The organism is Yersinia sp. 2553 StPb PI (genome assembly GCF_052217105.1).
GTDB classification, from domain to species: Bacteria; Pseudomonadota; Gammaproteobacteria; order Enterobacterales; family Enterobacteriaceae; genus Yersinia; species Yersinia enterocolitica_E.
The window spans coordinates 3,338,500-3,396,170 of the sequence record NZ_JAZGPX010000002.1 but is presented as its reverse complement, the minus strand read 5'-3'; the positions used below and the strand labels follow the sequence as shown (position 1 = coordinate 3,396,170).

Here is a 57,671-nt window from a genome sequence, read left to right as displayed (position 1 = left end):
TTGCCGATACTCTCCTGCCATTGCTGCTTCTGCGGGTTATAACCCCGGTTAATGACTTTTACACCACCATCATCTCGTGGCGTGTAATTAGCGCTGACCCTCTCCAATCCACGTTCAAAAGAGTGGTCCAACCGGGCTATTTCATACCAGGTGCCGAGGTAGCGAGGGAGTTGGAAGTTATCAACCACTTTCACGTCTTTAGGCGGGGTCACGCTACAGGCGACCGAGAGCAGAGTTGCAGTTAATACGGATAGTTTTGACCACAGGCGCATTGGCGTTCCTTAGTTTTCTGATAATTACTCTATGGTTGAGAATAGCTATCAGTTATCAGGGGCGCAAATAGATGAATCTGAGTTATTAGCTGAGTGCGGAAAAAAAACGGCCCGCTAAAGAGCAGGCCGCAGATTAGGCATGAATAATTACAGCGTCAGGACACCGATGATAGTGACCACACTCAGAATGGCTGCCAGACCATAGAATACCCATTTCCCGGCAGGGACATGGATTTTCAAATCATGCATGGCGTGATGGATACGGTGTAAACCGCACCACAGTGGCAGAATAATCATCAGCAGCAGGAAGACCCGGCCAATGAAACTCTGACAGAATGCCAGAATACGCTCATAACTCAACGCATCACCAGGGAAGGCACCCAGCGGCAGCAAAATGGCAACCAGCAGAATTACCGCCGGCGCAATAATTGCACTCCACATACCACCCGCGCCAAACAGACCCCAGAAGATAGGTTCATCGGAGCGTTTAGGGACTTGATTCATCTTGTTCTCCTCCGAGTTAGAGTAAGGCAACGGCCAGAATAATCGCGGTAGCCACGACAGTCACAACCCACAGTGCCTTGATAATTGGCTCTGGACCCATTTTTTCGCTATTAACGATAATATTGGCGGCTTTCGGTGCCAGTTCAAACCAGGTTTTGGTATGCAGCACAGCGGCCAATAACGTAATGATATTGATCAGTAACACCAGTGGGTTTTGCAGGAAACCAACGAAGCCTTCCCACCCAGCCGGGCCACTTTTCAACGCGAACACGCCGTAAATCAACAGAACACTGAACCATACTGTCGGAATCGATGTACCTTCGCGCACCATATAAAAGCGGTAGAAACCGAGCTTCTGCCACCAGTTTGGGGCCATGGTACGGACATAAGCTTTACGTTTAGTAGTCATTACTGTCTCCCCTCCCTTATTGTGGTTTAAGCATGGCGATCATGAAGTCTTTAGCACTCTCGACCTTGCCTTGTTGGATAGCAGCAGCCGGATCAACGTGTTTCGGACAAACTTCAGAACAGTAGCCAACGAAGGTACAGCTCCAAACACCATTTTTACCGTTAAGCTGTGGCATACGCTCTTTTTTACCGTGGTCACGGTTATCTAAATTGTAACGGTGCGCCAGGGTAATAGCTGCCGGGCCGATAAACTCAGGATTCAAGCCAAACTGCGGGCAAGCGGCATAGCACAAGCCACAGTTAATACAGCCGGAGAACTGATGGTATTTCGCCATCTGAGCCGGAGTCTGCTTATTCGGGCCGTCTTGCGGTTTCCGCTCGTTACCAATAATGTAAGGCTTGATAGCTTCCAGGCTCTCAATAAAGTGAGTCATATCAACGACTAAATCACGTTCAATCGGGAAGTTACCCAGTGCTTCGACTTTCATTCCGCCAGTGTATTCGCGTAGGAAAGTCTTACAGGCAAGTTTTGGAACCTTATTGACCATCATGCCGCATGAGCCGCAAATCGCCATTCGGCAAGACCAGCGATAAGAGAGGTCCGGTGCCAGGTTATCTTTGATGTAGCCTAATGCATCAAGCAGAGAGGTCTGCTCATCGTAAGGTACTTCAAAGGTTTCGAAGTGAGGTTCGCTATCACTTTCTGGGTTATAGCGCATGACCTCCATTTTCAGGAGTTTCATATCAGTCATTCGCCTGCTCCTTATCCTTCAAATCTTTTGCATCTTGTGCGGTGGCTTCGCCACCATAAACACGTTTTGCCGGTGCCAGCTTGGTAATCTTAACGTCGCTGTATTCAAGGCGTGGGGCGCCACCCGGAGTATGGAAGGCCAGCGTGTGTTTGAGGAAATTAACATCATCACGCTCGGTGCAGCCTTCATCCAGACGCTGATGCGCGCCACGGGATTCTTTACGGTTAAGTGCAGAGTGGGCCATACATTCAGCCACATCCAAGCCGTAACCCAGCTCAATGGTGTACAGCAAGTCAGTATTGAAAACACTGGAGGTATCGGTGATTTTCACGCGTTTGAAGCGCTCTTTCAACTCGGCCAGTTTATCCACCGTTTTCTGCATCAGTTCTGGTGTGCGGTAAATACCACAACCTTCTTCCATTGACAGACCCATCTCATCGCGGATTTTAGACCAATTCTCGGTCCCTTCCTGTTTCATGAGATTACTTAGGCGGGTTTCCACATCACGGGTTTGTGCATCTAGCGCACTGCCATTTGCCGGGCCGGTTTCCATGGCACGCGCTGCTGCTTGTTCACCGGCAACACGACCAAATACCACTAACTCAGCCAGTGAGTTAGAACCTAAGCGGTTAGCGCCATGTAAGCCAACAGAAGAACATTCACCTACCGCGAACAGCCCTTTGATACGGGTTTCGCACTGTTGGTTGGTTTCGATACCACCCATGGTGTAATGCGCAGTTGGACGCACTGGGATGGGTTCTTTGACTGGGTCGACACCGACATAAGCTTTTGCCAGTTCACAGATGAACGGCAAGCGCTCAAGCAGTTTTTTCTCGCCCAAATGGCGCAGATCCAGATAGACCACATCACCACGTGGCGTGGCGATGGTGCGGCCAGCACGCCATTCATGCCAGAAGGCTTGCGAAACTTTATCGCGTGGGCCTAATTCCATGTATTTGTTTTTGGGTTCACCGAGTGGGGTTTCTGGTCCCATCCCATAATCCTGCAAATAACGGTAGCCGTCTTTATTGACCAGAATACCGCCTTCACCACGACAACCTTCGGTCATCAGGATGCCAGAACCTGGCAGGCCAGTTGGGTGATATTGCACAAATTCCATATCTCGCAGCGGAACGCCGTGGTGGAATGCCATCCCCATACCATCACCGGTAACAATACCGCCGTTGGTGTTATAACGATAAACTCGGCCTGCGCCACCGGTCGCCATGATCACCGCGTTCGCACGAATTTGTACACGGGTGCCTTCCATCATATTCATGGCAACTACGCCACGTGCCTGACCGTCATCGACCAGAATATCTAACACGAAATGCTCATCAAATCGTTGAATTTGTGGATATTTCAAAGATGTCTGGAACAGTGTGTGCAGCATATGGAAGCCGGTTTTATCGGCAGCAAACCAGGTGCGCTCAATTTTCATCCCACCAAAGCGGCGAACGTTAACCGAGCCATCAGGTTTGCGGCTCCATGGGCAGCCCCAAATTTCCAGCTGTGCCATTTCTTGCGGGCAACTGTGGACAAAATGGTCAACAACATCTTGTTCGCATAGCCAGTCACCACCGGCTACCGTGTCGTTGAAATGATAGTCAAAGCTATCGTGGTCTTGTGTGACGGCGGCTGATCCCCCTTCGGCGGCCACAGTATGGCTACGCATCGGGTATACTTTCGAGATCAGAGCAATCTTCAGTTGGGGGTTGGCTTCCGCTGCGGCTATTGCTGCACGTAAACCAGCGCCTCCGGCCCCGATAATAGCAAGATCGGCGTTAAAGGTTTGCACTGCGCTTCTCCATTGTTCAAGTGAAATACCCTTCATACTTCAAGCTACATGTGCGTTGGCTGCTTTCATTCACCCGAATTATTGACTGGCGTCAACTCATCGGGACTCACTCAATTGCCGCCTTCCTGCAACTCGAATTATTTTGGATATCTAATTAAAATATATAATTTTAAATTATTATTAGGCTAACTTATTCGCCGTTAACCAGAATGATGGTATTAAGAATAGCTATTTCTTACTTTTTGTATGGGAATAATTATACCTAATGCTAAGTGCTATAAATTTGATGTGATCGATTGTTTTGTTTTATTTGAACCTACTCAGGCGCATTACTAGCAAAAACGTGATCCCAAACAGGATCTACTGGGCTAAAGTCTTTTTTGCAGCGTGAAATGCTGAATTCAAGCCAAAAATCGGGCTGATGAGTGACAGATTTGTCTGAGTGAGTAGATGCGAGTAGACTGCATCCCCTGTTTGATTTCGGAGTTAACCACCATGAGCGAAACGGCAAGCTGGCAGCCGAGTGCACCTATCGCCAATTTGTTGAAACGCGCAGCAATAATGGCAGAGATCCGGCGCTTTTTTGCCGATCGTGGCGTATTAGAAGTTGAAACGCCAACCATGAGCCAAGCGACAGTGACGGACGTTCATTTAGTCCCATTCCAAACCCGGTTTGTTGGCCCGGGCGCTGCCGATGGTATGACGCTGTACATGATGACCAGCCCGGAATACCACATGAAGCGCTTGTTGGCGGCAGGCAGTGGATCTATCTATCAATTGGGGCGCAGTTTCCGCAATGAAGAAGCTGGCCGTCATCACAATCCTGAATTCACCATGCTGGAATGGTATCGCCCACATTATGATATGTATCGCTTAATGAATGAGGTTGATGACCTGTTGCAGCAAATACTGGATTGTAATAGCGCTGAAACCTTGTCTTATCAGCAAGCATTCCTGCGCCACTTAGACATTGATCCATTGTCGGCAGATAAAGCACAATTGCGTGAAGCCGCGGCAAAACTGGATTTAAGTAATATTGCCGATACAGAAGAAGATCGCGATACGCTATTGCAGCTGCTGTTTACCGTCGGAGTCGAGCCACACATTGGCCGCGATAAACCCGCCTTTGTTTATCATTTCCCCGCGTCTCAAGCTTCACTGGCGGTGATCAGCACTGAAGATCACCGAGTAGCAGAACGTTTTGAGGTTTACTTCAAAGGTATTGAGTTAGCGAATGGTTTCCATGAGCTGACTGATGGTGATGAACAACTGCAACGTTTTGAGCAAGATAATCGCATTCGAGCCAAACGGGGTTTACCGCAGAACCCAATTGATATGAACCTAATTGCCGCCTTGAAACAGGGCTTGCCGGATTGCTCAGGAGTGGCGTTAGGTGTTGATCGTCTGGTGATGCTGGCGCTGGGGGCGGAAAGATTAGATGAGGTTATCGCATTCCCAGTAGGGCGTGCTTAATAACCCCTCGCCCTTGGCGCCGCAGCGGTGTTCGCTACGTTCACGAACCCGAATCACTTACTGATGTAAGCTCATCGGGATTAATGAACTTGCTGCCTTGCTGCAACACCAATGACTTTGGGTAATATTCCTGATTATTGGGCCTGACTCTTCACAGAGTCAGGCCATTTTTCTATCGATACGTCAACTTAACTTACAAGCTACCCGGTGTGCGGCCGCGCCCTGAAGTAATAGTGCGGCCAGCGCCACGCCCCAGTGTTTCCAGCCGAGCCTGGAAGGGTGGGAATGGCAGAGTAATGCCGTGCTCACGGTAACCGGCCAGAATCAACTGGTGGATTTCATGGCGCAGTGGCATACGATGTCCCATTTCGGCGGCGTAAATACGCAGTTCGAAAATCTGAATCCCTTGTTGAAGATCAACCAGATAGACCTCGGGTGCCGGGTTATCCAATACCAAGGTACAGCGGCGTGCAGCAGTAAGTAACACCTCAGTCACTTCCTCACTGCTGGTTTCAGCCGGAGCCGGCACTGTGAGTACCACACGGGTAATTGAATCTGACAGTGACCAGTTAATAAATTGCTCAGTAATAAATGCCTTATTCGGCACGATAATTTCTTTGCGATCCCAGTCAGAAATAGTTGTGGCACGGGTATTGATTTTGGTCACGCTACCGGTGAGATCACGTATGGTCACGGTATCGCCGATACGGATCGGTTTCTCGAACAAGATGATCAGACCAGAAACAAAGTTGGCAAAAATTTCCTGCAAACCGAACCCCAAACCTAAACCAAGTGCGGCAACCAACCATTGGAATTTCGCCCACTCGATCCCTAACATAGAGAAACCGAGCAAGCTGCCGAACAGGATCAACAGATATTTGGTGATGGTGGAGATGGCATAGCCCGTCCCCGGCGTCAGATCCAGATGCTGCAATAGCGCCAGTTCCAGTAGGGCAGGCAGGTTGCGCACTAGCTGGGTAGTCACAACCATCACTAAAATAGCGATCAGCAGTGATCCCATGGTGATCGCCTGCACCGACTCAATACCGTTAATGGTGGATGACACATCCCACAGGCGAATATTTTCCAGAAAACCAAAAGCTGAATGAATCTCAGACCACAATGCTATCACTGAAACCAAGGCGATCATCGTCAGGATCGATCGCACCAGACGTAGAGATTGGGCGCTGATCACATCCAGATCAATGACCGGTTCCTCAACATCAATGGACCCTTCGGTACTGTTATTGTGCGGCGTATCTTCTTCACCGCGGGCGCGCTGCGCCAGAATATCGGCTCGCCGCTGCTTAGCTCGGTCAAAAGCAATACGGCGGCGCTGAATCAGCATCCAACGGCGGATAATATGGTAAACCACCAACAAGAAGAACCAGATGGCAACCGAGGTTTCCAAACGCGCCAGTAGCGCCTGTGAGGTGGTGAGATAACCGAGCGCCGAGGCCAATGCCGCAATCAGTGGGGCAGATAGCAGTAGCCCCCATAACGCCACGTTAATGATGTTCTCGCCCGAGCCTTTTTTATCCAGATAGAGTGGAATACCGGCTCGTTTCAGGCTATTGGTCACCAGACTTAAGGCAACACACAGCAAAATAAAGCACAGGCGGCCCAGGGTACCAGCGAATTCACGGTCGTTATAATTCTCGAATGTAATCAGTGCCATCATCAATGGGATAATCAACCACACAGACATGCGATAAAAACGCATTGCCCGCCCGACCTGCGCCGGTGACCAGCGGAAGTGGGTGATAAACAGGCCATGAGGATGTGCAAACGAGGCACTTATCATAAACAGCCACAGTACTGGCACGGTGGCAGTGACGGCATTACCAATGGCGATCGCCATTGGATATGACCAAGCGTTTTGCAGGCCATAGCCGAGCGCGGCCCACAATACCGGTAGCGGCAGCGCCATCAGAATTGACCAGAAAACGGTACGTAATGTCAGGGAGAAATGGTCTTGCGTAACCTTACCCACCCGGCTGCTAGCACGCTCCAGGAAGGCATGATAGTGGCGACGCAAGCTGATACTGAAACCGACAAACAGCAAGGCTGCGCTGATCGGTAGCAGTGTCTCTTGGCTGGTCATCATCATGACGAACGCGCCACTTAACTGCGAAAGTGTATCCAGCGACAGTAAGCGGGTCAGGTCATGGGCAACGTTAATCGGGTAAGACAGTGATATTGGGCTGACATCTGCGACCCAAAACAGATAACGGTGAGTGGCCTCGCGAACTTCACTTAGCGCATCCACCAACTGACTGTTGGCCACTTTCAACTTGGTTAATTCTAGAATCTGGGTGTCATAGCCAGACAGCAGAGAATTCAGCAATTCGCGCTGTGTGCGCCATTGAGCATCAAGGATCCGCTGCTGTTCGGTGGTGAGCGGTGTACCATCATTTTGCTTTAATTTGACATTTTGCTGCTGTAACTTCTCCAACATGTCTTCATATTGCAGACGTTGAACCCGCAACTGCGCCATATCACGATCCAGTTGCTGAGATTTCGGTACGTCAGGCAATCTTGCAACTTGTGCCCGCAGTGTTTCCCCCAGTGCGGTTGAAACGCCCAGCCACTGGGCCTGTTCACGAATAGTACTGAGAGCCTGCCGGACTTGTTGGGTTTGGGCTACCGCTTGCCGTTGTTGCGAAGAGATCAGATCAATGCGTTGCGCCTGTTGATTTAGCGCTTGGGATAGCTCGCGGTTGATTTGCAGTTGCTGGATGATTGACTCAGGTAAATCGCCCCCTTGTTCCGCCAGTAACTCGGTGCGCTCAAGTGCCTGTTCAGCCGCCTGCTGACGCTGGTTATTGAGATTATTACGTAAGGTTTGGAGCTGAGCATCAACCCGTTCTTGACGCTTTTTGTATAACTCGGCGCGCAGCCGTGACAGCTCTTGCCGGTTGTTGGCTGAGAGCTGAGAAAGCTCCAGTTCATTGGCTTTAGCCTTACGGGCCACGGCTTCTGCTTGTAGTAATGCAAACTGTGCCTGTGCGACCGGATTGGCGGGGTTACTTTGTGCCTGAAGGCGGGTGCTGATTTCAGTCAGAATTCGCCGAGCTTCTGATTGCTGCTGAGGCAACTGGCTGAGGGATTCACTGATTTCCCGCGCCCGATCCTGTTCTTGTTGCGACAGACGGCTTAATTCCAACAACTGGCTGCTGATTTGCAGCACTTGTTGTTCCAGTTCGGAGGTAGACATGTTACTGGGTACGGGCAGGGGTTTATCCCCTTCTTGCGCCAGTTCCTGGCGTAACTCGCGGGTCAGTTTGGGGAAGTCATCAATGGCTTTTTGATACTGCTGGGCGCGGATATCAGACTCTTTTGCATCCGCCAGCCAACTAAGAGCCGATTGCAGCGCCTGAACAATTTCGGTCTGATTTGGCATCCCTTTATTGGTTTCAGCCTGTTTCAGCTCTTGTCTGAGCTGATCTTCATTAGGCTGAGTTGCCGCATGCAACGGCAAAGACAGCAGCATGACAAATGACAGTAACAGGCCAAAAGAGAGTGATTTACCAAAAAATCGAGAAATTATTAGGCGCACGTAAGGGTTCCTTAACATCGATTACGTTTATACCCGTCATACTTCAAGCTGCATATGCATTGGCTGCTCTCGCTCACCCGAATCATTGACTAGCGTCAACTCATCGGGTTTATTCGCTTGCCGCCTTACTGCAACTCGAATTATTTAGGGTATAGCAGTAGGGACGGCTTCGGCTAATACTTCACCCATGCGGGTAACAGAACCACTGTTTAACTGTGGTGCTAAATAGACTTTACCTTCAGCAAACAGGTTAATCACTGTCGAGCCTAACTTAAAGCGGCCCATTTCTTGCCCTTTTTCCAGCACTACCGCGCCTTCAGTTCCTGCTTGCGGATAGGTCCATCGGCGAATCACACCCTCTCGTGGCGGGGTAATGGTGCCAGCCCAGACGGTTTCTATGCTGCCAACAATAGTGGCACCTACCAGAATTTGTGCCATCGGGCCAAAAGCGGTATCAAAGATGCAAATAACACGTTCATTACGTGCGAAGAGATTAGGCACATTAGCCGCAGTCAATGGATTGACCGAGAACAAATCACCTGGCACATAAATCATTTCGCGCAAGATACCGTCACACGGCATATGGACGCGATGGTAGTCACGTGGAGCCAGATAGGTGGTGACAAAATGGCCATTTTGGAACTCAGCAGCCAACATATAGTTACCGGCGAGTAGGGCTTCCAGCGTGTAGTTGTGGCCCTTTGCCTGCAAAATTTGCCCGTCATGAATTGCGCCTAACTGGCTAATAGCGCCGTCGGCAGGTTGGGCCAAGAGGTTTTCTTCCGCTACAACAGGGCGCACACCCGCGCGCAGTGGGCGCACAAAGAACTCATTAAACGAACGATAAGCAGAGAACTCAGGGTCCTGGGCTTCCTTCATATCAACATGGTAGTAGCGGGCAAATGCCTTGATCACCAGTTGGGTCAGCCAGCCACCTTGCTTATCTGCCCCCCAGCCTGCCAAACGAGTCAGGCCAAGTTTTGGGAGTAAATATTGTAATCTGATTTTGATACTGTCCAGCACGTAGACCTCTGGGTAAACATTAAAATTAATGAGGGGGCGCATAATACCCGTCGCCCTTCAAGATACAGGGGTGTTGGCTGCCTCACACCAGTCACTTACTTGAGTAAGCTCCTGAGGCTTCGCTCAATTGCCGCCTACCTGCATCTTGAAGTCACTGGGTATATATCTTTCTGCGCCCACAGTTTTTAGCTAAAGCATGTTCAACAGGACTATCGAGACATCATTTCTCGTCGCTATCAGATGTCTTACGCGGCTTCGCCTGTTCCATACTTTCCAGGATTCGATGGTAATTATCGAAACGCTCTTCAGCGATTTTGCCTTGTTCTACCGCTTCGCGCAGTGCACAACCGGGATCGGTGGTATGGCTGCAATCACGGAATTTGCAATGGCCGAGATAATCACGGAATTCGACAAATCCTTGAGTGATTTGTTCCGGTGCCAGATGCCAGAGGCCAAATTCACGCACCCCCGGTGAGTCAATCACATCGCCGCCTTGCTGGAAGTGATATAAGCGGGCTGCGGTGGTGGTGTGCTGACCCAGACCTGAATTACCCGATACCGTATTGACCAGAATTTCGTTATCCGTTGGTGGTAACAGGGCATTCAGCAGGCTGGATTTACCCACGCCGGACTGACCGGCAAAGATACTGATGCGCCCAGCCAGTGCCTTTTCAAAGGCTTCCATCCCTTCACGGGTTTGACTTGAGACTTCCAGCACGTTGTAGCCAATGCGACGGTAAATCTCCATCATGCCATCAACGAATTTACGGCCATCGGCATCCAGTAAATCGATTTTGTTCAACACAATTAACGGTTCGACTTCCAGTGTTTCACAGGCCACCAGATAGCGATCGATAATATTAAGAGAAAGTTCAGGTAAGATCGCCGAAACGATCACTATCTGATCGATATTTGCGGCGATCGGTTTCACGCCGTCGTACAGATCAGGGCGTGTCAGTACGGATGTACGTTCATGTACGGCTTCGACAATGCCTTTAACCCGCACACCTTCCTGAGCTTGCAAGCCTGGGCGCCAGACCACACGGTCACCGGTAACCAGTGATTTAATGGTACGGCGAATGTTACAACGGTGTTGAACACCATCGGTGGCTTCGACATCGGCGTGCTGGCCGAAACGACTGATTACGATACCTTCTTGCGCATCGCCAAGCTGAGAGTCATCTAACTCAGGTTTTCTATCAGTGCGTAGCCGACGCTGATGGTTTGCCTGCACACGGCGTTGTTGACCTTTCGACAGTTTATTCTTACTCACTGCGCCTCACTTGAATCTGCATTAATACCCTTCATACTTGAAGCCGCTGGGGCTACTCGCTTCACTCCCCCGCATCGGTGTAATCTTATCGGGATTCGTTTGCTTGCTACCTACCTGCAACGCCAATTTCTTTGGGTATATCGCTGGTTGCGACCAAAAGGGCTATGATACACATTATTTTATCAATTAACCGTTTGTTCGGTAGTCTCACCCGCTAACAGGCAGGAAATATTATGGCAGAGAATCAAAATAATCTGATCTGGATCGATCTGGAAATGACCGGTCTTGATCCTGAGCGCGATCGGATCATTGAGATAGCCACTCTGGTCACCGATGCTAATCTCAATATTCTAGCCGAAGGCCCAGTATTGGCGGTTCATCAGTCGGATGAACAGCTTGGGCTTATGGATGAATGGAATGTGCGTACCCATACCGGCAGTGGTTTGGTGGAACGGGTTAAAGCCAGCCCATTTAGTGATAGTGATGCTGAATTACAAACCATTGAATTCTTGAAACAGTGGGTTCCAGCGGGCGCTTCACCTATCTGTGGTAACAGTGTGGGCCAAGACCGCCGCTTCCTGTTCCGTTATATGCCAGAGCTTGAAGCTTATTTCCACTACCGCTATCTGGATGTCAGCACGCTAAAAGAGCTGGCACGCCGCTGGAAACCAGAGATTCTGCCGGGTTTCAAAAAACAAAATACCCATCAAGCACTAGACGATATCCGTGAATCTGTGGCTGAGCTTGCCTATTACCGCGAGCATTTTATTCAATCTTGATCCCCTGCGGCCTTGAAGCAGCAGGGATAGTCGCGCTTACACTCCTGCTGTTTCAATAACTTTGGGTATATACTTTGCCCGGCGCTGGTAAAAACGCCACATTGCTGTTTTAATCGTCACTTGAACCAAAAAATGATTTTTTTGCTTTTAGGGGCTTGCGGCAAAACGGATTTCTCGTATAATGCGCACCCCGTACCGATGAAGAATTCGCAAACATGCGCAGACCGATTTAGTACGAGTTAAGTGTAGAAAACGTTGTAAAAAGTAAGACGGCACCAAGCGGGAATAGCTCAGTTGGTAGAGCACGACCTTGCCAAGGTCGGGGTCGCGAGTTCGAGTCTCGTTTCCCGCTCCAATCTTTAACCATAAAGATAGTGACCGGCAGTACAGCAGCTTTAGTTCAGAAGTCAGAAATATAAGTGATACGTTGTTATGACGTATGGCAGCGACGCGGGAATAGCTCAGTTGGTAGAGCACGACCTTGCCAAGGTCGGGGTCGCGAGTTCGAGTCTCGTTTCCCGCTCCAAAATTTATTTCTGAATAAGCAGTAAATATCAAATGCTGTCACATACAGCAGGGTGCAAAAGCATCTCAATGCGGGAATAGCTCAGTTGGTAGAGCACGACCTTGCCAAGGTCGGGGTCGCGAGTTCGAGTCTCGTTTCCCGCTCCAAAATTTTTATTCAATTCTATTATTTTTATCCACAGCTACATAACGCGCCATGCCGCGTTGTACATACAATGTATTAACTTCGTCAACAGACTTATCCACAGATTCTGCTTTTTTTATATCCAGCTCATATTTTATCCACTGCGCAACCCTCTTTCATATCTCTTTGATTTAGCGATATATATTTTTCTGTGAAAACGTTATACCGATCACTTGCGCTTTTTTTCGCACTTGATTGCCAAAGTGTTTTTATTTTTATGCACAGGAAAACTCCGAGTTCATTCATTATAAAAATACATAAAAAAAAGCCATACCAAACAGCATATAGTTTCAGGTAAAGGGGGATATCAGGCATCCCGTGGTAGGCCTTTCTCAATAGCCCGCACCAGCCTTTTTTTCTGTGGCGATTGAACATCCACAATCAGTGTAGACCGTCTTTTCAATTGTTGTGAGATTGACCACTCAATATGTTCATCTAACATTGGATCAATCCCGCGGCGCGCTTCCAGTGCCAATACGATACTGTCGAGATAGGGGGCATTGCCCAGTGCGACCGAGATATTACGTAGCCAGCGTAGGTGACCAATGCGGCGGATGGCGGAACCTTCCGTAACCCGCAAAAATTTCTCTTCATTCCAGGCAAATAAATCCAATAACTGTGGCGTGTGTAGCACGGCGCGTGGGCTGAAATCTTCCTCATCAGTTAATTGTGAGAAGCGGTTCCAGGGGCAGATAAGCTGACAATCATCACAGCCATAAATACGATTTCCCATTAGTGGACGAAATTCTTCTGGTATCGCCCCTTCAAGTTCAATGGTCAGGTAGGAGATACAGCGGCGAGCATCAACGGTATAGGGTGCAACGATAGCGCCGGTCGGGCAGGTGGTGATACAGGCAACGCAACGGCCACATTGCTCCTCTTGCGGCTTATCGATCGGCAGCGGCAGATCAATTAGTAATTCGCCAAGAAAGAACCAGGAGCCCGCATCACGATTTAAAATCAGTGAGTGCTTACCAACCCAGCCAATCCCTGCTTTTGCAGCTAATGACCGCTCCATAATGGGGGCAGAATCGACAAATGGGCGGAAATTGATGTCACCGTGAGCCTGCTCCAGACAGTAACTCTGAATCATATCGCCCAATCTTTTCAGCCGCTGGCGCAGCAATTTATGATAATCACGGCCCAGCGCATAGCGACTGACATAACCTAACTTAGCATTGTTCAATGTGCTGGCAAATGCAGCCTTGGCAGGGAGATAATTCATCCGCACGCTAATCACCCGTAAGGTTCCGGGTAATAATTCATGGGGCCGCGCGCGCAGCATACCGTGGCGAGCCATCCAGGCCATCTCGCCATGATATTGTTTATCAAGCCAAGTTTGTAACCGCGGTTCTTCCGCAGACAAATCCGTATCGCAGATACCGACTTGCTGGAAACCTAGCGATTGCCCCCATTGCTTGATATGTTGGGCTAATTGATTCAGATCGAGGGGGTGTGCCATGACGGACCATAGTAAGAAACAAATCGGTGTCAGCTTACCACACTCTGTTTTTTCTGCGGACTGGGTACGCCAGAACGAGGTCGTGGCCGCGGCACACTTTTCTCTAACGTTGTTTGATCTGATGGTCAGAGCGGGCGATGCGGCCTTTGAACTGGCGCGTAAACAGTACCCAGCGGCGCGTCACTGGTTGATATTGTGTGGCCACGGTAATAATGGTGGCGATGGTTATATCGTTGCGAATCGGGCATTAGCCGCGGGGCTGAATGTTACGCTTATTGCCTGCCCCGGCAATCGGCCATTACCCGCACAAGCGCATCAGGCGCAATCCCAATGGTTGGCGGCAGGTGGCATAATTCACCAGCCTGAGACACCGTGGCCACAACATGTTGATTTGATTATTGATGCATTGTTGGGTATTGGCCTGCGAGCGGCACCGCAAGGCGTTTATGCTACGCTGATTGACACCGCGAATCGCCATCGGGCCGCAAAGATTGCCTTGGATATTCCTTCTGGACTCAGTGCCAACAGTGGTGCTGCTCCCGGATCTGTTATTCGCGCAGACCACACCCTGACTTTTGTCGCGCTGAAACCGGGTTTGCTCACCGGTCAGGCCCGTGATTGGGTGGGGCATTTACACTGCAATGACTTGGGGCTGACAGCATGGCTGCTCACTCAACCGCTACAAATTGAGCGAATGACTGCAGATCACCTACCGCAATGGCTACAGCCACGCCGCCCTTGTGCTCATAAAGGGGAACATGGCCGATTGTTGCTAGTGGGCGGAGATAAAGGGCTGGGAGGTGCGATTCGCATGGCCGGTGAAGCCGCTCTGCGCAGTGGGGCTGGCTTGGTGCGAGTGCTCACTCACATTGAGCATGTGGCACCGATTCTGGCGGCAAGGCCAGAGTTGATGGTACAAGAGTTAACGCCGGAAACTCTTGAACAAGGTATTGGCTGGGCTGATGTCCTGGTTGTCGGTCCAGGGTTAGGGCAGTCCGATTGGGGCCGGAATGCTCTGAATTTATTGCAACAAAGTGATAAACCAGCATTATGGGACGCAGATGCGCTCAACTTGCTGGCATTAAATCCACATAGGCGTCAGAATCGGGTATTGACCCCACATCCAGGGGAAGCTGCTCGTCTGCTTGGTTGTCGCGTCGCTGATATTGAGAGTGACCGCTTACTTTCGGCCCGAAACATCGTTAAACAATATGGTGGTGTGGTGGTATTGAAAGGTGCTGGTACCCTGATTGCCAGTGAGCAGGGCGAGATGGCGATTGCTTATGTTGGTAATGCAGGGATGGCCTCCGGCGGCATGGGGGATATTCTGTCCGGTATTATTGGTAGTTTGATAGCACAAAAGCTGGTGCTGTATGATGCTGCCTGTGCAGGTTGTGTCGTGCATGGCGTTGCCGCAGACAAACTGGCTGAAGTTCAAGGCACCCGGGGTTTACTGGCAACAGATTTACTGCCAGTTATTCCGAAGTACGTTAATCCTGAGTTAGCAAGATAGATATCACAGAATGAAAGAACTCGTTTTACCTCTGCCTGATGAGGCAGCGACCGTTGCATTAGGGGCTCGTTTGGCCCATGCCTTCAATGGTGCTAGCGTTATTTATCTGTTCGGTGACTTAGGTGCCGGAAAAACAACTTTCAGCCGCGGCTTCCTTCAGGCCCTTGGCCACATTGGTCATGTTAAAAGCCCTACTTATACCTTGGTTGAACCTTATGCGTTAACTCCAAGACCGGTTTACCATTTTGACCTATATCGTCTGGCGGATCCTGAGGAGCTGGAGTTTATGGGTATTCGTGATTATTTCGATGAGCGGGCAATTTGCCTGGTGGAATGGCCACAGCAAGGTGAGGGGTTCTTACCTCGGGCCGATATAGAGTTACATTTGGCGTATCAGGCTGAAGGGCGTGAAGCCCGTCTGGTTGCCCTTTCTGATGCGGGTGCGGATGTATTGCGCCGTTTAGCTGCTGTGCAAGGATAATTTGATAATGATGCATAGCTTGATGCTAATAAATCGCTACCAACGATCGTTTACCGCAGTCATGTTGGTTATGGTGAGTTTATTAAGCCTACCTTCCGCCTTGGCTATGAAACTCACCGATATTAAGGTGAACAATGGCCCGACGGAAAGCCGGGTGACGCTCAGTTTTGATGGTAAACCGATTTATGCCTTTTTCTCGTTGAGTTCGCCTGAGCGAGTGGTGTTGGATGTCCGCCAAAGCGGTAATCTCTCTGGTTTACCCTTGGAGTTCAGTGGGCAGAATCTGCTGAAAAGAATTCGTTCCAGTACCCCGAAAGATGAGCAAAGCACCCGTCTGGTGCTGGAATTGACGCAAAAAGTTAAAACCCGCGCGGTGACACAGCAGTCGGGCAGTAACTACACGGTGGTCATTACCATGACCGCAGCCGCCCCTGCTCGTCAGGTACAAACCACGTTAAGCCCGAACAATACGTTAAGCTCAAACAGTACGTTAAGCTCAAACAACACGTTAAGCCCAAACAGTAGGCCACTCAGCCAAACCAATACCCCTAGCCCGAATGCTGGGCGTTTGACGCCGCCGGTCAATAACGTGAATACGACACCGCGCGTGACCAGTTCAAACACCACATCGGAGGCTAAAAACCCGTTTAACAATAAGCCGACCGTGGTTGTCAGCAGTGATACCGTCACCACCAATACCGCCCGCCCGATTAAAGCCAGCCGTGTTGCTAATAGTGATCGTGTAGTGGTGGCAATCGATGCCGGTCACGGTGGGCAAGACCCAGGTGCAATCGGGCAAAATGGCCTGAAAGAGAAGAATGTCACGATTGCCATCGCCCGCCGACTTGAAGCATTGCTTAATAGCGACCCGATGTTTAAACCGGTTTTAACCCGCAATGGCGATTACTTCATTTCGGTGATGGGCCGTTCGGACGTGGCCCGTAAGCAGGGGGCTAACGTGCTGGTTTCTATTCATGCGGATGCGGCACCTAACCGCAGTGCTACTGGGGCTTCGGTCTGGGTTCTGTCAAATCGCCGTGCTAACAGTGAAATGGGCAACTGGCTGGAACAGCATGAGAAACAATCTGAATTGCTCGGTGGTGCCGGTGACGTGTTGGCGAATACCGCGTCAGACCCCTATTTGAGTCAGGCAGTATTGGATCTGCAATTCGGCCACTCCCAGCGGGTGGGCTATGACGTAGCGACCAAGGTGCTGCGTGAGCTACAAACAGTAGGTGACATTCATAAACGTCGGCCTGAACACGCCAGTCTTGGGGTGTTACGTTCACCGGATATTCCATCGTTATTAGTGGAAACCGGCTTTATCAGTAATAGTACGGAGGAGCGGCTGCTTGGCAGTAGCGCGTATCAGGAGAAGATTGCTCAGGCCATTTATAAAGGCTTACGCAGTTATTTCCTCGCGCATCCGCTACAAGCCGACCCAAAGGTCGAAAACCGTCCGCTAATAGAAACAGCGGCGGTTGATTCTTCAGTGCAGCGTTCAAATGTTAATCAGCCAGAACCGATTGTCAGCAATGCGCAAAGCGGCAGAGTTTCTGCCGTCAAGCCTGTGGCGACAGGGAAAAGCCAAATCCATAAAGTACAACGTGGTGAAACCTTATCCGGCATTGCGAGCCAATACGGCGTCAGCATGGCGCTATTGCGGCAAAACAATACGCTGAAAAATGATGTGGTGTGGGTGGGGCAGCGTTTGAAAGTGCCGGCATTGGGCAGCACGGTAACGGCAGCGGCACCAAAAAACCAAACAATTGCTAAAAACAAAACAGTAAAACATCTGGTAAAACGCGGTGATACGCTATCAGCCATTGCGGCCAGATATGGCGTGTCGATGAGTGAGATTGAGCGGGCGAACAAGATAAAGTCAGGTAATGTCCAGCTAGGGCAAACCCTCACGATCCCACAATCGTAAGCGAAAGGAACTGCTATGCCGATTCATATTCTGCCACCACAGCTTGCTAACCAAATTGCCGCCGGTGAAGTGGTAGAGCGGCCTGCGTCGGTGGTTAAAGAGTTGGTAGAAAACAGTCTGGATGCAGGAGCTACCCGGATTGATATCGATATTGAACGGGGTGGCGCCAAACTGATTCGTATCCGCGATAATGGCTGCGGCATCGGCAAAGAAGATTTATCACTGGCGCTGGCGCGCCATGCCACCAGTAAGATAAGTTCGCTAGAAGATCTGGAAGCTATCCTCAGCATGGGCTTTCGTGGCGAAGCACTGGCCAGTATCAGTTCAGTCTCACGTCTGATTCTGACTTCCCGCACTGCCGAACAAAATGAAGCCTGGCAGGCTTATGCGGAAGGGCGTGATATGGCCGTCACTATCAAGCCAGCGGCGCATCCGGTGGGGAGTACTCTTGAAGTGTTGGATCTGTTTTATAACACGCCAGCGCGCCGCAAATTTATGCGCACTGAAAAAACCGAGTTCGGTCATATTGATGAAGTGGTGCGGCGCATTGCGCTGGCGCGCTTTGATGTGGCAATAAACCTGAGTCATAACGGTAAGTTAATGCGTCAGTACCGCGCAGCCCCTGACCCTTCACAGCACGAGCGTCGGCTGGCGAGCATCTGTGGCCCGGCTTTTTTGCAGCATGCACTGGCCATTTCCTGGCAACATGGTGATTTGACTATTCGTGGTTGGGTGGCTGATCCTGCCGCCAGTCGTACACTCAGTGAAATGCAGTATTGTTACGTCAATAATCGCATGATGCGTGATCGGTTGATTAATCACGCTATCCGTCAGGCCTATCAAGATTTACTCAAAGATGATCAACAACCCGCTTATGTTTTGTATCTGGATATTGATCCGCATCAGGTGGATGTAAATGTGCATCCGGCGAAACATGAGGTGCGTTTCCATCAGGCGCGGTTGGTACATGACTTTATTTATCAGGCTGTTACCACTGTTTTACAGCAGACTGCCTCGCCAGTGCTAAATATCAATGAAGATGGTGAAGAGATAGAAGCACCCCGCTGGCAGCCGGAAAACCGTGTGGCGGCGGGGGGGAATAAATATGCGCAACCAGAGCCTGCAAAAGCGCCAGCGGCAGAACGGACACGGGTTTCAGATAAAGTATCGTCTTCAGAACCCACGCTAGCGGCAGCGCGGTCTCCTGCCCGTGAACAGGCAGCACCTGGCTATAGCGCTGGGCAACCCTACCAAAAGCAGCAAGGCGAATTGTATCGTCAATTGGTGCAACCCGCCGCTGTGAGCCAAGCCGTAGAACAGCCTGCATCGGTGCCAGCCCCGCGCTTTGCATCAGCAGATGAACCACTTCATGGTGATTATTACAGCTTTGGCCGAGTATTAACGGTATTCCCACCTTGCTATGCTTTGATTGAATATAAGCAAGGTGTGGCATTATTGGCACTGACTGTTGCCGAGCGCTGGCTGAAACAAGCTCAACTGAATCCGCCAGCCGAGGGTTTACGCCCTCAGCCATTACTTATTCCATTAAAACTGACATTAGATAAGAATGAGGCCGCAGCCTGTCTGCGCCATCAGAACTTATTGGTTACTATGGGGATAGAATTGACCGTTGAGCAGACAAGAGCCACTTTACGTGCGGTATCTTTACCATTACGCCAACAAAATTTACAAAAACTGATACCGGAACTGTTAGGCTATCTGTCGCAGCATGAAGAGATATCGCCAGATGTTCTGGCCACATGGATTGCCCGCCACCTTGGCAGCGAACATGAGGTTTGGAATATGTCTCAAGCGATACAGTTATTGACGGATGTGGAACGTCTTTGTCCGCAGTTGGTGCAATCACCGCCTGCTGGATTATTACAACCTATTGATATAAAGGCTGCATTGGCAACCCTAACACATGAATGATATTGAAAATCTAGACCGGCCACCGGCAATTTTTATTATGGGGCCTACCGCTTGTGGTAAAACAGCGCTCTCCATTGCGCTTCGCCAGCGGTTACCTGTGGAGTTAATCAGCGTCGATTCTGCCTTGATCTATCGTGGCATGGATATCGGCACGGCGAAACCCAGTGCTGAAGAACTGGCGTTAGCACCACACCGGCTGATTGATATCCGTGACCCGGCTGAATCCTACTCAGCCGCTGATTTCCGTAAAGATGCATTGAAAGTGATGGCCGATATTACCGCTGCCGGGCGAATTCCGCTGCTGGTGGGGGGGACCATGCTGTATTTTAAAGCGCTGTTGGAAGGATTATCTCCGTTGCCACCCGCAGACCCACAAGTGCGCGAGCATATTGAACAGCAGGCCGCTGAGCTGGGTTGGGAGGCATTGCATCAGCAATTGGCCAAGATAGACCCAGTTGCTGCGGCGCGAATTCATCCTAATGATCCCCAACGGCTCTCTAGAGCACTGGAAGTTTTTTTTATTTCAGGTAAAACTTTAACGGAACTGACTAAAATTTCGGGTGAAACCTTACCCTATCGGGTTCACCAATTTGCGATTGCGCCTGTTAGCCGGGAACTGTTGCACCAGCGGATTGAATTACGTTTTCATCAGATGCTGGATGCAGGGTTTGAAACAGAGGCTAGGGCGCTTTTTGACCGCGGTGATTTGCATACGGATTTGCCTGCCATTCGTTGTGTGGGATACCGGCAGATGTGGTCTTATCTGTCCGGTGAGATTGATTACGACGAAATGGTTTACCGTGGAGTTTGTGCGACACGTCAACTGGCAAAGCGCCAAATGACTTGGTTACGGGGCTGGAGTTCAGTTCAGTGGCTCGACAGTGATAAGCCGGGAGAGGCTTTAGACTCTGTAATACAGGTTGTTAGTGCATAGGTTGAATGATTGTGTACAATTGATTAGTACTCAACGCGCGGATTTTTTTTACGCAGTTTATTTTCGAGCCGATAGGTTCTTAGTTAAAAACAACAAGCAAATAAGGAAAATATAGAATGGCTAAGGGGCAATCTTTGCAAGATCCGTTCCTGAACGCATTGCGTCGTGAACGGGTTCCGGTTTCTATTTATTTAGTGAATGGCATTAAACTGCAGGGCCAAGTTGAGTCTTTTGATCAGTTTGTCATTCTGTTAAAAAACACAGTCAGCCAGATGGTTTATAAACACGCCATCTCTACTGTAGTGCCTTCTCGCCCGGTTTCGCATCACAGCAATACGCCGAGTGGAAGCACCAATAATTATCATGGTAGTAATCCGTCTGCGCCGCAACAACCGCAGCAGGATAGCGATGACGCTGAATAAAGCGCATTGCTGGTCGACCATGACGGGGAACATAAACAACGGATTCGGGTTTATGTTCTCCGCACTAGCGGTTTTAATCCGTTTGAGAGGTTGCACGTTTGTTTGACCGCTATGAAGCCGGTGAGCAGGCCGTACTGGTTCATATCTATTTCTCGCAAGACAAAAACTCAGAAGATCTGCGTGAATTTGAAGCGCTGGTATCTTCTGCGGGCGTAGAAGCTTTGCAAATTGTGACGGGTAGTCGCAAAGCACCGCACCCTAAGTATTTTGTCGGTGAAGGAAAGGCCGAAGAAATTGCTGACGCGGTGAAAGCCAGTGGCGCGTCTGTCGTCTTGTTTGATCATGCCCTTTCCGCAGCGCAAGAGCGAAATCTTGAGCGTTTGTGTGAGTGTCGGGTCATTGATCGTACTGGGCTAATCTTAGATATTTTTGCCCAACGGGCCCGTACCCATGAAGGTAAATTACAGGTCGAATTAGCGCAATTACGCCATATTGCGACCCGTTTGGTACGTGGCTGGACGCATCTTGAGCGTCAAAAGGGGGGGATTGGCCTTAGAGGGCCAGGTGAAACCCAGTTGGAGACCGACCGCCGTTTGTTACGCGACCGTATCAGCTTGATTTTGAGCCGTTTGGAGCGGGTGGTAAAGCAGCGTGAGCAGGGGCGACGTGCGCGTACCCGTGCTGAAATTCCGACAGTATCTTTGGTGGGATATACCAACGCCGGTAAATCCAGCCTGTTTAACAAAATTACGGCAGCTGATGTTTATGCGGCTGACCAATTATTTGCCACGCTGGATCCTACTTTACGCCGTATTAATGTGGCGGATGTGGGTGATACAGTGTTGGCGGATACGGTAGGTTTTATCCGGCATTTGCCGCATGATTTGGTCGCTGCTTTTAAAGCGACATTACAAGAAACACGGCAAGCCTCATTACTGTTACACATTATTGATGCAGCAGACCCTCGGGTAACCGAGAATATGGCCGCAGTTGATTCTGTTTTGGCAGAAATCGAAGCGGATGAAATACCTACATTATTAGTAATGAATAAAATTGATTTGTTGGATGATTTTGTCCCGCGAATTGATCGCAACGAAGACAATCTGCCAGTCAGAGTTTGGCTTTCGGCCCAAACCGGCGCAGGGATCTCGTTGCTATTTCAAGCGTTGACGGAGCGTCTTTCAGGTGAGATCGCACACTTTGAATTACGTTTGCCACCTCAGGCAGGTCGTCTACGTAGCCGTTTTTACCAGCTTCAGGCAATTGAAAAAGAGTGGATAGACGAGGACGGAAACGTCGGTATGGTGGTCAGAATGCCTATCGTTGATTGGCGTCGTCTCTGTAAACAAGAGCAAGATTTGGTCAGTTATATTATTAATTAGTCGGTGTGGCTAATTAGTTGATTATTTGACCTTTTTTGTGAGATTAAGAGCCAGCTTCTTTGGCATGTGCTCTTGGCCTGAAGAAAACCAATCATAGAAGAATGGAGCTAAAACATGGCGTGGAATCAGCCCGGTAATAACGGACAGGACCGCGATCCGTGGGGGAGCAGCAATAATAATGGCGGCAACTCTGGCGGAAATAACAATAATAAAGGTGGTCGTGACCAAGGGCCGCCTGATCTGGATGATATCTTTCGAAAACTGAGCAAAAAACTGAGTAGCCTCGGTGGTAAAGGTGGCGGCAGCGGCAATGATAACAGTGGTACGACAAGAGGCCCTGGTTTCAGTGGCCGGATTGTGGGCATTGCTGTGGTTGCTGTGGTAGTTATCTGGGCGGCAAGTGGTTTCTATACAATTAAAGAAGCCGAGCGCGGTGTCGTTACTCGCTTGGGTAAATTAAGCCACATTGTGCAGCCTGGTTTGAACTGGAAACCGACCTTTATCGATGAAGTAACGCCAGTTAACGTTGAATCGGTACGTGAATTGGCAGCGTCCGGCGTGATGCTGACTTCTGATGAGAACGTGGTTCGCGTCGAAATGAACGTGCAGTACCGTGTGACTGATCCGGCCGCTTATCTGTTTAGCGTGACTAACCCGGACGACAGCTTGCGTCAGGCAACTGACAGCGCAGTACGTGGTGTTATTGGTAAATACACCATGGACAAAATCCTCACCGAAGGCCGTACCATCGTTCGTAGCGATACTCAACGTGTACTGGAAGAAACTATTCGTCCATACAATATGGGTATAACGCTGCTGGACGTTAACTTCCAGGCGGCGCGTCCACCAGAAGAAGTTAAAGCGGCATTTGATGATGCGATTGCAGCCCGTGAAAACGAACAACAGTATATTCGTGAAGCGGAAGCTTATACCAACGAAGTCCAACCACGGGCGAATGGTCAGGCGCAGCGTCTGTTAGAAGATGCGCGTGCTTATGCCGCACGTAAAGTGTTGGAAGCGCAGGGTGAAGTCGCAGGTTTTGCTAAGTTGTTGCCTGAGTATAAGGCGGCACCAGAAATTACCCGTGAGCGTCTATACATCGAAACGATGGAGAAGGTCCTCGGTCATACCCGCAAAGTACTAGCGAGTGATAAGGGTAATAGTCTGATGGTGTTACCACTGGACCAAATGCTGCGCGGCCAAGGTGCAGATAAGGCAGCGGATGGCAATAAAGACACAAGCCTGATTCGTCTGAATCCGCCTTCTTCTGCTAATAGCAGTCAAGAGTCTGGTGCAAGCAACGCCAATACCAGCTCAACCAGTGGCTCTATCATGGATCAGCGCCGGGCGAATGCTCAGCGTGATACTTCCACTCGCGTAGGGAGAGAATAACCAATGCGTAAGTCTTTTTTACTTATCGTCGTTGTGGTGTTAATCGCACTCTACGCTTCTCTGTTTGTGGTACAGGAAGGCCAGCGCGGCATCGTGCTACGCTTTGGCAAGGTATTACGTGATAGTGATAACAAGCCGCTGGTGTATGCACCGGGCTTGCACTTCAAAATACCGTTTATCGAAACCGTGAAAAGGTTGGATGCCCGTATTCAAACCATGGACAACCAGGCTGACCGTTTCGTTACCAACGAGAAGAAAGACCTGATTGTTGACTCCTATTTGAAATGGCGTATCAGCGATTTCAGTCGTTACTATCTGGCCACCGGTGGTGGTGATGTTTCTCAGGCCGAAGTGCTGCTGAAACGTAAGTTTAGTGACCGTTTGCGTTCTGAAATTGGTCGTTTGAACGTGCGTGACATCGTTACTGACTCACGTGGGCGTTTGACTTCAGATGTCCGTGATGCGCTGAACACCGGTAGTGTGGGTGATGAAGCTGTGACCACCGAAGCTGATGATGCAATTGCCTCTGCGGCAGCCCGTGTTGAGCAGGAAACCCGTGGCAAACAGCCTGCGGTTAACCCTAACAGTATGGCAGCGCTAGGGATTGAGGTCGTTGACGTGCGAATCAAGCAGATCAACTTACCGGCTGAAGTGTCTGATGCTATCTTCCAACGTATGCGTGCTGAGCGTGAAGCGGTAGCCCGTCGTCATCGTTCACAAGGTCAGGAAGAAGCAGAGAAGTTGCGTGCAACAGCTGACTATGAAGTAACACGTACACTGGCAGAAGCAGAACGTCAGGCGCGTATTACTCGTGGTGGCGGTGATGCAGAAGCAGCTCGTCTGTTTGCTGACGCATTCAGTAAAGACCCAGACTTTTATGCCTTCATTCGTAGCTTGCGTGCGTATGAAAACAGCTTTAACAGCGGCAATGATGTGATGGTTCTGAGCCCGGATAGCGATTTCTTCCGTTATATGAGGTCGCCGGATAACTCCAGCAAACGTCCATAACGGCTGTCGTTACAGCTCGTCTTGACCGTAACAATAAGGCCCGTTAACGCGGGCCTTTTCCATTTGAGACAAATAATGAATTCAACCATCTTGTTAGCATTGGGTCTGGTTTTGGTGCTCGAAGGGCTTGGCCCGATGCTGTACCCCAAAGCCTGGCGCAAAATGATTCAGGCGATGACCCAATTACCGGATGCCACTTTGCGCCGTTTTGGTGGCGGATTAGTGGTTGCTGGTGTGGTTATCTACTACATGTTGCGTAGCCGCATGGGTGGCTGAATGTAAGCACAAAAATTGTTCAGTTATGTGTTAAAAAGTACTGAAAGCAGCCGAATGAGATGTTAGAATCCTTTTTTAAGCAACCTGGTGATTTTTGAGATGGGTAAGAACGTCGTCGTACTGGGCACCCAATGGGGTGACGAAGGTAAGGGCAAGGTCGTTGACCTGCTGACTGAACGGGCTAATTATGTTGTGCGCTATCAAGGTGGTCACAACGCTGGCCATACTTTGGTTATCAACGGTGAGAAAACCGTTCTTCATTTAATTCCCTCAGGTATTCTGCGTGAAAACGTAACCAGCATCATCGGCAACGGTGTTGTATTGGCACCTGACGCTTTAATGAAAGAGATGACAGAGCTTGAAGCGCGCGGTGTGCCTGTACGTGAGCGACTGTTACTCTCCGAAGCATGCCCATTAATCCTGCCTTATCATGTGGCTTTGGATAATGCGCGTGAAAAAGCACGTGGTGAAAAAGCTATTGGTACTACCGGCCGTGGTATTGGTCCTGCTTATGAAGACAAAGTTGCCCGCCGTGGTCTGCGCGTCGGTGATTTGTTCAACAAAGAAACCTTCGCTATCAAACTGAAAGAAATTGTGGATTACCACAACTTCCAGTTAGTGCATTACTACAAAGCTGATGCAGTTGACTACCAAACAGTGCTGGATGAAGTATTAGCTATTGCTGATATTTTGACTGCCATGGTGGTTGATGTTTCTGACTTGCTGGACAGCGCCCGCAAGCGCGGTGATCTGATCATGTTCGAAGGCGCACAAGGCACCTTACTGGACATCGATCACGGTACTTATCCGTATGTAACTTCATCTAACACCACTGCTGGTGGCGTAGCCACCGGCTCTGGCTTGGGTCCACGTTATGTTGATTACGTCTTAGGTATCGTTAAAGCTTATTCCACCCGTGTAGGTGCAGGTCCATTCCCTACCGAGTTGAATGATGAAACTGGCGAATTCCTGCGTAAGCAAGGTAACGAATATGGCGCAACAACAGGCCGTAGCCGTCGTACCGGTTGGTTGGATATCGTTGCAGTGCGTCGCGCCGTGCAGATCAACTCCCTGTCTGGTTTCTGTATGACCAAACTGGACGTGTTAGATGGTCTGAAAGAAGTGAAGCTGTGTGTTGGCTACCGCATGCCAGATGGTCGCGAAGTTGATACTACCCCACTGGCTGCTGAAGGTTGGGAAGGTATCGAGCCAATTTACGAAACCATGCCAGGCTGGTCAGAAACCACCTTTGGTGTGAAAGAACATAGCAAGTTGCCACAGGCAGCCCTGAACTACATCAAACGAGTAGAAGAGCTGACCGGTGTTCCGGTTGATATTATCTCTACCGGTCCTGATCGTGAAGAAACCATGATCTTGCGCGACCCATTTGATGCATGATTCGTTTGATTTATGATTAAGTGGCTAACCGCCAAATAGTCAGAATTCAGACTTTAATAAACCGGGCTTAGGTCCGGTTTATTGTTTATACCCGTCATACTTCAAGCTGCATGTGCGTTGGCTACGTTCAATCACCCGAATCACTTACTCATGTAAGCTCATCGGGGTTAATGAGCCTCATCCTTGAGGTTCACCCTACGGGCTAGCATAAATGCTGTTCAAATCGGTTCCCGACCGATTTGTCTGTCTCTTGCCGCCTTCCTGCAACTCGAATTATTTAGGGTATATACCCTAAATACATTGTTAACTGCAAAGTCAGCTATTTTGGGTATAATGAGATGCAGAAGTGACCTCGGATATGCCGTTTTATACCAAAAGCGCCACCCTTCACCTAAATGATTAGCCGCAAGCTTTATGGCTGGTTTATCATTCAAAGAATATATCCGTCATACTTCAAGTTGCATGTGTGTTTGGCTGCCTTCATTCACCCTAATCACTTACTGATGTAAGCTCTTGGGGATTCGCTTAGTTGCCGCCTTCCTGTAACTCGAGTTATGTAGGATATGAGTTTTCTGAATCACACTTGGAATCGCACTTATAACCTATCCAAAAAGTGTTATTTCCGATGGGGTTAAGCCGGGTAAATTGATACTCAGGGGTATACGTGCAGTTAACAAGTTTTACTGATTATGGTTTGCGGGCGCTTACTTATATGGCCTCGCTACCGGAAGGCCAAATGACCAGCATTTCTCAGGTAACTGAGGTATATGGTGTGTCTCGCAATCATATGGTTAAAATAATCAATCAGTTGAGCCGTGTCGGTCTGGTGACCGCTGTGCGGGGCAAAAATGGTGGTATACGGTTGGGTAAACCGGCTAACCAAATTCTAATTGGTGATGTTGTGCGCCAACTGGAGCCACTGTCTCTGGTGAATTGCAGTAGTGATTTTTGCCACATAACACCCGCTTGTCGCCTGAAACAAGTGCTTAATCAGGCGGTACAGAGTTTCCTTAACGAGCTGGATAACTATACTTTGGCTGACATGGTTAAAGATAATTCCCCGCTCTACAAACTGTTACTTGTTGAGTAGATTTTTGCTTAATCAAAGATATATATACCCAAAGAACTTGGAGTTGCAGGTAGGCAGCCAGTAAACGAATCCCGATGAGCTTACACTGGTAAGTGATTCGGGTGAGAGCGCGCAGCTAACACCCCTGCGGCTTCAAGTACGCAGGGTATAAGACCTGCTGCTGACAACGGAGGAACCGCAATGTCACAAGATCCATTCTTGGAACGAGAAGCAGAAAAATATGAGTCACCGATCCCTAGTCGGGAATTCATTTTGGCTCATCTCGCGAAGCGCGAAACACCTGCCAGCCGTGAAGAGCTGGCCAATGAACTTAATTTAACCGGCGAAGAGCCTTTAGAGGCACTGCGTCGCCGCCTGCGCGCTATGGAGCGCGATGGGCAATTGGTCTTCACCCGTCGTCAGTGCTACGCCTTGCCTGAGCGTCTCGACTTACTGCGTGGGACTGTTATTGGTCACCGTGATGGTTTCGGCTTTTTACGCGTTGAAGGCAGTAAAGACGACCTGTATCTCTCCGCAGAACAGATGAAAACCGCCATTCATGGTGATGTGGTATTGGCCCAAGCAGTTGGCGCAGACCGCAAAGGCCGCCGTGAAGCACGTATCGTGCGTGTATTAGTACCGAAAACCAGCCAGATTGTTGGTCGTTACTTTACTGATGCCGGCACCGGTTTTGTGGTGCCAGATGATGGTCGATTGAGTTTTGACATTCTGATCCCGCCAGAGGCAATCAACGGTGCGCGGATGGGTTATATGGTGGTGGTCGAGTTGACTCAGCGCCCGACCCGCCGGACTAAAGCGGTAGGTAAGATTGTTGAAGTGCTCGGCGAAAATATGGGTACCAGCATGGCGGTGGATATCGCACTGCGTACCCATGAGATCCCCCATACCTGGCCGCCACAAGTTGAAAAACAAGTTGTGGATCTGAAAGAACAAGTACCGGAAGAGGCGAAGAAAGGGCGGGTGGATTTACGCAACCTGCCATTGGTCACTATTGATGGTGAAGATGCCCGCGACTTCGATGATGCTGTTTACTGCGAGAAGAAACGCGGTGGTGGCTGGCGCTTGTGGGTGGCGATTGCTGATGTCAGCTATTATGTGCGCCCACGCACCGCGCTGGATGATGAAGCTCGCAGCCGTGGTAACTCGGTTTACTTCCCGTCGCAAGTGGTTCCGATGCTGCCGGAAGTGCTCTCAAACGGCCTTTGCTCCCTGAATCCGCAGGTAGACCGCCTGTGCATGGTGTGTGAGATGACCATCTCCTCACAGGGTAAGCTGTCGTCGTATAAGTTCTACGAAGCAGTGATGAGCTCCCACGCACGTCTGACCTACACCAAAGTGTGGCGGATTATTGATGGTGAAGAGACACTGCGTGAGCAATATAAGCCGCTGGTGCCGCATCTGTTAGAACTGCATACCATGTATAAAGCGCTGGATCAGGCCCGTGCTGAGCGTGGTGGTATCGCGTTCGAAACCGAAGAAGCCAAGTTTATCTTCAACGCTGAACGGCGCATTGAACGTATTGAATCGACGGTGCGCAATGACGCGCATAAGTTGATTGAAGAGTGCATGATTTTGGCGAATATTGCAGCCGCTCGTTTTGTCGAAAAACACAACGAACCTGCATTGTTCCGTGTACATGACCGCCCAAGTGATGACCATATCTCCGCACTGCGTAGCGTGCTGAATGAGCTAGGCCTGACCTTAGGTGGCGGCTTGAAGCCCGAGCCGAAAGATTACGCTGTACTGATGGATGAAGTTGCCGATCGCCCGGACCATGAAATGCTGCAAACCATGTTGCTGCGCTCAATGAAACAGGCAATTTACGATCCAGAAAACCGGGGTCACTTTGGCCTGGCATTGGCCTCTTATGGCCATTTCACCTCACCAATCCGCCGTTATCCTGACTTGGCGATGCACCGCGCTATCAAGTACCAGCTCGCCAAAGAGCAAGGCAATCAGAAAGAGCGCTGGACACCAACCGGTGGCTGGCACAGTGAATACGAAGATATGCTGCAATTGGGCGAACACTGCTCAATGACTGAACGCCGCGCTGATGAAGCTACCCGTAACGTAGCGGACTGGCTGAAGTGTGATTTTATGCAGGATCAGGTTGGTAAAGTCTTCACCGGGATCATTGCCAGTGTTACCGGCTTTGGTTTCTTCGTGCGTTTGGATGATCTGTTTATTGATGGTTTGGTGCATGTTTCCAGCCTGGATAATGATTATTACCGTTACGACAACATCGGCCAACGTCTGATCGGCGAATCCTCAGGTCAGGTTTACCGCTTGGGTGATACCGTAGAAATTCGGGTTGAGGCGGTACATATGGATGAGCGCAAAATTGACTTTGCTCTGGTCTCCAGTACCCGTAAGCCGCGCGGTGAGGGTAAAACAGCCCGTGATAAGGCGAAGAAAGCTGATGGGCAGCGCACGATGCGTGATACCTCAACCGGTCGTGGTGGGCGTGGTAGTTCATCTGGTGCTCCGCGCCGTGATGGCGCGCCAGCCGGTGGTGGGCAGCAACGGCCTCGTCGGGCAAAAAAACCAGTGAACTTCGAGCCGGATAGTGCATTCCGCCCAGCAGATGCCGCCGCTAAACTAGACGATAAAGCACTGGCTGAGAAAAAAGCCAAAGCGAAAGCAAAACGAGCGTCCGCTAAAACCAAAAAAATTGCCGCCGCCACCAAGGCCAAGCGTGCGAAGAAGAAAACCAGCAGCGACCAGTAATGGCCTGCTGATTGTCGGGCGGCCCCGGTCGCCCGCATTCGTTTACTTATTAATACTTAATCATTTATAAAAGAGCATCATGAGCGAAATTATTTACGGTATTCACGCCGTCAAAGCCCTGCTAGACAATGATCCGCAACGTTTCCTGGAAGTTTTTATTCTGAAGGGTCGTGACGATCGCCGTCTGCAACCTTTGGTCGCGGAACTGGAAGCTGCCGGTTTAGTGATTCAGGTGGCTAGCCGCCAATGGCTGGACTCTCAGGTTGAAGGGGGTGTCCATCAGGGGATCGTAGCGCGAGTGCGTGAAGGGCGTCAGTATCAGGAAAATGACTTACCTGCCCTGCTGGAAAGTGTGGATATGCCGTTCTTGCTGGTGCTGGATGGCGTAACTGACCCGCATAATCTCGGGGCATGTTTGCGTAGCGCCGATGCCGCCGGTGTCCATGCGGTTATTGTGCCACGCGATCGCTCGGCGCAGCTTAATGCTATTGCCAAGAAAGTGGCCAGTGGTGCCGCTGAGAATGTGCCATTGATTAAAGTGACTAATCTGGCGCGTACCCTGCGGTTACTGCAAGAACACAATGTCTGGATTGTTGGCACTGCCGGTGAAGCAGACCACACCTTGTATCAGAGCAAAATGACTGGCCCGATGGCGCTGGTGATGGGGGCTGAAGGTGAAGGCATGCGCCGTTTGACCCGTGAGCATTGCGATGAACTGATCAGTATTCCAATGGCGGGTACGGTTTCTTCGCTAAACGTCTCGGTTGCCACTGGGGTTTGCTTATTTGAAGTTGTGCGCCAGCGAGCATTGAAAGCGTAATATCTCTTTTGCTATTGAGTTCAGAAAGCCAGCATTTACGGATGCTGGCTTTTTTATAGGAATTTTAATTAAATCATCAGTGATATATAGGGCTTTCATCCCCGTTTGTGATGAGCCTGCCAGCAAAAATTCGCGCCTGCACCATACTTAACCCTGATTTATGAATGCCGATGGTACAGTTATATCCAAAGTAACTGAAGTTGCAGGTAGGCGGCAAGTGAACGAGTCCTGATGAGCGCACGACGGTGAGTGATTCGGGTGAGTAAGCGTAGCTAACACCCCTGCGGCTTCAGGTACGAAGGATAGAATACCGAAATGGAGGAAGGTATGGAGTGGCAGACTCACTTGGTTTTCAATCAGCCGGAGCCATTGTCGAACAGTAATTTATTTTTGTCTGACATGGCGTTGCGGGAAGCAGTGATGCGTGAACACGCTGGTTGGGATGGAGAGACTCTCTCTTTGATCGGGCTACAATTGGGATCACAGGAGTCTCTTGAACTTGGGCGGCTGGCAAACACCAATCCTCCTGAGTTATTGCGCTACGATGCTGCCGGGCAGCGGTTGAACCAAGTGCGATTTCATCCCGCGTGGTATATGTTAATGCAAGAGCTGGTCAATCATCGCCTGCATAATCTACCGTGGCAGGAAGATGCTCGAATCGGTTCTTTTGCCGCCCGTGCGGCGCGTTTTATCCTGCATGCACAGGTGGAAGCGGGCACGCTCTGCCCAATAACCATGACCTTTGGTGCTATCCCACTACTACAGCAAACACTCCCACCACTATTTCAAAACTGGCTATCGCCACTACTTTCTGATCGCTTTGATCCCCATCAGTCCATTGGTAGCCAGAAACGGGGCTTGTTGATAGGAATGGGCATGACAGAAAAACAGGGTGGTTCCGATGTACTCAGTAATACTACCCGGGCTGAGCCGCTGGAGGGGCGGGGCAATGGTGAGGCTTATCGTCTGGTGGGGCACAAGTGGTTTTTCTCGGTACCACAAAGTGATGCACACCTAGTGTTGGCGCAGACCGATGGCGGGCTATCCTGCTTCTTTCTGCCTAAAATATTGCCGGATGGCAGCTATAACGCCATTCGATTAGAACGGCTGAAAGATAAACTTGGCAACCGCTCCAATGCCAGCAGTGAAGTTGAGTTTGATAATGCGACTGCTTGGTTATTGGGGGATGAGGGCGACGGTGTGCGCCAAATTTTAAAAATGGGGGGCTATACCCGTTTTGATTGTGCGCTGGGTAGCCATGGTCTGATGCGGCGTGCCTTTTCCGTCGCGCTGTATCATGCGTGGCAGCGGCAGGCCTTTGGTAAGCCACTGGTAGACCAACCTTTGATGCGACAAGTGCTGAGCCGCATGGCATTGCGTCTGGAGGGGCATACAGCACTGCTGATGCGCTTAGCTAGCGCCTGGGGAAAGTCAGATGAGGCTCATGAGAAGATATTTAGCCGTCTACTCACTCCTGCGGCTAAATATCGGGTATGTGGGCAAGGCAGTGGGTTTGTTGCCGAGGCGATGGAGGTGCTGGGTGGGATTGGCTATTGTGAGCAGAGTGAACTGCCACGGCTCTATCGTGAAATGCCGGTAAACAGTATTTGGGAAGGTTCCGGCAATATTATGTGCCTTGATGTGTTGCGCACATTTCGCAAACTACCGGCAGCCCTTGAGATGCTACAGCAGGAGTTCTATCCGGTTCGCGGGCAGAATCGATTGTTTGATCGTGCGTGGCGGCAATTACAGCAGCGGCTGAAAAACCCCAAAGAGGAACAAGGGCGGGCATTAACTCAGCAACTGTTCGATCTGTGTTGTGCTTCTCAGCTACTGCGTTTTGCCTCACCACCACTGGCCGATGCCTGGTGCCGCATGACCTTGGATCACCGTGATCAATATATGCTGCCGGAAGCGGTTTGCGCGCGACTGCTCAGTCGCGGCAGCGGCTTTCAATAGGGGAATCAGCAGTCAGCAGCAATGAGTTACTTATACAGCAGTGCGTTGGCATACCAGGTGCCGGGATAAATGCTGTCGGACAACATAATAATCAAATAGTAGGGCGCGCCACTGGCATTAGCCCTACGTTGAATTTCGGCTTCTATATCCATCGGGCTACCAAATACCTGTGCTGAGACGGTGCCTACTTTTTGCAAATTAAGGCTCTGGGCGCGGGTAATTTCTTGTGCATAAGGCTGGATTGCAGGAGGGGGGGCTGGTGTCGTATGCAAAACACTACAACCCGAAAGCCCGAGCGCCAGCAGCAAAACCCCCATCACACGTTTTATCTTCATTTATTGCCTCTTTATCAACGGCGCGGTTACCGTAAAACCCCAAGGTGAAGCGTAATATCTTGGAAGAAATTGATTTAAGACTTTATATCCTCATTTTGGCACACTGCCTTGTTCCTTGGGTATATTACGCTGGTTTTTCCTGTTTACGCGCCGCTGCATCAATAAAGGATTTTTGCCATGATTGAGATATCGCTGGAAAATATTAATGGTATTGAGGTGATTCATGCTACCCCTGCGGGTAAACGCCAGCAGCAGCTACCGACCATTTTTTTCTATCATGGCTACACCTCATCGAAAGAGGTCTATTCCTACTTCGCCTATGCCTTCGCACAAGCCGGTTTTCGCACCATCTTGCCAGATGCGGATATGCACGGTGCGCGGTTTAACGGTGATGAATCACAGCGCTTATCCTATTTCTGGGAGATCCTGAAATCAAACATTGATGAGTTGCCTGCGATTAAACAATATTATCAACAAGCAGGATTGATTGACGGTGATCGCATTGGCGTGGCGGGTGCATCAATGGGCGGTATGACCACATTGGGGGCGTTTGCTCGCTATCCATGGGTGAAAGTGGCCGCAGACTTTATGGGGTCAGGTGATTTTACCTCACTGGCCCGCTCACTGTTTCCGCCATTGAAAGCGGGGCAGCCGGTCAACGCTGCTGAATTTGAGCGCCGTTTAGCGCCGTTGGCGGATTATGAACTGAACCATCAGTTAGAAAAGATTGCAGAGCGGCCCTTATTGGTCTGGCATGGCGAGGCTGATGAAGTGGTGCCAGCAGCAGAAAGTACGCGATTGGTACAGGCGTTAAGGGCTAGCGGGCGCGCTAATCAGCTAACCTATATTACCGAGGCCGGTATTGGCCACAAAATTACCCCAAGTGCATTAAAGGCTGGAGTCACATTCTTCAGCAGCCACTTATAAAAAAGCCCCCAAAGGTCTGGGGGCAAGGGCATATCAAAGGGCTTTTTTGGTTGTTGGTCGTCGTATTCACCGGTGTTGTATCTATACTGCTGCGTCTAACGGTAAATCTCAGCATTGACCCGAATTGAGCTGTTGCTACCCGGCTCATGCATCTGAGTAATGTGGTATGCCGTAGCGCCGCGCTCATCAGCCATTTTGCTAATTTGTGCCACGGCGTCATCCGGTGACACCACATTATGGTTAAGAGAGATCTCGCCGATACTGACACGCTGCTGCTGCATCGCTTCCTGGCGGCTGATTTCTGTGGCGGCAAACGTGTTGGCGGATAAGAGCAAACTGACTGTGGCTGCGATGATGAGTGTATGTCTCATAGGTGACTCCAATATTTTATACCCGTCATACTTCAAGTAGCAGGCGCGTTGGCTGCCTTCGTTCACCCCAGTCACTTACTGGTGTAAGCTCCTGAGGATTTGCTCAGTTGCCGCCTTCCTGCAACTCGAATTATTTAGAGTATGTTTATATACTTTGAATAACTTTCCATTAACGCTACCGCTTAATATGCGGTGGATGTAAATAATTCTAGTCGCTTTTGTTAATTTAAAAATACGTAGTAATTGATTCACTTGGTCAAAAAAAATGAATGATATTTTCACTGAGCCAATGATTTTATTGAAAGATTTAATAGACTAATGGATCTACATCCATTGGTTATTTAATGAACAAAAAATGCCTTTTTAGCGAAGTAAGGGCCAGAACAAGAATAAATCCCCGTCAGTTCTTGAGTTTCAAACCGCCCGCAAGTATAGTTACGCGTCATTTTTCAGCCGCACACAAACACGTTCCTTGCCTCCATGGGCCGCGGTTGACCCTATCAGGAGGCTGAATAATCCGTAAGGAGCAATAATCGATGCGTCATTACGAAATCGTTTTTATGGTCCATCCTGACCAAAGCGAACAGGTTCCGGGCATGATCGAGCGCTATAGTGCAACTATCACTAATGCTGCTGGTACCATTCACCGTCTGGAAGACTGGGGCCGCCGTCAACTGGCTTACCCGATCAATAAACTGCATAAAGCTCACTACGTTCTGCTGAACGTTGAAGCCCCGCAGGAAGCGATCGATGAGCTGGAAACAAACTTCCGCTTCAACGACGCCGTTATCCGTAGCATGGTTATGCGCGTTAAACACGCGGTAACTGAAGCATCACCAATGGTTAAAGCGAAAGACGAACGCCGTGAGCGTCACGACTTCGCATCAGAAGCCAATGATGATTCTGAAGCTGGGGATTCTGAAGAGTAATTGCCGTGGTGACCACTAATCGTCTGGTACTTTCTGGCACAGTGTGCAAGACGCCGGTTCGAAAAGTAAGTCCTTCTGGTATTCCGCATTGTCAATTTGTGCTTGAGCACCGATCAACACAGCAGGAAGCCGGATTTAGCCGACAAACATGGTGCAGAATGCCGGTTATTGTCAGCGGACAAAAGTCACAAGCATTAACTCACAGTATAACGGTCGGCAGTCAGTTAACCGTTGAAGGCTTCATTAGCTGCCATCAAGGTCGCAATGGGCTGAACAAATTGGTTCTGCATGCCGAGCAGATTGAATTTATAGATTCTGGAGACTAGCCAAATGGCACGTTATTTCCGTCGTCGCAAGTTCTGCCGTTTTACCGCGGAAGGCGTTGTAGAGATTGATTATAAAGATATCGCTACGCTGAAAAACTATATCACTGAAAGTGGTAAAATTGTCCCGAGCCGTATTACCGGTACTCGCGCAAAATACCAGCGTCAGCTCGCCCGTTGTATCAAGCGCGCACGCTACCTGTCTTTGTTGCCGTACACTGATCGTCATCAGTAATCGGCCACTGTCCATTAACGACTTTGAGAGGATAAGGTAATGCAAGTTATTCTGCTTGATAAAGTAGCAAACCTGGGCAGCCTGGGTGACCAAGTGAACGTTAAAGCGGGCTATGCTCGTAACTTCTTGGTTCCACAAGGTAAAGCTGTTCCGGCAACGAAGAAAAACGTAGAGTTCTTTGAAGCACGCCGTGCAGAATTGGAAGCCAAATTGGCTGGCGTTCTGGCTGCTGCTGAAGCTCGCGCAACCAAAATTAACGAACTGGGCAGTGTCACCATCGCGTCTAAATCTGGCGATGAAGGCAAACTGTTCGGCTCTATCGGTACTCGTGATATCGCTGACGCAGTAACTGCGGCTGGCGTTGAAGTTACCAAGAGCGAAGTTCGTTTGCCGAATGGCGTTCTGCGTACCACAGGTGATCATGAAGTTCACTTCCAGGTACACAGCGACGTGTTCGCTAAACTGAACGTGATCGTGGTTGCAGAAGCGTAAGTTACGCTGCTGTTAACCTGCTAAAACGCCAGCCTCGTGCTGGCGTTTTGCTATCTGGTGGTTGATGAAAATAGCCATCTGCATGTTTGGCTCAACACTAAAAGCTTAACCCGCCGCTAAAATTTCAAACTTGCACTCTTCGGCGGCAACACCTGAACACTGGTAAATTTCTAGAAAAGGATTTTGTTGGTACACCCAGAGTGGTTGCCCATTGACCGATACTGGCCAAGTTTTATTACCGTAGAACATATCTATCTGCCTACCTTGCGCCTGCAAGTTATAGGTACACTTTTGAAACTCACCCTGTCCAACGATATTGTTTTTATCACTATCAATGATGATCAGCGCTTCACTAAAATTTTTAACTGAACTGTTTGGTGGAAGGGTACCTTGTAATATGCCAACCCATTCTTCATTACCTGCCGCAGGTGCACTGTAAACTCCACCAATCTGTTTAATTGTATCCACTGGCGGGCAATGCAACTGAGCTAAGGTACCAAACGAGGTGAATAGCATTAAAAAAGGTAATTTGTATTTCATATCATAGTCACTCCCTTTATTTCTCCCCGCTATCTTTCAGGCTGCTGGTGTGTTGGCGATAGTCATGACTCTTGGGGACGCTCATCGGGTTCTATGCGCTTGTCGCCTGGCTGCATCTTGAAATCTATTGGGTATATGAATGTGGTTATCAATGGTGGATGGCGTTAACCATCCAGAAAACAACCTAATTCGGAAGAGACGACGTGACAATATCAAAGAAGGTAACGGGCAGGACAAAAGTGGCTATGGATAACGGCGCTTAACGGTCGCGACGATAACTGCCATCGCTCTGCCGGGTAAACAGCACTTCTGTATTATTGGTGGTTTCAATGGCCAGTGCGGCAACTACACCTTGAGCGTCCAACATAATTTTGATTTCTTGCCCAGCTTTCAGATTACTCAATGGCTTATCGCTACCCTCAACCTGTGCCATCGCAAAAACTTCATTGACCGGCAGGTTATTATCACGGAATAACTGTGCCAGTGTTTTCCCTGATTGAATTTGATAACTTTGCCAATTTCCCTGCGTCAAAGTCGGTGGTTCGGGTTCGGGAGACGCCACCGTTGGCGGTGGCGGAGCATCAAGATTGCCCTGTAATTGGGCTTGTAGTGGCGCGCTGCTGGACGGCGCGCTCACTGGGAAGGAAAGGTTGGTGTTATCCCGCGATGCGGGCCACAGCAGTGCCAGCAGCAATACAGCGGTGGCGACAATAACCCAGCGGCGATGGAACAGAGGCAAAGGTTCCATCCATTCGAAACTGTCCGGCAAATGCCAGATTTTCAGCAGCAGACCTTTGATCCCTTTTTCTGCTGTGGCGGTTGCCACGGATTCAGGGGGCACATTAACGTTTGCAGAAACGCTATCTTCGATAGTAACAACGTTCTCCGCAGAGGCTGTGTGCTCAGGCGCACTGATTTCAGACATCAGGTTTTGCTCATCGGCAGCTTTAGAATCCGGCATGATCTTCTGCCTAATCGTCAGCCAGGTGTGCAGCAGTGGTTGATAAACCCGATTATTCTTCCTTCTCCTGGGCGCGATTCTGCCCATGGTAACCTCTCTTCAACAACGTAAAACAACATAAAATTAAATATGGGCGGTAACCCCATAGGCTTCTAAGTATATACCTTTATCCCCGTTACCTTCCAAACTACGGTTTGTTGGGTGCTTTTAATTACCCGAATCACTGGCTTGAGCCATTCAACGGGGTCCACGCGCGGGGTGTCATTGTTTCTTTTTCTTCGACAAAAGTCATCATTCACGACGCAAGATTTTACCGCGCTCCCCTGCTGCTGTTATGCTGGCAGCTTCAATATGATGAGTGACTAAAGGAAAATCCATGACGACCCCTTCTTTTGATAGCGTTGAAGCGCAAGCGAGCTACGGAATTGGTTTACAAATCGGGCAGCAATTGCAAGAGTCCGGGCTGGAAGGTTTATTGCCAGAAGCACTGTTGGCAGGTTTGCGTGACGCGATGGAAGGGAATGCACCGACCGTCCCGGTTGATGTAATACATCGCGCACTACAAGAAGTGCACGAAAAGGCTGATAAAGTGCGTGTTGATCGCCAGAGTGCGTTGGTAGAAGAAGGCAAAACCTTCTTAGAAGAAAATGCCAAGCGTGATGATGTGACCACCACTGAGTCTGGCTTACAGTTCTCCGTGTTACAGGCTGGCGAAGGCCCGATCCCATCCCGCCAGGACCGTGTTCGTGTGCACTATACGGGCCGTCTGGTTGACGGTACGGTATTTGATAGCTCAGTTGAACGTGGCCAGCCAGCAGAATTCCCGGTCAGTGGTGTTATTCCTGGTTGGATTGAAGCCTTATCCATGATGCCAGTAGGTTCTAAGTGGAAGTTGTACATCCCGCACGGCCTGGCTTATGGCGAGCGTGGCGCGGGTGCGACTATTCCACCTTTCAGCGCATTGATGTTTGAAGTGGAACTGCTGGAAATTCTGTAATTTCTGCATGCGGTGAAACCAGAAAGGGCGGCGTGATGTCGCCCTTTTGCATTTATTGATGCCGGCCATGACCAATAGCGAGATTATTCGCCTTTTAGCGCGCGCGGGAACAGCAAATTGTTTTCCAGATGAATATGTTCCATTAGATCAGTTATGAATTCATTGATACCGGTGTAGAGTGCCCGCCAGGTATTGCAGGCTCCTTCTGGTGGGGTGACATTTTGTGTTAACTGTTTTACCACTTCTAGCTGCTGCCCAACTGCATCGTGTTCCGCTTCCATCACAAATATTGGCCCACCAGCCTGAGACCCCATACCACGGGTTATCATTGGGAACAGAATTTGTTCCTCTTTGTACATATGCTGGGTTAGCTCTTCTAAAATTGCAGTAAGTTCAACCGCCAGTCCACGCGGACAGGCTGGTTTCTCGCCGTGTACCCGTTCAACTTTTTCCGCCATCAGAATTAATTCCGGTAACTGCTCACGATGGCGGTTATGGTAGCGGCTGATAATAAAATCGATGATATTAGCCAGCGACTGCTGTTGCCAATCTTCAGATGACTGAGGCTCGGATTGCAAGGCACTCAGTTGTGCTTCCAGCTCATCGATATCCAGGTTCAGCTTATTGGCTGCGCGTAGCAGTGTCTGTTTACCACCACAGCAGAAATCGAGCTGGTGGTGACGGAATAATTTTGTGGCTCGTGGAATAGCGATAGCCAGGGCACCGAGAGACTGATTGCGGTAATCCATAATGACACCTCATTGAATAGTTAAACGCCTATAACATGCATAATAAATACATGTTATAGATTGCGATATAACCACAAAGAGGTACTTGTGAAAAGTAACAGCGCGTTGAAGCGCTGTTATCCGAGATTATTTGTTCTGTAAGTCGATTTGATAAACGGCAAAGCCAATTTCATCAGTACCTTGTGCTTTCATCGGGTACTGCGCTTTTTGCTTGATAAATTCAGCGGCTTTAGCACTTGGTGACGTTTCAAAGCGGATATCCAGTGGCTGCTTACTGTCGATCGTTGCCAGACGCCAGTTATTATCAGCCTGTGGGGTAACTTGCCCGTGTTTCTTGGTTTCAGCACTGATATAAGCTGACAGTACCGCCCGGTTTTCATCAGGAGAAGCAAATGCAATATGGCTGTCACCCGTACCGGCAAATTTACCGCTATAAGCCCGATAGTTGTTGGTCGCAATCAGGAATGTGGCTTTCGGATCGATAGGTTTGCCATTAAATGTCAGGTTTTTAATCCGTTCGGCTTTATCGTTGATCAGTGCGCATTCACCGTCATAGCGCGCAGGTTGGCTGACATCGATTTCATATTTCACGCCATCGATAACATCAAAATTATAAGTACGGAAACCATCCCAGTTAATCAACGATTGTGGCTTGCTGCTGGTCACATCAATTTGATTGAATTGCGCGGCAGAGCACTCTAACCATTGCTTAACTTCTGCCCCACTGGCTTTCACCACCACCAGTGTGTTCGGGTACAGATAGAGATCGGCGGCATTACGGAAGGTCAGCTCGCCTTTTTCCACTTCAACGAAACTGGCGGGATCATTTTTACGCCCGCCGGCTTTGAAGGGGGCAGCGGCAGAGAGTACCGGCAAATTGGCTAAATCGGGGTCGCCTTGAATAAAGTGTTCGGTATAGGCGCGTTGAGCATTGTTCACAATCTGCACTGTCGGGTCATCTTGGATGAGTGCCAGATAGCTGTACATATTGTCCGATGCTGTGCCGATCGGCTGACTGACGAAGTCACGAGTACCCTGATGGTCTGCTGCTAGCACTTTTACCAGATTGGCATCTTCGGTTGCCAGCGATTTTTGTGCTGCTTTATCATAGATTGGGCGTGCTTCAGCTTTGGCTTCAGTAACTTGCCATGGGCCTTTATCATTATTCAGGACGAAATCGACCACCCCCAGATGATCACCCCACTGGCCCGGCATTACTGCTGCAATACCATTTAAGGTGCCTTGAGCGATATCAGCACCTTTGATGGCGGCAAAATCTTTACTGGGGAAAACGGCATGGGCGTGGCCGAACATGATGGCATCGATCCCCGCAACCTGGCTGAGATAATAAACTGAGTTTTCCGCCATGGTTTTATAAGGATCACTGGAAAGCCCAGAGTGCGGGATAGCCACCACCAAATCAGCACCTTGCTTGCGCATCTCAGGTACCCATTTTTTGGCCGTTTCAGTGATGTCGTTAACGGTCACTTTTCCGCTCAGATTTGCTTTATCCCATATCATCACTTGTGGCGGGACAAAACCAATGTAACCAATGCGCAAGTTATGGGTTTTACCTTCACGATCTTGCACTGGCGTGTCGACAATCAGATAAGGCTGGAACAGCGGCTTACCGGTTTTCACATCAATCACGTTGGCATTCACATAGGGGAATTTTGCGCCAGCTAGCGATTTTTTCAGATAATCCAGACCGTAGTTAAACTCATGGTTACCGATATTCCCCACCGCATAATCCAGCGTATTCATTGCTTTGTAGACTGGGTGAATTTCTCCGGCTTTCAATCCCTTGGCTGCCATATAGTCACCAAGCGGGCTACCTTGGATCAGGTCACCGTTATCCACCAGTACGCTGTTGGTTGCTTGTTGGCGGGCAGCACTGATCAGGCTTGCAGTGCGCACCAGACCAAACTTTTCGGTAGGTTTATCTTTGTAGTAATCAAAATCCATCATATTGCTGTGCAGGTCGGTGGTTTCCAATACCCGCAAATCAACGGTAGCAGCAGTTGCTACAGACATTGAAGTCGCGACAGCAATCAGGCTGGCAAGAAGAGATAACGTCAGCGGACGCGTGATCATGGCTTTCTCCATTAAAATCTATTCGACATGTATCGCAAAAGAATATGTAACTTTAATTAATTGCTACAACAAAGTGTGAAGTTTGGCAGAAAACGCCCTAGGATAACGCGCAGAAGTTCACAGTTGTGGCAGGTTAATCCCACTGATTTTATTGGAAGTTACCGACATTGATGGCTATTTGGTAGGAATCTTATTAGTCTGCAACTCTGATGATTGAGGGCATATCCCCGTTATCTTGTAACTTGCAGGTCTGCTGGTGGCACTTGTTGCCTTCATCTGGAAATCTATTGGGCTTAGATAATTAATTTTTACGTTTGCGTTCTAAACTGTATATATGGCGAACGAGTAACAAGAGCCTCTATCGGTCTAAACAATCACTATTAATTTAAACAACCACTATCAGTATCCGGCACGACTCATAATACCAAGGGGTGGATGATGTTAGAGCAAATTTGCCAGTTGGCCCGCGACGCAGGCGTGGCGATTATGGCGGTCTATCAGGGGGATAAACCCCTTGATGTGGCCCATAAGAAAGATGATTCGCCAGTGACAGCGGCTGATCTTGCCGCTCACCAGATTATCAAAGCCGGATTGGCGGCACTGACTCCCGATATCCCACTGTTATCTGAAGAAGATCCGCCGGTTTGGGCGGTACGTCAACACTGGCAGCGCTACTGGCTGGTTGATCCGCTGGACGGTACTAAAGAGTTTCTACATCGGAATGGCGAGTTTACCGTTAATATCGCGTTGATTGACCAAGGAGTACCGGTGCTTGGCGTGGTATATACCCCAGTGACTGAAGTGATGTACAGCGCTGAAAACGGCCAGGCGTGGAAAGAGGAGTGTGGCAGGCGCATGCAGATTCAGGTGCGTGCTGCACTACCGCCGTTAGTGGTAGTCAGTCGCTCTCACAGTGATGCTGAATTGGAAGATTATTTGTCGCAATTAGGTGAACACCAGACTATATCAGTCGGTTCGTCACTCAAGTTTTGTCTGGTGGCGGAAGGGAAGGCGCAACTGTACCCGCGCTTTGGGCCTACTAATGTATGGGATACTGCCGCCGGGCATGCAGTAGCCATTGCTGCCGGAGCACTGGTTCACGATTGGCAGGGTAAACCACTCTCTTATACCCCACGTGAATCTTTCCTGAACCCCGGCTTTAGAGTGTCTTTATTCTAACCACATAGCCAAAGAGTGTGGCGTTGCAGGGAGGTGGCACGCAAACGAATCATATGATTCGGGTGAGTGCCCGCAGCGAATTCCCTGCAGCTTCAAACCTTAAGGGGAGATTACTGTTTCACCAGTTGGTGCAATTGATCGATCACCTGCTGTACTTCCTCCGGTGTCAATGCGCCATCTTTGGCAAATCTCACATTCCCTTGTGGGTCCAATACCACAATCGCCGAGCCCTTTTCCGCTAAACCCCAGGCCTTTTTGACATTCCCGTCGCTATCGACCACAAATTGTGACCAGGGAAAGTCGCGTTTATTACTTTCAATGCTGTTACGCACAAACACTGCCGTGCCGATGATGGCGTCATCAGTATTGACGATTGTCGTCGTTTGGTAATGTTCGTGTGGCAGATTAGCGTGCTTAATGGCTTCCACTAACGGGGCATTCAGCTCTTTTGCCGAGGTGCGGCCAGCAATATGTTGGATCACCCGCACTTTGCCGGGCAGTTGCGAGCTATTCCAGTTTTTGTAGCTAAACTGATCAGTAGCTTTATCATAATTTAATTCGCCTTTATCGCTGACACCCACCGGCGGTACCCGCTGGTTGATTTGTAGGGAGTGAGCGCAGGCCATTAGTGGTGTGAGTAGTAGTGACAGTATCAGCAGGCTATTTTTTATCATGGCATGTCCTTGTGGGATCTTATGGGTAATGTCGGGTACTAAGTCCTGCATGCAGGTCTACCCGTAGTCTTTCAAATTGCAGCTGTGTTGGCAGATTGTGTTTGCCGCTTGCCAGCATCTTGAAACCTATTGGGCATCAGTTTTCCAATAATAGGTGCAGATCAGAGGTCTGTCCTGTTTCTCTACAGTATTTATTTCTGACACTGACTAGATGGTTATTCTGTAATTAAGTCTCATTTTATCTATATGACCCTGTAATTTTGTGTGAATCCAGCAGCAATGACTGGTTTTGGCGGAACTAAAGCCCATACTCTAGGTCTATTACTCTGCAATTATATTACGTTACCTGTGATCTTGGTCGCTAAGGCACCAGAGGGAGCGTATTGATGTCATGGGAGGAAAGTAAAAAAATGAGGATCTTCCAACGTTACAATCCGGCTAAAGTGGCGATGTATGTCAAAACGCTTTTCCGAGGGAGGTTATATATCAAAGATATGGGGGCTTTTGAGTTTGACAAAGGTAAGATTTTAATCCCGAAAGTTAGGGATAAACGCCACTTTGAGGTGATGTCAGAGGTTAATCGTCAGGTGATGCGTTTGCAGGCTGATACCCTTCTTACATAATTGCTTTGGGTATGACATTAGTCTGAACAGAATTAATTGCGGCCCCTATTGTGGGGCCGCTAATGTTTTAAATAATGACTGATTTAAACTTTCATTAGGCATCACTGCTTTCGTGTGGGGCTTTTGGCAGTATTGGGGCTGGTAGGTCACTGAGTTTAGTCACCAGTAGCTGATCGATTTTGTAGCTATCGATATCGACTACTTCAAACTTGTAGCCGGCATATTTGACGAAATCCGTGCGTTTGGGAATTTTGCGCAGCATATACATCATAAAGCCGCCGATGGTTTCATAATTGCCAGACTGCGGGAACTCATCGATATGCAGCACTCGCATTACATCTTCAATCGGGGTACCGCCCTCAATCAGCCATGAACTTTCATCACGAGCAACAATTTGCTCTTCCTGCCCCTGACCGACCAAATCCCCCATCAGCGTGGTCATCACGTCATTCAGGGTAATGATACCAACCACCAGGGCGTATTCGTTGAGGATAACGGCAAAGTCTTCACCGGCGGTTTTAAAGCTCTCCAGCGCCTCGGAGAGTGTCAATGTGTCTGGCACAATCAGGGCTGAGCGAATTTGCACGCCACTGCTCAGTACCAGACTCTGGTTACCTAATACCCGGTTCAGCAAGTCTTTAGAGTCGACATAACCCACAACTTGATCGATATGACCATCACATACCAAGAATTTAGAGTGTGGGTGGGTCGAAATCTTCTCTTTTATGCTGTCTTCGCTTTCCCGCAGATCAAAATAAATCACACTTTCACGTGACGTCATCGACGAAGGAACAGTACGTGACTCCAGTTCAAAGACGTTTTCGATCAATTCATGCTCTTGTTTACGTAACACCCCGGCTAATGCACCTGCTTCCACGACGGCATAGATATCATCTGATGTGATGTCATCATTGCGTACCATTGGCAGCTTGAATAGTCGGAAGATTAGATTCGCCATCCCATTGAAGAACCAAACTAGTGGGCGACAAATCATCAGACAGAAGCGCATCGGGTTGACGATCCGAACGGCAACCGCTTCAGGTGAAATCATACCGATGCGTTTCGGGGTTAAGTCGGCAAAAAGAATAAATAAACTGGTGACCAGAACAAACGAGCAAATGAAACTCACCTGGTCGGCAAGCTCTGGTGACATGAAGCGTTCAAACACCAATTTAAAGGAGGGGGAAAACGCAGCATCACCGACGATACCCCCCAGAATGGCGACGGCATTCAAGCCAATCTGGACCACAGTGAAGAAAATCCCCGGAGTCTCTTGTAATTTAAGTACCCGCAAGGCGTTGATATCGCCTTCATCTGCCAGAAGTTTTAGTTTAATTTTGCGCGAAGCTGCCAGTGAAATCTCTGATAATGAGAAGAAGGCACTCACCGCAATTAAAAAAAGAATCAGTAAAATACTGTTTAACATAATCTGTCCGTGTCGTACCGACAATCGCGCCGGCGATCGTAAGGAAGGCCATACATTTGTTTGAATTAAAAAATACTGTTTAAATTTAAGATAACGGCAGAAAGCCGCCATCGGGCCGAGTGAACAGCCCGAATAGTATAACCCGTCTTACTTTAAGTTGCAGCGGAGTTAGCTAGGTTCATTACTCCGGCCATGCTTGAAATCCCCCTGTGGGCTAGCATAAATGCTGTTCAAACCGCATTCCAAGCGATTTGTCATTCCCTTGCTGCCAACCTGCAACTCTACGCAATTTGGGGATAATCGCAGCGATAAGAGCGTGGGCAACCTTACAAATCAGGCGGCATACACACGCCAATACCGCCAAGGTTACAATATCCATGTGGATTTTTGTGCAAATATTGCTGGTGGTCATCCTCTGCATAGTAAAACGGTAGTGCAACCACCACTTCACTGGTAATCAACCGGCGATCAGCCGCTTGCTCCATGGCTTGCTGGAACAAGGCTTTGCTCTCGTTAGCTTGCACTTGCTGCTCAGGTGTCAAAACGTAAATGGCTGAACGATATTGTGTTCCGACATCTCCGCCTTGACGCATTCCTTGGGCGGGATCGTGATTTTCCCAGAAAATCTGCAATAGTTGCTTATAGCTGATGATGGCCGGATCAAAGACAACACGAACCACTTCTGCATGGGCTGTGCGGCCACTACAAACTTCATGATAGGTTGGGTTTGGTGTGTAGCCACCGCAATAACCTGCGGCAGTACTGTAGACGCCAGGCAGTTGCCAGAACAGGCGCTCAACCCCCCAGAAGCAACCCATGGCGAAGATAGCGATCTCCATTCCGTCAGGGATATGTGTCATGGAATGCCCATTCACCACATGGAGAGTTGCGACTGGCATTGGTGTGATTCGCCCGGGTAAGGCATTCGCCGCATCAATGACGGCAGTTTTGTCAAAATTTTGCACCAAAATAGGCTCCAATGTTTACAGTGAATTTGAAGTTTACAGTAAATTAATAACAAGATGTTTACAGTGAATAGGTATAGACAGTTGTATCTGATTGCGAGTTTGCACACAATAAGAGCCATTCTGCGTTAATGTATCGGCTTAAGGTGGAGTTTTAGGGATAACAGGTTTAAATCGGTCTTTAAGTGCGGAATGATTGCGTAAGTGATAAAAAGTCCGTCAGATCGTTTTTACAGGAAAATATACCCAATAGGTTTCAAGATGCGGTAAAGCGGCAAGGGAGAGAACCCTGATGAGCTTATAGGGTAAGTGATTCGGATGACAAATCTGCTGGGAGCAGATTTAAATGCTGCTTGCAGAGGTCAGGTCGAGTAATGAGAGTTGCCAATACACCTGCAATTTGGAAGATGGCAGGTATAAAATTAATTAGGAGTACGCGTGCCACGATACCCTATTTTGTGTTTTTTGTGCGTATTGCTCGCCACACCTCTTGCCTACGCTGCCAATGTGCGGTTGCAGGTCGAAGGTCTTAGCGGGGATTTAGAGAGAAACGTCAGGGCGCGTTTATCAACAATTGGTACGGATGAAGTGACGTCCGATGGCCGTTTCCGCTCAAGGGTGGATGACGCCATTCGTCAGGGGCTACGCGCGTTAGGTTATTACGACCCCACCATCACCTTTGATTTGCAGCCGCGCCCGGCACCTGCACGTTCCGTTTTAATTGCCAAAGTGATTCCTGGTGAACCGGTTTTGATTGCTGGTGTTGATATTGTGCTGCAAGGTGGGGCGAAAACTGATCCTGATTATCTATCATTGGTACGCCGCGATACCCCTAAAATTGGCTCAGTCCTCAATCATGGTGATTTTGATAATTTCAAAAGTTCACTGACGGGCTTAGCGTTACGCCGTGGTTATTTTGACGCCAATATGATCAAAAGCCAGTTGGGTGTTGCCGCTGAGTTGCGCAAAGCTTTTTGGGATATTGATTTTGACAGTGGCGAGCGCTACCGGTTTGGTAAAGTAGCCTTCCAAGGCTCGCAAATCCGTGAGGATTTTCTGCAAAATTTGGTGCCCTTTCATGAAGGTGAGTTTTATACTTCTGATGAACTGGCCGAATTGAACCGCCGTCTGGCTGCGACTAACTGGTTTAACTCGGTGGTGGTTTCACCGGATTTTCGCGACGCGAGAAAAACCAAAGTCCTGCCACTGGATGCGGTCGTCACTCCACGTACCGAAAATACGGTTGAATTGGGGGGCGGTTATGCGACCGATGTCGGTCCACGTCTGACGGCCAGTTGGCGTAAGCCGTGGATGAACTCCTACGGGCATAGTCTAACCACCAGTACTACACTTTCCGCGCCCGAACAGACGCTGGATTTCAGCTATCGAATCCCACTGTTAAAAAACCCGCTGGAACAGTATTACCTGTTACAGGGTGGGTTCAAACGCACCGATCTGAATGATACAAAATCTGACACCACCACCCTGAACGTTGCCCGTTTCTGGGATTTGTCCAGTGGTTGGAAGCGCTCAGTTAACCTGCGTTGGAGTTTGGATCACTTTACTCAAGGTAGTGTCACTGATACCACCATGTTGCTGTATCCGGGGGTGAACATCAGCCGTACCCGTCAGCGCGGCGGTGCTATGCCGGTGTGGGGGGATAGTCAGAATTATTCTATTGATGTGTCTGATACCACATGGGGGTCAGATGTCGATTTCGCCATATTCCAAGCGCAAAACGTGTGGATTCGTACTTTGGGTGAGAAGAACCGTTTTGTCGTTCGGGGTAACTTAGGCTGGATTGAAACCAATGATTTCGACCGGGTACCGCCGTCACTGCGTTTCTTCGCCGGTGGGGATCGCAGTATTCGTGGCTATAAATTCCGTGATATTTCCCCACGCGATAGCGAAGGTAAATTAACCGGTGCCTCTAAACTGGCAACCGGTACGCTTGAGTATCAATATAACGTTACCGGAAGATGGTGGGGGGCTGTATTTGTCGACTCGGGTGAAGCGGTTAACGATATTCGCAAGAGCGATTTCAAAACTGGCGCCGGGGTTGGGGTCCGTTGGGCTTCTCCGGTCGGTCCGATCAAGCTAGACATCGCCAAACCTATTGGTGACAACGAAGCACGTGGCGTGCAATTTTATATCGGTTTGGGGCCTGAACTATGATGTTGGTAAAGGGAGGGAGGTGGATAAAGAGACTCAGTATCGCATTTCTGCTCATTATCCTGCTGCTGGTCGGGGCTTTGGCGGGTTTGTTGGGCACCACCAGTGGTCTACATTTTGTGATAAACAGTGCCGCACGTTGGGTTCCCGGGCTGGATATCGCCAGTGTCAGTGGGGGGTGGCGTGACCTCACCTTAAAAGGCATTCAATATCAAATGCCGGGTGTCACTGTTAAAGCAGGGCAGTTCCATCTTTCATTACAGCTCTCTTGTCTAAAACGCAGTGAGTTGTGCATTAATGCCCTGACGGCACAAGATATTGATGTGGTGGTGGATACCAACGCCATGCCGCCTGCGGCCCCTGCTCCTGCCAGTAGTGAACCGATGGGGGAACTTAGTACTCCGTACCCCATTACATTGCGTATGCTGTCGCTGAATAATGTCAAAGTAACTATTGATGACACCGCGATTTCACTGGATGAATTCCGCACTGGAGCACATTGGCAACAGCGCGCACTGGCACTAATGCCGACCAAAATCAGTGGGTTATTGATAGCTTTACCAAAAACGGTGCCAGCGATGGTGCCGGATGCGGCTAAACCTGCGGTTGAAACGGCTATCGCGGTAAAAGAAGCGGTTGAGCAACAGGCAGCCGCGCCATCAGAGCAGGAAGCTCCGCTAGGTGAAACGTTAAAAGCGCTGTTTGCTAAACCGTTACTGCCAGAATTGCCGGACTTCCGTTTACCGCTGGATTTACAGATTAAAGAGATCTCAGGGCAACAACTCCGGCTTACAGGTGATACCGACGTACTTATCAGTAGTCTTTTGCTGCAAGCCAGCACGCAACAAAACCAAATAACACTGGATAAGCTGGAGATTAAATCGCCACAGGGTGGGCTGTCAGCACAGGGTGACGCCACGCTGGCCGATAAGTGGCCAGTGAGTATGGTCATCAATAGTGCGCTGAACATTGAGCCGTTGAAAGGCGAAAAAGTAAAATTAACTGTCGGTGGTGCGCTGCGTGAAAAACTCAACGTGGCACTCAATCTGTCAGGCCCGGTGAGCGCGCAACTGGATGCAGAAACTGCGCTGGCACAGGCTGGTTTGCCACTGGCGTTAACTCTACAAAGCAAGCAACTGCGTTGGCCGTTGAGTGGCGAACCTCAATATCAAATTAATAATCTTCGAATGCGCCTCAATGGGCAGGCGACAGATTACGCACTCTCGATCCGTTCTGATTTTAAAGGCACTGACCTGCCACCGGCAGTGTTCACTCTTGACGGTAAAGGGAGTGTTGAGCAATTCAATCTGACCCGTTTACGTCTGGCGGCATTGCAAGGTAACACTGACCTGACTGGCGTAGTGGATTGGAGTAAAGCAATCAGTTGGAACTCGGTATTAACCTTATCGGGTATTAACACCGCGAAGCAGTGGCCGGAGTGGCCAGCAAAACTGGATGGTAGAATTGTCACCCGTGGCAGTATCCACGGTGGTAGTTGGCAATTACAAGTACCGGAGCTGGCACTGGACGGGAATGTGAAACAAAACCGTGTGACGGCCCGTGGCTCCCTGACAGGGAATGCGGCAGGCCAGTGGCATATTCCGGGCATTAATCTGGCATTGGGCCGTAATAGGTTAGATGTGAGAGGCAACCTTAGTGACACCTGGCAGCTCGATGCCACTGTGGATGCGCCACAACTTGATGGTGCGTTACCGGGATTGGGAGGCGTGATGAAAGGGGCGCTGAAATTGCGCGGCAACCTTACAGCACCACAACTGCTAGTGGACCTCACCGCCAGCCGCCTGCAATGGCAGGAACTGACCATTAACCGGATTAAGATTGATGGTGACGTTCGCTCCACGGATCAGATTCAGGGTCAGTTGGCCGTTAGGGTTGAGCAACTCAAGCAAGCGGAGTTGGTTGTAAGTTTATTGACGCTAGATGCCCGAGGTAGCGAAAAACAGCATCAGGTGCGCCTGAATATACAAGGGGAACCAGTTTCCGGTCAGTTGGCGCTGGATGGGAGCTTCGATCGCCAACAAGAACGTTGGCGCGGTTCGCTTAATAACACGCGTTTCGATACACCGGTAGGTGAATGGCGTTTAAGCCGTGCGATGGCATTGGATTACCAAAATAGCTTACAGCGGGTCACCATCGGACCCCACTGTTGGCTTAACCCAAATGCAGAACTTTGTGTTCCTCGGGCCATTGAAGCTGGCCCTAGTGGGCAGGCGAGTGTGGTTCTCAATCGCTTTGATTTAGCGATGATAAAACCATTCCTTGGGCCGGATACCACCATGAGTGGCGTGTTCACTGGCCGGGCCGATGTCAGTTGGACGGCCGGTGGTAACCTGCCAGATGTACGGGTATCGCTCAGTGGCAATGGGGTTAAAGTGCAGCAAGTAGTGCAAGGTAACCCGTTACCGATTGCTTTTGAAACGCTGAATCTCAATGGTGGCCTAACCAATGGGCAAGTGCGGGCTGATTGGTTGATTAAACTGGTGAATAACGGCCAGTTCTCCGGGCAGGTTCAGGTTGCTGATCCACAAGGGCGGCGCAATTTGTCCGGTAACATTGCTATCAGTAATATTTCTTTGGCAATGATTAACCCGATACTGAGTGATGGTGAAAAAGCCGCTGGCACATTAAACGCCAATCTGCGTTTAGGGGGGAATGCGAAGAGCCCGCTAGTCTTTGGTCGTTTGGCGCTGGATAATGTCGATGTTGATGGTAGCTGGATGCCATTTGATATTACCGAAGGGCGTCTGGTGATGAACTTCGACGGTATGACCTCAACATTGGAGGGGTTAATTCGGACTTCTCAAGGGCAGCTCAATCTCTCCGGTGATGCCGATTGGCGTGATATCAATGCCTGGCGTGCCCGAATCGCCGCAAAAGGCAATAAGTTGCGGGTTACGATCCCACCAATGGTACGGATTGATGTTTCACCGGACATTGTTTTTGAAGCGACACCGCAGTTGTTCACCCTCAATGGTTCGGTCGATATTCCATGGGCGCGGATAACGGTGCAGGAAGTGCCGGAAAATGCGGTGGGTGTCTCATCAGATGAGGTGATGCTCAATAACGATCTGAAACCTATCTCCCCACGGACGGCCAGTATTCCAATCAACAGTAATCTGGTGATTCGGGTAGGTAATGATGTGCGTCTGAATGCATTTGGTTTGAAAGCCCGTTTGCAAGGTAATTTGAAAATGATCCAGGATCAGCGCGGGTTGGGCTTGAACGGGCAAATTAATATTCCGTCGGGTAGCTTCCGTGCTTATGGTCAGGATTTAATTGTCAATAAAGGGATATTGCTGTTCTCCGGCCCGCCGGATCAACCGCTACTCAATATTGAAGCGATACGAAATCCAGATGCTACGGCAGACGGTGTTACTGCTGGTGTGCGGGTTACCGGGATGGCTGATGCTCCACGGCTAGAAGTGTTCTCGGATCCGGCTATGTCACAGCAGGAGGCGTTATCATACCTGTTGCGTGGTCAGGGGTTGAGTAATTCGGGGGCTGACAGTGGCATGATGACCTCAATGCTTATTGGCATGGGGGTTGCGCAGAGCGGTAAACTTGTGGGTAAAATCGGCGAGGCATTTGGTGTCAGTAATCTGGCACTAGATACGCAGGGAGTCGGTGATAGCTCACAAGTCGTGGTAAGTGGTTATGTCACTAAAGACCTGCAAGTAAAATACGGTGTGGGTATATTTGACTCGCTGGCGACGTTAACATTACGTTATCGATTGATGCCAAGGTTGTATCTGGAAGCGGTGTCTGGTATTGATCAGGCATTAGATGTGCTTTATCAGTTTGAGTTCTAACCATGCGAATTATTGTCTATGGTAGTTTACGGCGCAAGCAAGGTAATAGTCATTGGATGACGGACGCCCAGTGGTTGGGTGAACATGACCTTGAAGGCTTTGATATGTACAACTTAGGTCATTATCCGGCGGTTATCCCCGGAGACGGCACTGTGCATTGTGAGGTTTATCGGATTAACTCATCTATTATGAATGAGTTAGATGAACTTAAAAGTAATACTAAGGATTACCGGCGCGAGCTGATTCAGACGCCTTATGGTAGCGCGTGGATATACCTTTATCGCTTACCGCTCGAAGGTGTGCCACGTATCTACAGTGGCGACTGGCTAAAACGCCATGAAGAGAGCGACAAGCCATAAAATTAAGCTGTTATTAGCAAAAAAAACACCGCTCACAGGGCGGTGTTTTTACTTTTCGCGCTTAAAGCATCCTCAAGAGGCGCTTTTTGGCATGCGAAACGGGAAATTACTTCTTCGCACGTTCGAAAGAGGCCAGGATCTCGGCTTTAGCTGCGGCGGCATCTTCCCAACCATCCACTTTCACCCACTTGCCTGTTTCCAAGTCTTTGTAATGTTCAAAGAAATGTTTGATCTGCGCTTTCAGCAGTTCTGGCAGATCATTTACATCTTTAACGTGGTCGTATTCTTTGGTCAGTTTGCTGTGTGGAACCGCAACCAGCTTGGCATCTTCGCCCGCTTCGTCAGTCATTTTTAACACGCCAACCGGACGGCAACGAATCACGGAACCTGGTTGCAACGGATACGGTGTTGGCACTAGTACATCAACCGGGTCGCCATCTAATGACAGGGTGTTGTTGATATAACCGTAGTTACATGGATAGAACATGGCAGTAGACATGAAGCGGTCTACAAACAGCGAGCCAGTCTCTTTATCGATTTCATATTTGATCGGATCCGCATTCGCAGGGATTTCGATCACTACATAGATATCTTCTGGCAGGTCTTTACCTGCGGGTACTTGGTTCAAGCTCATGTCGGTTTCCTTTTATCAAACCAGAAATGGAGTGCTGGCTATTATAGCCAACTCTTTTGTGAATTCCCGCCCTTTTCACTGTCAGATAGCGGTGAGATTGCCTGAGTGAGGGCCATTTCAGTGAGATAAAATCCCGTCATTCGCTAAATGTATCTATTTTGAGCTGTTTTTCCGGTGAGAGTTCAAGCTGACATCTGTATAGCCGATAACTTAATCAAACAATAAGACCGTCCGCTGTAATGCTAACGCTTTGTAATCTTAACCATTTGCACATAACCGGAAAAAAACCGATGTTAAAAAAGATTACCATTAAGAATGGGCTTATTGCCCAGATAAGCTTTATGTCGTTGATTTTATTAGTTGTCAGTGTTATCGGGATTAATTCAATTCAGGAAAGTTCGCGCTCGTTGCAAATAATAAATCAAATCCAGGGGGAGGAGCTGGGGTCTCTATCTAATAGCTTTAATGCCACGTTAAGCGCCAGAACTGAAGCAGCTCTGGCGATCCATCAGTTAGAAATTGGTCTGATTGAGGAATCATTACAAACGGCAAAACAGGCTGAAGGTTCACTAGCATTATCGCAAAAAGAGATGGCACGTTTTGTCAGTGCGGTATCTGACCGGGGAGACGGGCAGGGATTGGCGATAAATATCCAGAAAAGTTATAAAAATTATATTGATAAGGGCGTAATACCCATGCTGACCGCGATCAAGGCGGGGTATGCTGACGAGTATTACGCTGTATTGGAAAAGAGTATTACCGACATTAGTAAAGCCTTTAACAATGATGTCACTGCCTTTCGCAGCTATGCACTGGATGCTGGTCAATTGCAAATCGCCAACGCAAACAATGCCGCCAAAATTAAACTGACGATCATTATAGCTGCAGGGGTGATCACGTTGATCTCTGCGGTACTGGCATGGTTTGCGCTCAAATACATTATTTTGCAGCCGTTGGTGCAATCAATTCATCAGTTGGAATATATAGCTGCTGGTGATTTAACTCACAGTATCAATAGTGAGGGCAACACTGAATTGGCCCGATTGGCAAAGGCGTTACAGACGATGCAGCAATCGCTGGTGGCGTCAGTGAGTAATGTACGGGATGTGGGTGGGCAGATTGGTATTGGCTCGCGGGAATTAGCTGTCGGTAACAGTCATTTGGCTGAACGTACAGAGGAGTCGGCGTCTTCTTTGGAACAGACTGCGGCCAGTATGGAGCAGTTGACCTCAACCGTAAAAATGAATGCTGAAAACTCGGATCAGGCTAATCGCTTGGCGATGAGTGTATCGGATATTGCCAATAAGGGCAGTGAGGCCGTGAGTCATGTGGTTGATAAGATGCAGGCAATTACCACAAGTTCACGCCGTATCTCAGATATTATTGCCGTAATTGATGGCATTGCGTTTCAGACTAATATTCTGGCACTTAACGCTGCGGTTGAGGCCGCCAGAGCCGGTGAACAGGGGCGTGGTTTTGCTGTGGTTGCGGGTGAGGTACGTAATCTGGCACAACGCAGTGCGCAGTCGGCGAAAGAGATCAAAGATCTGATTGTTGAGTCGCAAAGTCGGGTGAAGGAGGGCGCAGACATGGCCGAATCGGCAGGGAAAACCATGCATGAGATCGCTGATGAAGTTAGCCGAGTAACGGCATTGATGCGTGAGATCTCAGCCGCAAGTTATGAACAAAGTAGCGGTATTGAGCAAGTGAATGTAGCTATTGCGCAAATGGATCAGGTTGCCCAGCAGAACGCCGCATTGGTTGAACAGGCCGCCGCAGCGACGCGATCATTAGAGGAGCAAGCCAATGCATTGTCAGCCAGCATGGCAGTGTTTAAATTGCACAATCATGAGTTGGCGGTTGGAGCATAAAAAAGCAGCGGCTTAGGGGCCGCTGCTCTCTTTTTTAACTGTATTTACCCAAATTACTTGGCTTCTTCATCCGGGAATTTGGCAATAAAACCTTCCGCATCTTCCACCATGGATTTGGTACCGACAAAGAAAGGTGCGCGCTGATGCAGTTTCTCTGGCACGATATCCAAAATGCGGTTCACCCCATCCGTCGCCTTACCACCGGCTTGTTCTGCCAAGAAGGCCATAGGGTTGCATTCGTACAGTAAACGCAGTTTCCCTTGTGGGTGGCTAGCGGTGCTTGGGTAAATATAAATACCGCCTTTCAACAAGTTACGATGGAAGTCGGCAACCAGTGAACCAATGTAGCGTGAGGTATACGGGCGCTTGGTGGCTTCGTCTTGCTCCTGGCAGTACTTGATGTATTTCTTCACACCCAATGGGAATTTAATGTAGTTCCCTTCGTTGATGGAATACATGCAACCGGTTGCGGGATAACGCACTTTTTCGCCGGATAAACAGAAAACGCCCAGCGACGGATCATAAGTGAAAGTATGGACACCGTAACCTGTGGTATAGACCAGCATAGTTGAAGAACCGTAGACGACATAACCTGCGGCAACTTGTTTAGTGCCAGGTTGCAGGAAGTCAGCTTCGGTAATCGGAGTACCAAATGGGGTAATGCGGCGATAGATGGAGAAAATAGTACCGACGGATACATTCACATCGATATTTGAAGAACCATCCAGCGGATCCATCAGAACGACATATTTGGCATTTTCTGCCCGGCCACCATCAAAGATAACAATATCATCTTCTTCTTCGGAGGCGATACCGGCAACTTCGCCACGCGCTTTTAGGGCCGCTTTTAATTTTTCATTGGCAAACAAGTCCAGTTTCATCTGGTCTTCGCCCTGAATATTGGAAACACCGCTGGCACCTAAAATATCAACCAGACCTGCTTTGTTGATATCGCGATGAATAATCTTCGCGCCGAGTTTGATTGCTGAAAGTAATGCAGTTAATTCGCCGGTGGCGTGAGAGAAGTCTAGCTGTTTCTCAACGATGAATTCGCCTAACGTTTTCATGACTCAATCCCTGGATCTACGGTTAAATATCGATTTATTAACAAACAACACACCTGATGGCAGCAGTGTAGCCCAAAGGTGAGAATGATTCATAGGCAATTCCATTTCTTCTCTTTGATTCTGAGCGGTAGAATGGTTACAAACTCGAAGCTTATTAATACGGAAAATTTATGCGCATTCACATATTAGGTATCTGCGGCACTTTTATGGGCGGCCTGGCAATGCTGGCCCGCTCATTAGGTCATGAAGTGACAGGAGCGGATGCTAACGTGTATCCACCAATGAGCACGTTGCTGGAGAATCAAGGGATCGATTTAATTCAGGGATATGATCCAGCTCAACTGAGTCCCACCCCGGATTTAGTGATCATTGGTAATGCCATGAGCCGTGGTAACCCTTGTGTTGAAGCAGTATTAGAGCAAGGCATCCCTTATGTTTCCGGCCCACAATGGTTACATGACCATGTATTGCCAGAGCGTTGGGTATTAGCGGTGGCGGGTACACACGGAAAAACCACCACTGCGGGTATGGTGACCTGGATTCTGGAAGCCTGTGGTTATGAACCGGGATTCGTCATTGGCGGAGTGCCGGGTAATTTTGATGTATCAGCACGTTTAGGTAATAGCCCATTCTTTGTCATTG

Annotated in this window: 50 protein-coding genes and 3 tRNA genes (2 of these 53 only partly in view); 33 read left to right on the top strand and 20 right to left on the bottom strand. The window is 49.3% G+C overall.

The genetic code is table 11. The annotated features are described in order from the left end of the window. The 5 genes from blc to frdA all read right to left on the bottom strand — a co-directional run. On the bottom strand, window positions 1–272 hold the beginning of the coding sequence (blc, locus tag V2A84_RS17060) for an outer membrane lipoprotein Blc (RefSeq protein WP_083160997.1). The gene continues 277 nt to the left of window position 1, outside the view; the window shows 272 of its 549 coding nt (coding positions 1–272); the start codon lies at window positions 270–272; its stop codon lies beyond the left edge, outside the window. A gap of 147 nt (window positions 273–419) precedes the next feature. Next, window positions 420–776 (bottom strand): fumarate reductase subunit FrdD, encoded by a 357-nt coding sequence (gene frdD, locus V2A84_RS17055; RefSeq protein WP_372557814.1) that lies wholly within the window; start codon window positions 774–776, stop codon window positions 420–422. 16 nt (window positions 777–792) lie between these two features. Next, a complete protein-coding gene (frdC, locus tag V2A84_RS17050; RefSeq protein ID WP_083160993.1) occupies window positions 793–1,185 on the bottom strand; it encodes a fumarate reductase subunit FrdC in 393 nt (130 codons plus the stop codon). A gap of 16 nt (window positions 1,186–1,201) precedes the next feature. Next, window positions 1,202–1,936: a succinate dehydrogenase/fumarate reductase iron-sulfur subunit gene (locus tag V2A84_RS17045; protein ID WP_032906821.1), complete on the bottom strand. Its 735-nt coding sequence runs from the start codon at window positions 1,934–1,936 to the stop codon at window positions 1,202–1,204. After that, window positions 1,929–3,734, bottom strand: a complete 1,806-nt coding sequence (gene frdA / locus V2A84_RS17040) for a fumarate reductase (quinol) flavoprotein subunit (RefSeq protein ID WP_083160991.1) — start codon at window positions 3,732–3,734, stop codon at window positions 1,929–1,931. The genes V2A84_RS17045 and frdA overlap by 8 nt, the downstream gene beginning before the upstream one ends. Before the next feature lie 495 nt (window positions 3,735–4,229). Here frdA and epmA point away from each other — a divergent pair, with 495 nt between their 5' ends. Next, window positions 4,230–5,207 carry an elongation factor P--(R)-beta-lysine ligase gene (epmA, locus tag V2A84_RS17035; protein ID WP_083160989.1) on the top strand — a complete coding sequence of 326 codons (978 nt, stop codon included), beginning with the start codon at window positions 4,230–4,232 and terminating at the stop codon, window positions 5,205–5,207. Window positions 5,208–5,400: 193 nt separating this feature from the next. On the opposite strand, the gene mscM is transcribed toward epmA, so the two are convergent. From mscM to rsgA, 3 genes are all read right to left on the bottom strand, one after another. After that, a complete protein-coding gene (mscM, locus tag V2A84_RS17030; RefSeq protein WP_102970487.1) occupies window positions 5,401–8,784 on the bottom strand; it encodes a miniconductance mechanosensitive channel MscM in 3,384 nt (1,127 codons plus the stop codon). Window positions 8,785–8,910: 126 nt separating this feature from the next. Next, on the bottom strand, window positions 8,911–9,789 hold the full coding sequence (asd, locus tag V2A84_RS17025) for an archaetidylserine decarboxylase (protein WP_083163920.1): 879 nt from the start codon (window positions 9,787–9,789) through the stop codon (window positions 8,911–8,913). A 220-nt stretch (window positions 9,790–10,009) separates the two neighbouring features. Beyond that, window positions 10,010–11,062, bottom strand: a complete 1,053-nt coding sequence (gene rsgA, locus V2A84_RS17020; protein WP_005187493.1) for a small ribosomal subunit biogenesis GTPase RsgA — start codon at window positions 11,060–11,062, stop codon at window positions 10,010–10,012. A 233-nt stretch (window positions 11,063–11,295) separates the two neighbouring features. Here rsgA and orn point away from each other — a divergent pair, with 233 nt between their 5' ends. The 4 genes from orn (at window position 11,296) to V2A84_RS17000 (ending at window position 12,513) form a co-directional block, all read left to right on the top strand. Further along, window positions 11,296–11,841, top strand: coding sequence for an oligoribonuclease (orn, locus tag V2A84_RS17015; RefSeq protein ID WP_005187496.1), 546 nt, complete (start codon window positions 11,296–11,298; stop codon window positions 11,839–11,841). Window positions 11,842–12,120: 279 nt separating this feature from the next. Further along, window positions 12,121–12,196 (top strand) — tRNA-Gly (locus V2A84_RS17010). A 95-nt stretch (window positions 12,197–12,291) separates the two neighbouring features. Beyond that, window positions 12,292–12,367, top strand: a tRNA-Gly gene (locus tag V2A84_RS17005). Window positions 12,368–12,437: 70 nt separating this feature from the next. Continuing rightward, window positions 12,438–12,513 (top strand) — tRNA-Gly (locus V2A84_RS17000). Between the two features lie 344 nt (window positions 12,514–12,857). Here V2A84_RS17000 and queG read toward each other — a convergent pair. Next, window positions 12,858–14,012 carry a tRNA epoxyqueuosine(34) reductase QueG gene (gene queG / locus V2A84_RS16995; protein WP_083160985.1) on the bottom strand — a complete coding sequence of 385 codons (1,155 nt, stop codon included), beginning with the start codon at window positions 14,010–14,012 and terminating at the stop codon, window positions 12,858–12,860. Here queG and nnr point away from each other — a divergent pair. The 15 genes from nnr (at window position 14,011) to V2A84_RS16920 (ending at window position 33,276) form a co-directional block, all read left to right on the top strand. Then, window positions 14,011–15,525, top strand: a complete 1,515-nt coding sequence (gene nnr, locus V2A84_RS16990; protein ID WP_442848987.1) for a bifunctional ADP-dependent NAD(P)H-hydrate dehydratase/NAD(P)H-hydrate epimerase — start codon at window positions 14,011–14,013, stop codon at window positions 15,523–15,525. The genes queG and nnr overlap by 2 nt on opposite strands. Before the next feature lie 10 nt (window positions 15,526–15,535). Beyond that, window positions 15,536–16,006 (top strand): tRNA (adenosine(37)-N6)-threonylcarbamoyltransferase complex ATPase subunit type 1 TsaE, encoded by a 471-nt coding sequence (gene tsaE, locus V2A84_RS16985; protein WP_420072807.1) that lies wholly within the window; start codon window positions 15,536–15,538, stop codon window positions 16,004–16,006. 61 nt (window positions 16,007–16,067) lie between these two features. After that, the gene (gene amiB, locus V2A84_RS16980) at window positions 16,068–17,936 is read left to right on the top strand and encodes an N-acetylmuramoyl-L-alanine amidase AmiB (protein WP_193784843.1); all 1,869 of its coding nucleotides are present in this window, start codon (window positions 16,068–16,070) and stop codon (window positions 17,934–17,936) included. 15 nt (window positions 17,937–17,951) lie between these two features. Beyond that, a complete protein-coding gene (mutL, locus tag V2A84_RS16975) occupies window positions 17,952–19,868 on the top strand; it encodes a DNA mismatch repair endonuclease MutL (protein ID WP_083160979.1) in 1,917 nt (638 codons plus the stop codon). Next, window positions 19,861–20,802, top strand: a complete 942-nt coding sequence (miaA, locus tag V2A84_RS16970) for a tRNA (adenosine(37)-N6)-dimethylallyltransferase MiaA (RefSeq protein WP_083160977.1) — start codon at window positions 19,861–19,863, stop codon at window positions 20,800–20,802. The genes mutL and miaA overlap by 8 nt, the downstream gene beginning before the upstream one ends. 116 nt (window positions 20,803–20,918) lie before the next feature. Next, complete coding sequence (gene hfq / locus V2A84_RS16965; protein WP_002209151.1) at window positions 20,919–21,224, top strand: RNA chaperone Hfq; 306 nt, start codon at window positions 20,919–20,921, stop codon at window positions 21,222–21,224. Window positions 21,225–21,322: 98 nt separating this feature from the next. Further along, window positions 21,323–22,606 (top strand): ribosome rescue GTPase HflX, encoded by a 1,284-nt coding sequence (hflX, locus tag V2A84_RS16960; RefSeq protein WP_442848986.1) that lies wholly within the window; start codon window positions 21,323–21,325, stop codon window positions 22,604–22,606. Between the two features lie 114 nt (window positions 22,607–22,720). Then, on the top strand, window positions 22,721–23,998 hold the full coding sequence (gene hflK, locus V2A84_RS16955) for an FtsH protease activity modulator HflK (RefSeq protein ID WP_083160973.1): 1,278 nt from the start codon (window positions 22,721–22,723) through the stop codon (window positions 23,996–23,998). A 3-nt stretch (window positions 23,999–24,001) separates the two neighbouring features. Then, a complete protein-coding gene (hflC, locus tag V2A84_RS16950) occupies window positions 24,002–25,006 on the top strand; it encodes a protease modulator HflC (protein WP_083160971.1) in 1,005 nt (334 codons plus the stop codon). A 75-nt stretch (window positions 25,007–25,081) separates the two neighbouring features. Beyond that, the gene (locus V2A84_RS16945; RefSeq protein WP_005193214.1) at window positions 25,082–25,282 is read left to right on the top strand and encodes a DUF2065 family protein; all 201 of its coding nucleotides are present in this window, start codon (window positions 25,082–25,084) and stop codon (window positions 25,280–25,282) included. A 99-nt stretch (window positions 25,283–25,381) separates the two neighbouring features. After that, window positions 25,382–26,680, top strand: coding sequence for an adenylosuccinate synthase (locus V2A84_RS16940; protein ID WP_083160969.1), 1,299 nt, complete (start codon window positions 25,382–25,384; stop codon window positions 26,678–26,680). 664 nt (window positions 26,681–27,344) lie between these two features. After that, window positions 27,345–27,770: a nitric oxide-sensing transcriptional repressor NsrR gene (gene nsrR, locus V2A84_RS16935; RefSeq protein WP_083160967.1), complete on the top strand. Its 426-nt coding sequence runs from the start codon at window positions 27,345–27,347 to the stop codon at window positions 27,768–27,770. A 180-nt stretch (window positions 27,771–27,950) separates the two neighbouring features. Then, on the top strand, window positions 27,951–30,497 hold the full coding sequence (gene rnr / locus V2A84_RS16930; protein ID WP_372568575.1) for a ribonuclease R: 2,547 nt from the start codon (window positions 27,951–27,953) through the stop codon (window positions 30,495–30,497). A gap of 79 nt (window positions 30,498–30,576) precedes the next feature. Then, window positions 30,577–31,317, top strand: coding sequence for a 23S rRNA (guanosine(2251)-2'-O)-methyltransferase RlmB (rlmB, locus tag V2A84_RS16925; protein WP_005193288.1), 741 nt, complete (start codon window positions 30,577–30,579; stop codon window positions 31,315–31,317). Window positions 31,318–31,632: 315 nt separating this feature from the next. Further along, the gene (locus V2A84_RS16920) at window positions 31,633–33,276 is read left to right on the top strand and encodes an isovaleryl-CoA dehydrogenase (RefSeq protein WP_083160963.1); all 1,644 of its coding nucleotides are present in this window, start codon (window positions 31,633–31,635) and stop codon (window positions 33,274–33,276) included. Between the two features lie 26 nt (window positions 33,277–33,302). Here the strand turns inward: V2A84_RS16920 and bsmA are convergent, their stop codons facing one another. Further along, window positions 33,303–33,611: a biofilm peroxide resistance protein BsmA gene (gene bsmA / locus V2A84_RS16915; RefSeq protein ID WP_083160961.1), complete on the bottom strand. Its 309-nt coding sequence runs from the start codon at window positions 33,609–33,611 to the stop codon at window positions 33,303–33,305. Between the two features lie 177 nt (window positions 33,612–33,788). Here bsmA and yjfP point away from each other — a divergent pair, with 177 nt between their 5' ends. After that, complete coding sequence (yjfP, locus tag V2A84_RS16910; protein WP_083160959.1) at window positions 33,789–34,538, top strand: esterase; 750 nt, start codon at window positions 33,789–33,791, stop codon at window positions 34,536–34,538. Window positions 34,539–34,633: 95 nt separating this feature from the next. Here yjfP and V2A84_RS16905 read toward each other — a convergent pair whose 3' ends face one another. Next, window positions 34,634–34,909, bottom strand: coding sequence for a DUF1471 domain-containing protein (locus V2A84_RS16905; protein ID WP_083160957.1), 276 nt, complete (start codon window positions 34,907–34,909; stop codon window positions 34,634–34,636). Window positions 34,910–35,445: 536 nt separating this feature from the next. Between V2A84_RS16905 and rpsF the strand changes: the two genes are divergently transcribed. Genes rpsF through rplI form a run of 4 tightly spaced genes read left to right on the top strand, consistent with a single transcriptional unit; the run spans window position 35,446 to window position 36,888 of the window. Then, window positions 35,446–35,838: a 30S ribosomal protein S6 gene (gene rpsF / locus V2A84_RS16900; RefSeq protein ID WP_002210153.1), complete on the top strand. Its 393-nt coding sequence runs from the start codon at window positions 35,446–35,448 to the stop codon at window positions 35,836–35,838. Window positions 35,839–35,843: 5 nt separating this feature from the next. Beyond that, window positions 35,844–36,164 (top strand): primosomal replication protein N, encoded by a 321-nt coding sequence (gene priB, locus V2A84_RS16895; RefSeq protein ID WP_049613473.1) that lies wholly within the window; start codon window positions 35,844–35,846, stop codon window positions 36,162–36,164. Between the two features lie 4 nt (window positions 36,165–36,168). Continuing rightward, window positions 36,169–36,396 carry a 30S ribosomal protein S18 gene (rpsR, locus tag V2A84_RS16890; RefSeq protein ID WP_002210155.1) on the top strand — a complete coding sequence of 76 codons (228 nt, stop codon included), beginning with the start codon at window positions 36,169–36,171 and terminating at the stop codon, window positions 36,394–36,396. A 39-nt stretch (window positions 36,397–36,435) separates the two neighbouring features. Continuing rightward, window positions 36,436–36,888, top strand: a complete 453-nt coding sequence (gene rplI, locus V2A84_RS16885; RefSeq protein WP_005186343.1) for a 50S ribosomal protein L9 — start codon at window positions 36,436–36,438, stop codon at window positions 36,886–36,888. 105 nt (window positions 36,889–36,993) lie between these two features. Here rplI and V2A84_RS16880 read toward each other — a convergent pair whose 3' ends face one another. Continuing rightward, window positions 36,994–37,428, bottom strand: coding sequence for a DUF3757 domain-containing protein (locus V2A84_RS16880; protein WP_083160955.1), 435 nt, complete (start codon window positions 37,426–37,428; stop codon window positions 36,994–36,996). 259 nt (window positions 37,429–37,687) lie between these two features. Next, window positions 37,688–38,476, bottom strand: a complete 789-nt coding sequence (locus V2A84_RS16875; RefSeq protein WP_083160953.1) for a LysM-like peptidoglycan-binding domain-containing protein — start codon at window positions 38,474–38,476, stop codon at window positions 37,688–37,690. 289 nt (window positions 38,477–38,765) lie between these two features. Between V2A84_RS16875 and V2A84_RS16870 the strand changes: the two genes are divergently transcribed. Then, on the top strand, window positions 38,766–39,386 hold the full coding sequence (locus V2A84_RS16870) for a peptidylprolyl isomerase (protein ID WP_083160951.1): 621 nt from the start codon (window positions 38,766–38,768) through the stop codon (window positions 39,384–39,386). Window positions 39,387–39,469: 83 nt separating this feature from the next. On the opposite strand, the gene ytfE is transcribed toward V2A84_RS16870, so the two are convergent. Both ytfE and V2A84_RS16860 read right to left on the bottom strand, forming a co-directional pair. Then, complete coding sequence (gene ytfE, locus V2A84_RS16865; RefSeq protein WP_083160949.1) at window positions 39,470–40,135, bottom strand: iron-sulfur cluster repair protein YtfE; 666 nt, start codon at window positions 40,133–40,135, stop codon at window positions 39,470–39,472. Window positions 40,136–40,261: 126 nt separating this feature from the next. Then, window positions 40,262–42,241, bottom strand: coding sequence for a bifunctional 2',3'-cyclic-nucleotide 2'-phosphodiesterase/3'-nucleotidase (locus V2A84_RS16860; RefSeq protein WP_442848985.1), 1,980 nt, complete (start codon window positions 42,239–42,241; stop codon window positions 40,262–40,264). Window positions 42,242–42,667: 426 nt separating this feature from the next. On the opposite strand from V2A84_RS16860, the gene cysQ reads away from it, so the two are divergent. Then, window positions 42,668–43,408, top strand: a complete 741-nt coding sequence (gene cysQ / locus V2A84_RS16855; RefSeq protein ID WP_442848198.1) for a 3'(2'),5'-bisphosphate nucleotidase CysQ — start codon at window positions 42,668–42,670, stop codon at window positions 43,406–43,408. Between the two features lie 110 nt (window positions 43,409–43,518). Here the strand turns inward: cysQ and V2A84_RS16850 are convergent, their stop codons facing one another. After that, window positions 43,519–44,082 (bottom strand): YtfJ family protein, encoded by a 564-nt coding sequence (locus V2A84_RS16850; RefSeq protein ID WP_083160943.1) that lies wholly within the window; start codon window positions 44,080–44,082, stop codon window positions 43,519–43,521. 410 nt (window positions 44,083–44,492) lie between these two features. Between V2A84_RS16850 and V2A84_RS16845 the strand changes: the two genes are divergently transcribed. Beyond that, window positions 44,493–44,705 (top strand): DUF1107 domain-containing protein, encoded by a 213-nt coding sequence (locus tag V2A84_RS16845; RefSeq protein WP_032906682.1) that lies wholly within the window; start codon window positions 44,493–44,495, stop codon window positions 44,703–44,705. A gap of 94 nt (window positions 44,706–44,799) precedes the next feature. Here the strand turns inward: V2A84_RS16845 and V2A84_RS16840 are convergent, their stop codons facing one another. Both V2A84_RS16840 and msrA read right to left on the bottom strand, forming a co-directional pair. After that, window positions 44,800–46,131, bottom strand: a complete 1,332-nt coding sequence (locus V2A84_RS16840; RefSeq protein ID WP_083160941.1) for a hemolysin family protein — start codon at window positions 46,129–46,131, stop codon at window positions 44,800–44,802. Between the two features lie 326 nt (window positions 46,132–46,457). Next, window positions 46,458–47,096 carry a peptide-methionine (S)-S-oxide reductase MsrA gene (gene msrA / locus V2A84_RS16835; protein WP_442848984.1) on the bottom strand — a complete coding sequence of 213 codons (639 nt, stop codon included), beginning with the start codon at window positions 47,094–47,096 and terminating at the stop codon, window positions 46,458–46,460. 438 nt (window positions 47,097–47,534) lie between these two features. Between msrA and tamA the strand changes: the two genes are divergently transcribed. The 3 genes from tamA to V2A84_RS16820 are packed head-to-tail and all read left to right on the top strand — an operon-like array spanning window position 47,535 to window position 53,457. After that, complete coding sequence (tamA, locus tag V2A84_RS16830) at window positions 47,535–49,271, top strand: autotransporter assembly complex protein TamA (protein WP_102970484.1); 1,737 nt, start codon at window positions 47,535–47,537, stop codon at window positions 49,269–49,271. Next, window positions 49,271–53,098 carry an autotransporter assembly complex protein TamB gene (gene tamB / locus V2A84_RS16825; RefSeq protein ID WP_153046290.1) on the top strand — a complete coding sequence of 1,276 codons (3,828 nt, stop codon included), beginning with the start codon at window positions 49,271–49,273 and terminating at the stop codon, window positions 53,096–53,098. The genes tamA and tamB overlap by 1 nt, the downstream gene beginning before the upstream one ends. 2 nt (window positions 53,099–53,100) lie before the next feature. Then, window positions 53,101–53,457: a gamma-glutamylcyclotransferase family protein gene (locus V2A84_RS16820; RefSeq protein WP_083160939.1), complete on the top strand. Its 357-nt coding sequence runs from the start codon at window positions 53,101–53,103 to the stop codon at window positions 53,455–53,457. A gap of 106 nt (window positions 53,458–53,563) precedes the next feature. On the opposite strand, the gene ppa is transcribed toward V2A84_RS16820, so the two are convergent. Further along, window positions 53,564–54,091: an inorganic diphosphatase gene (gene ppa / locus V2A84_RS16815; RefSeq protein WP_083160937.1), complete on the bottom strand. Its 528-nt coding sequence runs from the start codon at window positions 54,089–54,091 to the stop codon at window positions 53,564–53,566. A 290-nt stretch (window positions 54,092–54,381) separates the two neighbouring features. On the opposite strand from ppa, the gene V2A84_RS16810 reads away from it, so the two are divergent. Beyond that, window positions 54,382–55,962: a methyl-accepting chemotaxis protein gene (locus V2A84_RS16810; RefSeq protein ID WP_442848983.1), complete on the top strand. Its 1,581-nt coding sequence runs from the start codon at window positions 54,382–54,384 to the stop codon at window positions 55,960–55,962. Window positions 55,963–56,015: 53 nt separating this feature from the next. Here V2A84_RS16810 and fbp read toward each other — a convergent pair whose 3' ends face one another. Next, window positions 56,016–57,029, bottom strand: a complete 1,014-nt coding sequence (fbp, locus tag V2A84_RS16805) for a class 1 fructose-bisphosphatase (protein ID WP_083160935.1) — start codon at window positions 57,027–57,029, stop codon at window positions 56,016–56,018. Window positions 57,030–57,199: 170 nt separating this feature from the next. Here fbp and mpl point away from each other — a divergent pair, with 170 nt between their 5' ends. Beyond that, window positions 57,200–57,671: the beginning of a UDP-N-acetylmuramate:L-alanyl-gamma-D-glutamyl-meso-diaminopimelate ligase gene (gene mpl / locus V2A84_RS16800; protein ID WP_083160933.1), read on the top strand. Its footprint extends 896 nt past the window's final position; only the first 472 of its 1,368 coding nucleotides appear in the window; the start codon lies at window positions 57,200–57,202; its stop codon lies off the right edge, out of view.

Excerpts from the sequence above, each read along its gene's own strand:
- frdD (WP_372557814.1), bottom strand. The coding sequence starts at position 776 with ATGAATCAAGTCCCTAAACGCTCCGATGAACCTATCTTCTGGGGTCTG.
- frdC (WP_083160993.1), bottom strand. The coding sequence starts at position 1,185 with ATGACTACTAAACGTAAAGCTTATGTCCGTACCATGGCCCCAAACTGG.
- V2A84_RS17045 (WP_032906821.1), bottom strand. The coding sequence starts at position 1,936 with ATGACTGATATGAAACTCCTGAAAATGGAGGTCATGCGCTATAACCCA.
- epmA (WP_083160989.1), top strand. The coding sequence starts at position 4,230 with ATGAGCGAAACGGCAAGCTGGCAGCCGAGTGCACCTATCGCCAATTTG.
- mscM (WP_102970487.1), bottom strand. The coding sequence starts at position 8,784 with ATGTTAAGGAACCCTTACGTGCGCCTAATAATTTCTCGATTTTTTGGT.
- orn (WP_005187496.1), top strand. The coding sequence starts at position 11,296 with ATGGCAGAGAATCAAAATAATCTGATCTGGATCGATCTGGAAATGACC.
- nnr (WP_442848987.1), top strand. The coding sequence starts at position 14,011 with ATGACGGACCATAGTAAGAAACAAATCGGTGTCAGCTTACCACACTCT.
- queG (WP_083160985.1), bottom strand. The coding sequence starts at position 14,012 with ATGGCACACCCCCTCGATCTGAATCAATTAGCCCAACATATCAAGCAA.
- tsaE (WP_420072807.1), top strand. The coding sequence starts at position 15,536 with ATGAAAGAACTCGTTTTACCTCTGCCTGATGAGGCAGCGACCGTTGCA.
- amiB (WP_193784843.1), top strand. The coding sequence starts at position 16,068 with ATGTTGGTTATGGTGAGTTTATTAAGCCTACCTTCCGCCTTGGCTATG.
- mutL (WP_083160979.1), top strand. The coding sequence starts at position 17,952 with ATGCCGATTCATATTCTGCCACCACAGCTTGCTAACCAAATTGCCGCC.
- miaA (WP_083160977.1), top strand. The coding sequence starts at position 19,861 with ATGAATGATATTGAAAATCTAGACCGGCCACCGGCAATTTTTATTATG.
- hfq (WP_002209151.1), top strand. The coding sequence starts at position 20,919 with ATGGCTAAGGGGCAATCTTTGCAAGATCCGTTCCTGAACGCATTGCGT.
- hflK (WP_083160973.1), top strand. The coding sequence starts at position 22,721 with ATGGCGTGGAATCAGCCCGGTAATAACGGACAGGACCGCGATCCGTGG.
- hflC (WP_083160971.1), top strand. The coding sequence starts at position 24,002 with ATGCGTAAGTCTTTTTTACTTATCGTCGTTGTGGTGTTAATCGCACTC.
- V2A84_RS16945 (WP_005193214.1), top strand. The coding sequence starts at position 25,082 with ATGAATTCAACCATCTTGTTAGCATTGGGTCTGGTTTTGGTGCTCGAA.
- V2A84_RS16940 (WP_083160969.1), top strand. The coding sequence starts at position 25,382 with ATGGGTAAGAACGTCGTCGTACTGGGCACCCAATGGGGTGACGAAGGT.
- rnr (WP_372568575.1), top strand. The coding sequence starts at position 27,951 with ATGTCACAAGATCCATTCTTGGAACGAGAAGCAGAAAAATATGAGTCA.
- rlmB (WP_005193288.1), top strand. The coding sequence starts at position 30,577 with ATGAGCGAAATTATTTACGGTATTCACGCCGTCAAAGCCCTGCTAGAC.
- V2A84_RS16920 (WP_083160963.1), top strand. The coding sequence starts at position 31,633 with ATGGAGGAAGGTATGGAGTGGCAGACTCACTTGGTTTTCAATCAGCCG.
- bsmA (WP_083160961.1), bottom strand. The coding sequence starts at position 33,611 with ATGAAGATAAAACGTGTGATGGGGGTTTTGCTGCTGGCGCTCGGGCTT.
- yjfP (WP_083160959.1), top strand. The coding sequence starts at position 33,789 with ATGATTGAGATATCGCTGGAAAATATTAATGGTATTGAGGTGATTCAT.
- V2A84_RS16905 (WP_083160957.1), bottom strand. The coding sequence starts at position 34,909 with ATGAGACATACACTCATCATCGCAGCCACAGTCAGTTTGCTCTTATCC.
- rpsF (WP_002210153.1), top strand. The coding sequence starts at position 35,446 with ATGCGTCATTACGAAATCGTTTTTATGGTCCATCCTGACCAAAGCGAA.
- rpsR (WP_002210155.1), top strand. The coding sequence starts at position 36,169 with ATGGCACGTTATTTCCGTCGTCGCAAGTTCTGCCGTTTTACCGCGGAA.
- rplI (WP_005186343.1), top strand. The coding sequence starts at position 36,436 with ATGCAAGTTATTCTGCTTGATAAAGTAGCAAACCTGGGCAGCCTGGGT.
- V2A84_RS16880 (WP_083160955.1), bottom strand. The coding sequence starts at position 37,428 with ATGAAATACAAATTACCTTTTTTAATGCTATTCACCTCGTTTGGTACC.
- V2A84_RS16875 (WP_083160953.1), bottom strand. The coding sequence starts at position 38,476 with ATGGGCAGAATCGCGCCCAGGAGAAGGAAGAATAATCGGGTTTATCAA.
- V2A84_RS16870 (WP_083160951.1), top strand. The coding sequence starts at position 38,766 with ATGACGACCCCTTCTTTTGATAGCGTTGAAGCGCAAGCGAGCTACGGA.
- ytfE (WP_083160949.1), bottom strand. The coding sequence starts at position 40,135 with ATGGATTACCGCAATCAGTCTCTCGGTGCCCTGGCTATCGCTATTCCA.
- V2A84_RS16860 (WP_442848985.1), bottom strand. The coding sequence starts at position 42,241 with ATGGAGAAAGCCATGATCACGCGTCCGCTGACGTTATCTCTTCTTGCC.
- cysQ (WP_442848198.1), top strand. The coding sequence starts at position 42,668 with ATGTTAGAGCAAATTTGCCAGTTGGCCCGCGACGCAGGCGTGGCGATT.
- V2A84_RS16850 (WP_083160943.1), bottom strand. The coding sequence starts at position 44,082 with ATGATAAAAAATAGCCTGCTGATACTGTCACTACTACTCACACCACTA.
- V2A84_RS16845 (WP_032906682.1), top strand. The coding sequence starts at position 44,493 with ATGAGGATCTTCCAACGTTACAATCCGGCTAAAGTGGCGATGTATGTC.
- V2A84_RS16840 (WP_083160941.1), bottom strand. The coding sequence starts at position 46,131 with ATGTTAAACAGTATTTTACTGATTCTTTTTTTAATTGCGGTGAGTGCC.
- tamB (WP_153046290.1), top strand. The coding sequence starts at position 49,271 with ATGTTGGTAAAGGGAGGGAGGTGGATAAAGAGACTCAGTATCGCATTT.
- V2A84_RS16820 (WP_083160939.1), top strand. The coding sequence starts at position 53,101 with ATGCGAATTATTGTCTATGGTAGTTTACGGCGCAAGCAAGGTAATAGT.
- ppa (WP_083160937.1), bottom strand. The coding sequence starts at position 54,091 with ATGAGCTTGAACCAAGTACCCGCAGGTAAAGACCTGCCAGAAGATATC.
- V2A84_RS16810 (WP_442848983.1), top strand. The coding sequence starts at position 54,382 with ATGTTAAAAAAGATTACCATTAAGAATGGGCTTATTGCCCAGATAAGC.
- fbp (WP_083160935.1), bottom strand. The coding sequence starts at position 57,029 with ATGAAAACGTTAGGCGAATTCATCGTTGAGAAACAGCTAGACTTCTCT.